The sequence below is a fragment of the Olivibacter domesticus genome (assembly GCF_900109575.1).
Lineage (GTDB): Bacteria > Bacteroidota > Bacteroidia > Sphingobacteriales > Sphingobacteriaceae > Olivibacter > Olivibacter domesticus.
Map to the genome: position 1 here is coordinate 230,686 of NZ_FOAF01000006.1, position 47,634 is coordinate 278,319.

55 protein-coding genes, 1 tRNA gene and 1 pseudogene (1 of these 57 only partly in view) are annotated in these 47,634 nt (G+C 38.9%); 9 read left to right on the forward strand and 48 right to left on the reverse strand.

The features are described from left to right. From gmd to BMY50_RS19945, 3 genes are all read right to left on the reverse strand, one after another. Window positions 1-919 carry the 5' portion of a GDP-mannose 4,6-dehydratase gene (gene gmd, locus BMY50_RS19930; protein WP_093328049.1) on the reverse strand. Its footprint begins 218 nt before the window's first position, so only the first 919 of its 1,137 coding nucleotides appear in the window; it begins with the start codon at window positions 917-919; the stop codon falls past the left edge of the window. Between the two features lie 36 nt (window positions 920-955). Further along, complete coding sequence (gene rfbA / locus BMY50_RS19935; RefSeq protein WP_093328052.1) at window positions 956-1,816, reverse strand: glucose-1-phosphate thymidylyltransferase RfbA; 861 nt, start codon at window positions 1,814-1,816, stop codon at window positions 956-958. A 358-nt stretch (window positions 1,817-2,174) separates the two neighbouring features. Next, entirely contained in the window at window positions 2,175-2,411 is a 237-nt protein-coding gene (locus BMY50_RS19945) for a hypothetical protein (RefSeq protein ID WP_093328056.1), read from the reverse strand. A 42-nt stretch (window positions 2,412-2,453) separates the two neighbouring features. Between BMY50_RS19945 and BMY50_RS19950 the strand changes: the two genes are divergently transcribed. Further along, on the forward strand, window positions 2,454-3,062 hold the full coding sequence (locus BMY50_RS19950) for an HAD family hydrolase (protein WP_093328224.1): 609 nt from the start codon (window positions 2,454-2,456) through the stop codon (window positions 3,060-3,062). A gap of 2 nt (window positions 3,063-3,064) precedes the next feature. Here the strand turns inward: BMY50_RS19950 and BMY50_RS28350 are convergent, their stop codons facing one another. Then, entirely contained in the window at window positions 3,065-3,235 is a 171-nt protein-coding gene (locus tag BMY50_RS28350; RefSeq protein WP_202907890.1) for a hypothetical protein, read from the reverse strand. 77 nt (window positions 3,236-3,312) lie between these two features. Here BMY50_RS28350 and folB point away from each other — a divergent pair, with 77 nt between their 5' ends. The 3 genes from folB to BMY50_RS19965 all read left to right on the forward strand — a co-directional run bounded on the left by folB (window position 3,313) and on the right by BMY50_RS19965 (window position 7,348). Further along, on the forward strand, window positions 3,313-3,681 hold the full coding sequence (folB, locus tag BMY50_RS19955; RefSeq protein WP_093328059.1) for a dihydroneopterin aldolase: 369 nt from the start codon (window positions 3,313-3,315) through the stop codon (window positions 3,679-3,681). Window positions 3,682-3,718: 37 nt separating this feature from the next. Continuing rightward, window positions 3,719-5,113, forward strand: a complete 1,395-nt coding sequence (locus tag BMY50_RS19960; RefSeq protein ID WP_093328061.1) for an FAD-binding oxidoreductase — start codon at window positions 3,719-3,721, stop codon at window positions 5,111-5,113. 192 nt (window positions 5,114-5,305) lie between these two features. Beyond that, complete coding sequence (locus BMY50_RS19965) at window positions 5,306-7,348, forward strand: S9 family peptidase (RefSeq protein ID WP_093328064.1); 2,043 nt, start codon at window positions 5,306-5,308, stop codon at window positions 7,346-7,348. A 139-nt stretch (window positions 7,349-7,487) separates the two neighbouring features. Here the strand turns inward: BMY50_RS19965 and BMY50_RS19970 are convergent, their stop codons facing one another. The 37 genes and pseudogenes from BMY50_RS19970 to BMY50_RS20150 form a co-directional block, all read right to left on the reverse strand. Beyond that, window positions 7,488-8,396, reverse strand: coding sequence for a nucleotidyltransferase family protein (locus BMY50_RS19970; RefSeq protein ID WP_093328067.1), 909 nt, complete (start codon window positions 8,394-8,396; stop codon window positions 7,488-7,490). A 42-nt stretch (window positions 8,397-8,438) separates the two neighbouring features. Continuing rightward, window positions 8,439-9,971: a helicase HerA-like domain-containing protein gene (locus BMY50_RS19975; protein WP_093328069.1), complete on the reverse strand. Its 1,533-nt coding sequence runs from the start codon at window positions 9,969-9,971 to the stop codon at window positions 8,439-8,441. A 93-nt stretch (window positions 9,972-10,064) separates the two neighbouring features. Continuing rightward, window positions 10,065-12,470: an alpha/beta hydrolase family protein gene (locus BMY50_RS19980; RefSeq protein WP_093328070.1), complete on the reverse strand. Its 2,406-nt coding sequence runs from the start codon at window positions 12,468-12,470 to the stop codon at window positions 10,065-10,067. Between the two features lie 429 nt (window positions 12,471-12,899). Next, window positions 12,900-14,816 (reverse strand): molecular chaperone DnaK, encoded by a 1,917-nt coding sequence (dnaK, locus tag BMY50_RS19985; RefSeq protein ID WP_093328072.1) that lies wholly within the window; start codon window positions 14,814-14,816, stop codon window positions 12,900-12,902. Between the two features lie 149 nt (window positions 14,817-14,965). After that, window positions 14,966-16,153, reverse strand: a complete 1,188-nt coding sequence (locus tag BMY50_RS19990; RefSeq protein WP_093328074.1) for a class I SAM-dependent methyltransferase — start codon at window positions 16,151-16,153, stop codon at window positions 14,966-14,968. A 480-nt stretch (window positions 16,154-16,633) separates the two neighbouring features. Beyond that, a pseudogene (gene rplQ, locus BMY50_RS28500) lies at window positions 16,634-17,083 on the reverse strand (50S ribosomal protein L17); the annotation flags it as partial. Window positions 17,084-17,168: 85 nt separating this feature from the next. Next, window positions 17,169-18,161 (reverse strand): DNA-directed RNA polymerase subunit alpha, encoded by a 993-nt coding sequence (locus tag BMY50_RS20000; RefSeq protein ID WP_093328080.1) that lies wholly within the window; start codon window positions 18,159-18,161, stop codon window positions 17,169-17,171. Window positions 18,162-18,249: 88 nt separating this feature from the next. Further along, entirely contained in the window at window positions 18,250-18,858 is a 609-nt protein-coding gene (gene rpsD, locus BMY50_RS20005) for a 30S ribosomal protein S4 (RefSeq protein WP_093328084.1), read from the reverse strand. A gap of 64 nt (window positions 18,859-18,922) precedes the next feature. Beyond that, window positions 18,923-19,312: a 30S ribosomal protein S11 gene (gene rpsK, locus BMY50_RS20010; protein WP_093328087.1), complete on the reverse strand. Its 390-nt coding sequence runs from the start codon at window positions 19,310-19,312 to the stop codon at window positions 18,923-18,925. A gap of 16 nt (window positions 19,313-19,328) precedes the next feature. Further along, window positions 19,329-19,706, reverse strand: a complete 378-nt coding sequence (gene rpsM, locus BMY50_RS20015) for a 30S ribosomal protein S13 (RefSeq protein WP_093328226.1) — start codon at window positions 19,704-19,706, stop codon at window positions 19,329-19,331. A gap of 92 nt (window positions 19,707-19,798) precedes the next feature. Then, window positions 19,799-19,915: a 50S ribosomal protein L36 gene (gene rpmJ, locus BMY50_RS20020; RefSeq protein ID WP_038702005.1), complete on the reverse strand. Its 117-nt coding sequence runs from the start codon at window positions 19,913-19,915 to the stop codon at window positions 19,799-19,801. Window positions 19,916-20,059: 144 nt separating this feature from the next. After that, the gene (infA, locus tag BMY50_RS20025; RefSeq protein WP_093328090.1) at window positions 20,060-20,278 is read right to left on the reverse strand and encodes a translation initiation factor IF-1; all 219 of its coding nucleotides are present in this window, start codon (window positions 20,276-20,278) and stop codon (window positions 20,060-20,062) included. Between the two features lie 74 nt (window positions 20,279-20,352). After that, window positions 20,353-21,138: a type I methionyl aminopeptidase gene (gene map / locus BMY50_RS20030; RefSeq protein ID WP_093328092.1), complete on the reverse strand. Its 786-nt coding sequence runs from the start codon at window positions 21,136-21,138 to the stop codon at window positions 20,353-20,355. A gap of 8 nt (window positions 21,139-21,146) precedes the next feature. Continuing rightward, complete coding sequence (gene secY / locus BMY50_RS20035; RefSeq protein ID WP_093328095.1) at window positions 21,147-22,481, reverse strand: preprotein translocase subunit SecY; 1,335 nt, start codon at window positions 22,479-22,481, stop codon at window positions 21,147-21,149. A gap of 4 nt (window positions 22,482-22,485) precedes the next feature. Further along, a complete protein-coding gene (gene rplO / locus BMY50_RS20040; protein ID WP_093328097.1) occupies window positions 22,486-22,932 on the reverse strand; it encodes a 50S ribosomal protein L15 in 447 nt (148 codons plus the stop codon). Between the two features lie 141 nt (window positions 22,933-23,073). Beyond that, on the reverse strand, window positions 23,074-23,253 hold the full coding sequence (rpmD, locus tag BMY50_RS20045; protein WP_093328099.1) for a 50S ribosomal protein L30: 180 nt from the start codon (window positions 23,251-23,253) through the stop codon (window positions 23,074-23,076). 5 nt (window positions 23,254-23,258) lie between these two features. Further along, window positions 23,259-23,777: a 30S ribosomal protein S5 gene (gene rpsE / locus BMY50_RS20050; protein WP_093328101.1), complete on the reverse strand. Its 519-nt coding sequence runs from the start codon at window positions 23,775-23,777 to the stop codon at window positions 23,259-23,261. Between the two features lie 13 nt (window positions 23,778-23,790). After that, window positions 23,791-24,144: a 50S ribosomal protein L18 gene (gene rplR, locus BMY50_RS20055; protein ID WP_093328105.1), complete on the reverse strand. Its 354-nt coding sequence runs from the start codon at window positions 24,142-24,144 to the stop codon at window positions 23,791-23,793. A 5-nt stretch (window positions 24,145-24,149) separates the two neighbouring features. Continuing rightward, window positions 24,150-24,704 (reverse strand): 50S ribosomal protein L6, encoded by a 555-nt coding sequence (gene rplF, locus BMY50_RS20060; protein WP_093328107.1) that lies wholly within the window; start codon window positions 24,702-24,704, stop codon window positions 24,150-24,152. Window positions 24,705-24,722: 18 nt separating this feature from the next. After that, window positions 24,723-25,121, reverse strand: a complete 399-nt coding sequence (gene rpsH, locus BMY50_RS20065) for a 30S ribosomal protein S8 (RefSeq protein WP_093328110.1) — start codon at window positions 25,119-25,121, stop codon at window positions 24,723-24,725. 146 nt (window positions 25,122-25,267) lie between these two features. Next, on the reverse strand, window positions 25,268-25,537 hold the full coding sequence (gene rpsN / locus BMY50_RS20070; RefSeq protein ID WP_093328112.1) for a 30S ribosomal protein S14: 270 nt from the start codon (window positions 25,535-25,537) through the stop codon (window positions 25,268-25,270). Then, on the reverse strand, window positions 25,530-26,096 hold the full coding sequence (gene rplE, locus BMY50_RS20075; protein ID WP_093328115.1) for a 50S ribosomal protein L5: 567 nt from the start codon (window positions 26,094-26,096) through the stop codon (window positions 25,530-25,532). Before rplE ends, rpsN begins: the two co-directional genes overlap by 8 nt. Then, window positions 26,096-26,422, reverse strand: coding sequence for a 50S ribosomal protein L24 (rplX, locus tag BMY50_RS20080; protein WP_093328117.1), 327 nt, complete (start codon window positions 26,420-26,422; stop codon window positions 26,096-26,098). Before rplX ends, rplE begins: the two co-directional genes overlap by 1 nt. A gap of 2 nt (window positions 26,423-26,424) precedes the next feature. Further along, window positions 26,425-26,793, reverse strand: a complete 369-nt coding sequence (rplN, locus tag BMY50_RS20085) for a 50S ribosomal protein L14 (protein ID WP_093328119.1) — start codon at window positions 26,791-26,793, stop codon at window positions 26,425-26,427. 1 nt (window position 26,794) lies between these two features. Next, window positions 26,795-27,049, reverse strand: a complete 255-nt coding sequence (rpsQ, locus tag BMY50_RS20090) for a 30S ribosomal protein S17 (protein WP_093328121.1) — start codon at window positions 27,047-27,049, stop codon at window positions 26,795-26,797. Window positions 27,050-27,060: 11 nt separating this feature from the next. Next, window positions 27,061-27,291: a 50S ribosomal protein L29 gene (gene rpmC, locus BMY50_RS20095; protein WP_093328123.1), complete on the reverse strand. Its 231-nt coding sequence runs from the start codon at window positions 27,289-27,291 to the stop codon at window positions 27,061-27,063. Window positions 27,292-27,411: 120 nt separating this feature from the next. Next, complete coding sequence (gene rplP / locus BMY50_RS20100) at window positions 27,412-27,834, reverse strand: 50S ribosomal protein L16 (RefSeq protein ID WP_093328126.1); 423 nt, start codon at window positions 27,832-27,834, stop codon at window positions 27,412-27,414. Window positions 27,835-27,892: 58 nt separating this feature from the next. Continuing rightward, complete coding sequence (rpsC, locus tag BMY50_RS20105; RefSeq protein WP_093328129.1) at window positions 27,893-28,720, reverse strand: 30S ribosomal protein S3; 828 nt, start codon at window positions 28,718-28,720, stop codon at window positions 27,893-27,895. Between the two features lie 5 nt (window positions 28,721-28,725). Beyond that, the gene (gene rplV, locus BMY50_RS20110) at window positions 28,726-29,163 is read right to left on the reverse strand and encodes a 50S ribosomal protein L22 (protein ID WP_093328131.1); all 438 of its coding nucleotides are present in this window, start codon (window positions 29,161-29,163) and stop codon (window positions 28,726-28,728) included. A gap of 6 nt (window positions 29,164-29,169) precedes the next feature. Beyond that, a complete protein-coding gene (gene rpsS, locus BMY50_RS20115; RefSeq protein WP_093328134.1) occupies window positions 29,170-29,436 on the reverse strand; it encodes a 30S ribosomal protein S19 in 267 nt (88 codons plus the stop codon). Then, a complete protein-coding gene (gene rplB, locus BMY50_RS20120) occupies window positions 29,436-30,260 on the reverse strand; it encodes a 50S ribosomal protein L2 (RefSeq protein WP_093328137.1) in 825 nt (274 codons plus the stop codon). The genes rpsS and rplB overlap by 1 nt, the downstream gene beginning before the upstream one ends. Window positions 30,261-30,266: 6 nt before the next feature. Continuing rightward, window positions 30,267-30,557 carry a 50S ribosomal protein L23 gene (rplW, locus tag BMY50_RS20125; protein ID WP_093328140.1) on the reverse strand — a complete coding sequence of 97 codons (291 nt, stop codon included), beginning with the start codon at window positions 30,555-30,557 and terminating at the stop codon, window positions 30,267-30,269. 1 nt (window position 30,558) lies between these two features. Then, window positions 30,559-31,188: a 50S ribosomal protein L4 gene (gene rplD, locus BMY50_RS20130; RefSeq protein ID WP_093328146.1), complete on the reverse strand. Its 630-nt coding sequence runs from the start codon at window positions 31,186-31,188 to the stop codon at window positions 30,559-30,561. A gap of 4 nt (window positions 31,189-31,192) precedes the next feature. Further along, window positions 31,193-31,810, reverse strand: coding sequence for a 50S ribosomal protein L3 (gene rplC / locus BMY50_RS20135; protein ID WP_093328149.1), 618 nt, complete (start codon window positions 31,808-31,810; stop codon window positions 31,193-31,195). A gap of 205 nt (window positions 31,811-32,015) precedes the next feature. Then, the gene (locus BMY50_RS20140; RefSeq protein ID WP_093328152.1) at window positions 32,016-32,663 is read right to left on the reverse strand and encodes a DedA family protein; all 648 of its coding nucleotides are present in this window, start codon (window positions 32,661-32,663) and stop codon (window positions 32,016-32,018) included. Window positions 32,664-32,694: 31 nt separating this feature from the next. After that, complete coding sequence (gene dnaN / locus BMY50_RS20145; RefSeq protein ID WP_093328155.1) at window positions 32,695-33,819, reverse strand: DNA polymerase III subunit beta; 1,125 nt, start codon at window positions 33,817-33,819, stop codon at window positions 32,695-32,697. 93 nt (window positions 33,820-33,912) lie between these two features. Then, window positions 33,913-34,713, reverse strand: coding sequence for an AraC family transcriptional regulator (locus BMY50_RS20150; protein ID WP_093328162.1), 801 nt, complete (start codon window positions 34,711-34,713; stop codon window positions 33,913-33,915). A 207-nt stretch (window positions 34,714-34,920) separates the two neighbouring features. Between BMY50_RS20150 and BMY50_RS20155 the strand changes: the two genes are divergently transcribed. Together BMY50_RS20155 and BMY50_RS20160 are read left to right on the forward strand one after the other, a co-directional pair. Continuing rightward, window positions 34,921-36,417, forward strand: coding sequence for a succinate CoA transferase (locus BMY50_RS20155; RefSeq protein WP_093328165.1), 1,497 nt, complete (start codon window positions 34,921-34,923; stop codon window positions 36,415-36,417). An 8-nt stretch (window positions 36,418-36,425) separates the two neighbouring features. Next, entirely contained in the window at window positions 36,426-36,986 is a 561-nt protein-coding gene (locus BMY50_RS20160; RefSeq protein ID WP_093328168.1) for a GNAT family N-acetyltransferase, read from the forward strand. A 25-nt stretch (window positions 36,987-37,011) separates the two neighbouring features. Here BMY50_RS20160 and gldG read toward each other — a convergent pair whose 3' ends face one another. From gldG to BMY50_RS20180, 4 genes are all read right to left on the reverse strand, one after another. Further along, entirely contained in the window at window positions 37,012-39,420 is a 2,409-nt protein-coding gene (gene gldG, locus BMY50_RS20165; protein WP_093328170.1) for a gliding motility-associated ABC transporter substrate-binding protein GldG, read from the reverse strand. 102 nt (window positions 39,421-39,522) lie between these two features. Continuing rightward, the gene (locus BMY50_RS20170) at window positions 39,523-40,110 is read right to left on the reverse strand and encodes a hypothetical protein (RefSeq protein ID WP_093328172.1); all 588 of its coding nucleotides are present in this window, start codon (window positions 40,108-40,110) and stop codon (window positions 39,523-39,525) included. Window positions 40,111-40,219: 109 nt separating this feature from the next. Then, window positions 40,220-40,927 (reverse strand): ABC transporter ATP-binding protein, encoded by a 708-nt coding sequence (locus tag BMY50_RS20175; protein ID WP_093328175.1) that lies wholly within the window; start codon window positions 40,925-40,927, stop codon window positions 40,220-40,222. Window positions 40,928-40,941: 14 nt separating this feature from the next. Then, the gene (locus tag BMY50_RS20180) at window positions 40,942-41,883 is read right to left on the reverse strand and encodes a glycerophosphodiester phosphodiesterase family protein (RefSeq protein ID WP_093328177.1); all 942 of its coding nucleotides are present in this window, start codon (window positions 41,881-41,883) and stop codon (window positions 40,942-40,944) included. 607 nt (window positions 41,884-42,490) lie between these two features. Between BMY50_RS20180 and BMY50_RS20190 the strand changes: the two genes are divergently transcribed. After that, window positions 42,491-43,957 (forward strand): glycine--tRNA ligase, encoded by a 1,467-nt coding sequence (locus tag BMY50_RS20190; RefSeq protein WP_093328229.1) that lies wholly within the window; start codon window positions 42,491-42,493, stop codon window positions 43,955-43,957. A gap of 125 nt (window positions 43,958-44,082) precedes the next feature. On the opposite strand, the gene BMY50_RS20195 is transcribed toward BMY50_RS20190, so the two are convergent. Beyond that, complete coding sequence (locus BMY50_RS20195) at window positions 44,083-45,378, reverse strand: NAD(P)/FAD-dependent oxidoreductase (RefSeq protein ID WP_093328182.1); 1,296 nt, start codon at window positions 45,376-45,378, stop codon at window positions 44,083-44,085. A gap of 463 nt (window positions 45,379-45,841) precedes the next feature. On the opposite strand from BMY50_RS20195, the gene BMY50_RS20200 reads away from it, so the two are divergent. Together BMY50_RS20200 and BMY50_RS20205 are read left to right on the forward strand one after the other, a co-directional pair. After that, window positions 45,842-45,918 (forward strand) — tRNA-Asn (locus BMY50_RS20200). Window positions 45,919-45,968: 50 nt separating this feature from the next. Next, a complete protein-coding gene (locus BMY50_RS20205) occupies window positions 45,969-46,883 on the forward strand; it encodes a PfkB family carbohydrate kinase (protein ID WP_093328184.1) in 915 nt (304 codons plus the stop codon). Between the two features lie 13 nt (window positions 46,884-46,896). Here BMY50_RS20205 and BMY50_RS20210 read toward each other — a convergent pair whose 3' ends face one another. Together BMY50_RS20210 and BMY50_RS20215 are read right to left on the reverse strand one after the other, a co-directional pair. Further along, window positions 46,897-47,127, reverse strand: coding sequence for a cytochrome b5 domain-containing protein (locus BMY50_RS20210; protein WP_093328187.1), 231 nt, complete (start codon window positions 47,125-47,127; stop codon window positions 46,897-46,899). A gap of 239 nt (window positions 47,128-47,366) precedes the next feature. Beyond that, window positions 47,367-47,634, reverse strand: a 268-nt coding sequence (locus BMY50_RS20215; RefSeq protein WP_139202303.1) for a transposase, incomplete at its 5' end; no start/stop codon positions are given.

The following is a 47,634-nucleotide window of genomic DNA, read 5'->3' on the forward strand; positions in this document are numbered from 1 at the left end:
CAAATTTAATAGTACTGGGATCTATACCTAAGGCTGACAACCTTTCTTCATCTACATCGATAATGACGCCTTTTTCCTGCTCATTCTTGCCACTGAATTCAATTTCAATCCCTACATGCGCAAAGCTCATTCGAACGAAATCTCGAACGGTAGTGGTTACACCTGTGGCTATAACATAATCTTCAGGTTGATCTTGCTGCAAAATAAGCCACATCGCTTCTACATAGTCTTTTGCATGCCCCCAATCGCGCTGTGCAGATAAATTCCCTAAGAACAATCTTTCTTGCAGACCCAATGCTATTTTTGAAACTGCTCGGGTAATTTTCCTGGTAACGAATGTTTCTCCCCGTATAGGGCTTTCATGATTAAAGAGAATACCATTACAAGCGTACATCTTATACGCTTCACGGTAGTTTACGGTGATCCAATAAGCATACATCTTTGCAACGGCATAAGGTGAACGTGGATAAAAGGGTGTTGTTTCAGATTGGGGAACAGCCTGAACTAATCCATACAGTTCGGACGTTGATGCCTGATAAACACGACACTTATCTGTCATACCCAATAATCTCACCGCCTCTAAAATACGTAACATACCTAAACCGTCGGCATTAGCCGTATATTCGGGTGTGTCGAAACTAACTTTTACGTGACTTTGGGCAGCCAAATTATAAATTTCATCTGGTTGTGTTTCCTGTACAAGACGAATAAGGTTTGTGGAATCTGTTAAATCACCATAGTGCAACGTAAATTTGCGCCCCGTTTCATGTGGGTCATGGTACAAGTGGTCAATACGATCGGTATTAAACAAAGAGCTCCGACGTTTTACCCCGTGAACCTCATAGCCTTTCTTCAATAGGAATTCAGCCAAATAGGCTCCGTCCTGTCCTGTTATCCCTGTGATTAATGCTGTTTTCATATGTTAGCTATTCCTATTAACACGTTATTTATCTCCTTACTTAACCAAACGAAGCAGGTATTCACCGTACCCACTTTTCACCAGTGGCTGTGCAATATTTTTTAGCTGCTCTGCATTGATATATCCCATACGATAGGCAACTTCTTCAATACACCCTATTTTAAGTCCTTGCCGTTCTTCAATCACCTGAACAAATTGGCCCGCTTGCATAAGGGAGGCAATAGTGCCCGTATCTAGCCACGCAGTACCCCTACTGAAGACTCCTACTTTTAATCGGCCAGCCTGCAAATATGCTTTATTTACATCGGTAATCTCATATTCACCACGCGGAGAGGGCTTTATTTGTTTGGCAATAGTTACAACTGAATTATCATAGAAATAAATACCTGGAACCGCATAATTCGATTTTGGCTGCGTAGGTTTTTCTTCAATAGAGAGCACACGATTGCTTTTATCAAATTCTACCACACCATATCGCTCCGGATCAGATACCGGATAGGCAAACACCACCCCTCCTTCAGGATTTACACTTTGCTGCAATAGCTTGGATAAACCATCACCGTGAAAAATATTATCACCCAAAATGAGCGCAACCTTATCGTTACCTATAAATTCTTCCCCAATAACAAATGCTTGTGCTAAACCATTGGGCTCTTCTTGCACAGCATATGAGAATTTACATCCGATCTGTGCACCATCTCCCAAAAGTTTTTCAAAGTGAGGTAAATCATGGGGAGTTGAGATAATTAAAATCTCACTAATACCTGCCAGCATCAAGGTAGATAGCGGGTAGTAAATCATCGGTTTGTCGTAAACGGGCATCAGTTGTTTGCTTACCGCTAAAGTCAATGGATGTAAACGGGTGCCGGATCCCCCTGCTAAAATAATCCCTTTCATGAATATGTTTTTTCTTATTAGATGATCTGTTCTATTGCATTTTTAATTATTTCATCGTAAAAGTATTGATTTTTTGCCATATCGAAGAACGAAAGTAAGCTATAATAGGATGTTAGTATTAAAGGAATATTTTTCTTTAATCAATTTTTTTGTCGCTTTGGCTTGATCCAAACCGACGCAAAGATCAAGGCGGTGTAGGCTACCTTGCAACTGATTGCAAAGCATCACTGGCGCGTATTGGAGCCGTTTCACTTCCTCAATCCGCTTGGATATTGCAAGACGAGCAGATGTTCAAATGCTTTGCTGCTCGTTGCGTCGATATCCTCCAAGGCCGTTCTTTCCACTCACAGGCCTATATTTAAGGCTGAAGATAATACGTTTGGTTAAAAGTAAAGCCCTTCGTTCTGCCAAAATATCGCCTAGGAAATTTGCGGTTTGCACGTTGATGCACGACCGCTTGTAGCAAAGTTCCAAGCGATGAGTTTCTTTGACTACTTTCTTTGCGGAAAAGAAAGTAGTTGGCGGAGTCGCTGCCATCAAGCGACAAAATAAACGTTCCTTTTTCGGAAATAAACAACCATAGCTCACCTTGCATATACAAGCAACTTTAGTTATGTTTAACCTACAAATTTTAAATATGATCAAGAACATTATATTCGACTTTGGAGGCGTATTAGTCGATTGGAATCCAAAGTATCTTTATAAAAAGCTTTTCGCAAACGAAGCCGACATGGCAGACTTTTTGGAAAACATCTGCACGTCAGACTGGAATGAGCAACAAGATGAAGGAAGAACACTAAGAGCGGGAACAGATTCTTTAGTAGCACTCCACCCCGAAAAGACCGCGCTAATTGAAGCGTATTATAGCCGATGGGAAGAAATGCTAGCGGGCCCGATTGAAGGTACGGTGGATATCTTGCAGAAATTAAAGAATGCAGGCACTTATGGTTTGTATGGCTTAACCAACTGGTCAACTGAAACATTCCCTATTGCACTTGCCAGATTTGACTTTTTTTCTTTATTTGATGGAATACTTGTTTCCGGCACCGAGAAAATCCGTAAGCCTGATCCGGCCTTTTATCGATTACTGCTAAGCCGATACAACCTACAGGCTGGTGAGTGTCTGTTTATAGATGACAATCAAAGGAATACGGATGCCGCTATCAAATTTGGTATTCAATCTATTAACTTTAAACATCCGGAACAATTATTAAAAGAGCTAAATGCTCATGGGGTATTTTTATAACCCTATCTTTTGGTACGGCTAACAAGCCAGATAATAATTGCGATTACTATTAATACGAGGAATACTCCTACATATACACCTCCTTTAAAAACACCTGCAATAAAATCGCAGCCACTAATTGTAGTTAATAAAAGGAGAGCAACGGGCCAAATAATATATTGTGTTCTTTTCATGTAATTGATGTTTTTCTATTAACTTGACGTAGGTCCAAAAAGTTTTTGCTGCATGAAAAATTTCTTAAGTTTGTTAGATGGAAAGCTATAAACAGAAGATAGCATTAAGCAATGTACGATTTTTTGCTCATCACGGATATTACCCTGAAGAACAGATACTTGGAAATGAATTTTTATTAAACATTGAATGCTACGTTGCTTATATAGGTGGGAAAGAAGACTTGCTGGAGAATACTGCAAATTATGAAACACTGTACCAGCTTGCGAAACAGCAAATGCAACAACCTAAAAAATTACTGGAAACAGTAGTCGAAAATATCTTACATGCAATAAAAGATAAATTCCCACAGCTAAGCGAAATAACTGTTAACATCAGAAAAAGTAACCCTCCATTTGGAGGAGATACCGCAACAGCAGAGGTAAGTTTAACCTGGGAAAAGCATTAATAAAAAACCTAATTGATAAATAACTCATAATATTTACATGCATAACCATATTACATCCGATATACTGGATCTATTTAAACAAGTTATAGGTGAGAGCAGATTGATCTATACTGTTGAAGAACTTGACACGTATGCGCACGATGAGACTGAAGATTTACGTTTCTACCCAGAAGTGGTGGCTTTACCTGAAACACCTGAAGAAATTGCAGCGCTTATTAAAATATGTAATAACCATCAGGTTCCGGTGACTCCTCGAGGAGCTGGAACAGGTCTTTCAGGCGGATCGTTGGCTATTAATGGGGGATTGATGATTGCTATGCAACGGATGAATAAAATTATTGAGATTGACGAACGTAATTTGCAGGCAATTGTAGAGCCCGGCGTTATAACCGAAACATTTATCAATACGGTTGCAGAAAAAGGATTCTTGTATCCCGTTGATCCGGCAAGCAAAGGTTCTTGCTTTATCGGTGGCAATATTTCCCACGGAAGTGGCGGGCCGAGGGTGGTAAAGTATGGAACGATCAGGGAATATGTACTGAACCTGCAAGTGGTGCTTCCTAATGGGGAGATCATATGGACGGGTGCCAATACGCTAAAGTATGCGGCGGGTTATAACCTTACCCAGCTATTTATCGGATCGGAAGGCACATTAGGTATTGTATGCAAAGCCGTACTAAAACTGATACCCAAACCTAGTCAGGATATTCTGTTATTAGCTTCTTTCGCTTCAAACGAAGAGGCCTGTGAAGCCGTTGGTGCTATCTTTAGGCAGGGAATCGTTCCTTCTGCGCTCGAATTTATGGAGAGAAGAGGTGTTGAATGGGTGATGGAACATGATCAAATTCAGTTCGATCTTCAGGATAACATGCAAGCTTTCTTATTAATAGAGGTAGATGGCAATAGTATGGATGAACTGCTTACCCAATGTGAGCAAGTAAATATAGTATTGGAAGAAAATAACTGTATAGATGTGTTGCTGGCAGATGCAGCAAGCCAGAAAGAATCTTTATGGCACTTGCGCCGTACAATGGCAGTGTCTATCAAATCCAACTCTATCTATAAGGAGGAAGATACCGTTGTACCAAGGGCAACCCTTCCTGCTCTTATCAAAGGGATAAAAGAGATCGGTGCCGTTTATGGGTTTGAGTCGGTTTGTTATGGACATGCCGGCGATGGTAACTTACATGTGAACATACTGAAAGGAAGGATGACCGACGAAGATTGGAAGCACAAATTAAAAGAAGGTATCAAAGAAATTTTTGAGCTCACCATTCATTTGGGAGGAACTATTTCAGGTGAACATGGCATAGGCTTGGTACAACGTGAATACATGCCTTTGAAATATTCGGAACTGCATCTTAACCTCATGCGCGGCATAAAAAAAGTATTCGACCCGAACAATATCTTAAACGCTGGGAAAATATTTTAAAAGACACAAGTAGTAAGATAAAGCGCAGTGTCAAGTAAATTGTTGAATCGTTAAGTAGTTGAATCGTTAAATGGTTGAATTGTGCATAACCAGCAATCTTGATACCAATAACTCGTAACTGGCAACTCACAACTAAGATAGTCTTGATACTTACGTCTTGCTACTTGATACTAATATTAACACATAAAACACATGAACAAAACATTGATTTTAGCCACCATTCTTGCCGCAGGCACCGCCAAAGCTCAACAAAATCAACAAATCCTCACACCGGAGCTTTTATGGAAATTGGGTCGGGTTTCTGCCGAGACAATAAGTCCGGATGGGAAAACTGCCATCTATGGCGTCACGTATTACAATCTTGACGAAAATAATAGTGAGCGAAACTTATACCAGATACCCCTTCAGGGTGGTAAAGCCACGCAATTAACAAACACACCTGGCGGTGAATCTGTAGTGCATATTGATAAGGCGACGGGCGACATCATTTATCTTAGCAAGGGCCAGTTGTGGCTATTAGAACACCAAACGCAAGCAGCAAAACAGCTCACCAAATTTGAAGGTTCACTCAGCAACGTAAAGCGTTCACCTGATGGTAAACATCTGTTATTTTCACAGGAAGTAGCGCTTCAACAAGTCCAAAGTGCCGACAAATATGCCGACTTAAAAAAATCAAATGCTTACATTTTTGATGCGTTAAACAATAGACATTGGGATACTTGGTTCAATGGAAAATTCTCTCATGTTTTTTATGCTTCTTATGAAGATGGTGTAGTAGGCAAAGCTGTCGACATCATGAAAGATGAGCCCTATTTTAGTCCACAACAACCTTTTGGAGGAGCAGAAGATATAACCTGGAGCCCAGATGGAAAACAGATTATTTATGTATGTAAAAAGAAGTTTGGTACCGAATATGCCGTAAGTACAAATACAGATCTTTACTTATATGATCTGGGAAGTAAGCAAACAACAAATCTTACGGAAGGCCGGATGGGATATGATGTAGCTCCCTCATTTAGTCCGAACACCCAACAACTAGCTTGGCTAAGTATGAAAGAAGATGGTTATGAATCTGATAAGAATGACATTATCGTGCGTGATCTGGCATCGTCTAACACCTTTAATCTTACTGAAAAATGGGACGAAACCGTTTCTAGTTATAGCTGGAGCAATGACGGTTCCAAGATATGGTTCATAGCACCCACCAAAGGGACTATGCAGCTTTTTGAGATTAGCCTTAACAAAGATTTAAGCAAAGTTGGCGCGAATCAAATAAAACAATTAACTACTGGCGATTTTGATATTACAAACATCAATGGACAACAAGGAAATGTACTCTTACTAACCCGCACAGACATGAATCATGCTGCTGAACTTTATACTTTTAATATAAAGAATAAGGAATTAAAGCAGCTTACTACTGTTAACGATATGCTAAATGCTTCGCTGGCAAAGAGTAAGGTAGTTGGAAGGACAACCAAGGCTACTGATGGAAAAGATCTCTTTTCTTGGGTAATCTACCCACCAGACTTTGATGCCAATAAGAAATATCCAACCCTATTATATTGCCAAGGTGGTCCACAAGCTGCGTTATCACAATTTTATTCTTACCGTTGGAATATGCAGTTGATAGCCGCACAGGGTTACATTGTGATTGCTCCAAATAGAAGAGGCATGCCCGGTCATGGTGTAGAATGGAACAAATCAATCAGTGGGGACTGGGGGGGACAGCCTATTAGGGATTATTTATCTGCTATTGATGATTTAACCAAGGAACCATATGTGGATAAAGATCGTTTGGGCGCTGTTGGTGCCAGTTATGGTGGGTACTCCGTATATATGCTTGCAGGTGTACATGAAAACAGATTTAAAACCTTTATCGCACACGACGGTCTCTTCGATATGCGGAGTTGGTATGGCACTACCGAAGAACTCTTCTTTGCTAATAAGGAGCTAGGCGGAGCATATTGGGGCGAGAATCCGCCTGCGGGGTATACAAAATTTAATCCTATTTCTTATGCCGACAAGTGGAATACTCCTATTCTTGTGGTACAAGGAGGTCAGGATTTTAGAGTAGGCGTTGAACAAGGCTTAGGTGCTTTTCAATTGGCACAACTTAAAGGTATAAAAAGTAGACTACTCTACTTGCCAGATGAAAACCACTGGGTTTTACAACCTCAAAATGCTATTGTATGGCAACGAGAGTTTTTTAACTGGTTGAAAGAAACCCTGTAGATTTGTTGATCGCGGAGACGTTAAGTAGTTGAGTATAAAAGTAGTTAACCTTCCTACTCAACTACTTTTATACCTAACGATTCAACTATTTCCCTATTTAACGTCTCCACTATCTCCCTAATTAACGACTCAACTACTTCTAAAATAATTTCGCTGGATAAACCCCTTTTTCTACAAGCGATGAAATACACTTTTGCACAATCGGTTTATCTTCCTTATAAGTCACGCCAAACCATACTTCTGAAGTAGGAATAACTTTAAAAGTTGCTTTTCCAGACTTTATCAATTTATCTGCCACCAAGGGAATAAAGAACTCGGCTTTTGGTTTATCCAGATTCGCTTCCACGAAGTCGACAAAAAGCTTTTTGCTTTCCTCAAAAACAGCTGGCGTGAAGCCCCAGAAATTCATGGATACACGCGTATCTTTGGAAATCTCTGTTTCTACCCCCCCTTCTTCATAGAAAACCTTTTTTTCGCCATTCACTTCCTTAAAGTACACTTGTGTACGTTCGTTAATGCCTACCATGTTGCCGGCACTATTCACTTCGCACACTCCTCTAGAAACGGTACCATGATCTGACAACGTTTTATCCACCTGGTATCCCATTAGTGAAAAGGTATGATCATTTACCTCAGAAGTCAGAAATTTTGCCATTTTCTCAAAGGCTTCGTATCCATAAAAATCGTCCGCATTAATCACACAAAAAGGTTCCTTTACTTGCGCATGAGCTTCCAATACGGCATGTGCTGTTCCCCAAGGTTTTGCTCTTTCAACCTCTTTATCAATTCCGTATTTTCTGAGGTCTGTTCCTTGATATACATAGTCAGTTTCTATTTTTCCTTGTAATTTTGGTTCAAAGATAGCTTTGAAGGCATCAGCAAATTCCTCGCGAATAATAAAGCTCACTTTTCCGAACCCTGCTTTGATAGCATCATAAATTGAATAATCGATAATTGTTTCGCCATTCGGACCAAAGGCATCTATTTGTTTCATACTTCCGTAACGGCTAGCCATTCCTGCTGCTAGAATTAGTAGGGTGGGTTTCATTTTCTCCTTTTTTTTGTTTAATAAATTTTATAATTCGTATGGTTATTTTCGTTTTCTTCCTATTAAAGAAGCAATAATAGCGGTACCTAATTTAGCCAAAAATTTTACTCCTTCTCGTCCTAACGTGCGGGAGGCCGTTTTTGTCATAGCTTCCATCGGAGTATCTCCTCGGCTTGTGCGTTGCGTAGGCTTTTTTTCCTGTTCCTGCTCCGTCACTTGTCTGCTGGCGTTTTGTTCTTCTAAGATATCGGCTGCACTCCTCGAATTAATTGGATTTTTATACTTTGCAAAAATTTCGGATTGTTGTATCAACGCATCATAACTTGCTTTATCTAACGGCCCCATATTTGCTCTTGGTGGAATAAGGTGTGTAGCAACAACTTCCGTAGGAATTCCTTTATCATTCAAAACGGTTATGACGGCTTGCCCAGTACCTAAGCTGGTGAGCGTTTTGTCGATTTCATAAAAATCCGAATGAGGGTATGTTTTCGCAGTCTTTCTTAGTGCTTCTGCATCATTGGGTGTAAAAGCACGTAAGGCATGCTGTATTCTATTACCTAACTGTCCAAGCACTGTGTCTGGCACATCAGTAGCAGCTTGTGTACAGAAAAATACACCAACTCCTTTTGACCGAATCAAGCGGACAATTTGTTCAATCTTATTCAAAAAGGCTTTGGAAGCACCATTAAAAAGGAGATGGGCTTCATCAAAAAAGAAGATAAGCTTTGGTTTATCAAGATCTCCTACTTCCGGTAAATTAGTAAATAGCTGTGAGAGCAAGCTTAATAAAAAGGTCGAAAATAGTAGCGGTTGGGATTGAATATCAGAAATGTTCAAGAGACTAATAACTCCCTTGCCATCTACACGCTGAAATAAATCATTGATATCCAAGGCAGGTTCTCCAAAAATTTGGGCAATACCCTGCTGTTCCAGTGCAACTACTTTACGCAATATAGTTGTAGATGTAGACGAACTGATTTTCCCATAGCTCTCCTTTATTTCGTTAGCGCCTTCTTCTGTTGTTAAATAATTGAGCAATTTCTTGAGATCGGCTAGGTCGATAACAGCCAGCGATTTATCTTCAGCGTACTTAAAGAGAACCGAAAGAACACCCGTTTGCGTGTCATTCAAATCTAATACTCTGCCAAGAAGTATGGGGCCGAAGTCAATCACTTTAACCCGCATGGGGGCGCCTAATTTACCTGTTAAAGAATAAAGCTCTACCGGAAAACCTGCTGGCACGAAAGGTCGTCCCAACGCTTGTCCACGCTCTTCTAAGGCAGGGTTTGTTTTCCCAGGCTCATGTAAGCCGGATAAATCACCTTTTACATCTAACATAAAAACAGGCACGTTCGCATCCGACAATTGCTCTGCAATCAGCTGTAAGGTACGCGTTTTTCCCGTTCCTGTGGCACCGGCGATTAAGCCATGCCTGTTCATCATTTTAAGGGCGAGATTTACCTCGGCCTTTGCGATGATCTCTCCGTTTAATAAACCTGCTCCAAGGTAAATAAAGTCACCTTTAGGCTGGTAGGAGGCGGTTATTTTAGATACAAATTGTTCTTGATCAGCCATATATCATAAAGTTAAGCTGGCGAAAGTTACATAATTAGACCTTCACCGCAAAATTATCGCGAATTTCACACAAGAATTATTCCGTTATAGCTTTTATTTACGGTTCTTGACGTATTTTTCCAGCCAGGTATCCATTTCCCAAAACGTATGCATAATAGATTCTTTCGCTCTATAGCCATGAAATTCTTTCGGTAATAAAACTAAACGAACGATACCGCCATGTCCTTTGATAGCGCTGTATAAGCGTTCACTTTGAACAGGGAAAGTACCAGAGTTTTCATCATCGATACCGTGGGTCATCAACAAAGGTGTTTTTATTTTATTAGCAAAACTAAAAGGCGACATCTGGTAGTAAACTGATGGGGCCTCCCAGTAGGTACGTTCTTCATATTGAAAACCAAATGGTGTGAGTGTTCTGTTATAAGCACCACTACGTGCAATACCAGCCGCAAAATAGTCGGTATGCGCCAATAGATTGGCCGTCATAAATGCCCCATAAGAATGCCCCCCGACAGCAATTCTGTTTCTATCCGCTACCCCCATTCCTACCACATAATCTATTACCGCCCGAGCATTTTCCTGTACTTGCGCTACAAAAGTATCATTGGGCTCCTCGTCTCCTTCACCTACAATAGGCATATCTGTTTGATCCAAAATGGCATAACCTCTTGTTACCCAGTAAACAGGTGACCTAAAGGCTAATCGGGTAAAACGATAAGGGGATCCCTTTACCTGTCCTGCTGCTTTCAAACTTTTAAACTCCCTAGGATATGCCCACATCAATACGGGTAGGGGCCCCTGCTCTTTTGTATAACCCTTAGGTAAATATAAAGTGGCCGTTAATTTGATACCGTCTTTACGGGGATACGACAATTGTTGCTTGCTAACACCTTTTAAACTTGGATATGGATCAGGAAAGGACGTCAATGATACACCATTTCTATTTTTGAGGTCGATACGGTATAAATTTGGGGGCTCTTCGGTTGATTCACGCGATACATATACAATGCCCTTATTATTAAAAAAGATTGGTTCTTCATAATAAGGCGCACGCGATTTAAAAAGGGTATCCTTTTTATCTGTCATCAAATCCCACTTCAGCAGGAACGGTCGATCGCCTTCTGGCGAGGCGCCCGTTCCTATTGTAAAGGTAACTGGCAAAGTGCCCTTTTCGAAAAGTAACACCTTTGTATGGAACTTTCCATTTACAGTAACAAAATCACCGGGGTCGCTATAGCTATCTTCTGTAGATCTATCTGCTACAATTTTTACTACTTGCAGATTGCTTGGATTTAACAAGGTTATTTTTTCACTGCGATCTTTTTGCCATTGCTCTCGTAACAGGGCATATTGCCCATTACCCCAAACTATATTACTAAAACGCAAGGTAGTTTCAGCAAACTTTCTTTTATCTTCACCGAAGGGTGCCTTCAGGGTATAAACCAAATCCCGTATAGATGCTTTTTTATTTGGATCTCCCCCATCTTGTGCCTCAACCCAGTATAAGGTTGATGGCATATCAGTACGCCAGGAATAATTTCTCGGTCCTTTGATAACAGCATCAAAACCGGTTGGCAAATTTTCAGCCAGTGGAGATAAATGGAGGGCCTTCACTTCTTTTCCTTTTGCATTGTATATACTGGTTTGAAAGGGAAAAGAATAAATAGGCACTAGATAGGAGTAAGGTTTCTGAACCTTCTGTACCAACAGGTATTTACCGTCGGGTGAAAATGATATTTCTCGATAGATGGCAGGAGTGGCAACAGCCACTTCTTTCCCTTCCACGTCTACGTTATATAACTGCGAGCTAAGAAAATAATCCATTAACTTTTCATCATATGGATTCTTTAAAAGATTCTGGTAGGTGCGCGAAGGAGCAGCTTTGCCTAAATTTTCTTGTATAATTGGGCCTTTCGGTACCGCATCTTCTACTGGTCTTTCTCCTCTGTTATCAACAATAAATTGCGCTAAAATATATGCTCCATTGGGAGCCCACTGTAACGTATTCCCATAGGCATCATTTAAATACCTGCTACTCAATTTTCGGGCAATACGCCTTTCAACATCTGCCAACCACAACTCTACTCCTTCTTTAGTAGCATTGCTGAAGGCGATATACTTCTCATCTGGACTCCAGGTAATATTCCCAATGCGTGCGTTCGCTGGCAATCCCTCAAATGTTTGGTCATCAGTCGACTTAATTTCCTGCAGAGACATTTTTGTATAAGTAATCGCTACCGCAGAAGCGTTATTTAATGGGTTGATGCGTAGCCCCGCCAAACCTAATATAGGTTGCGAAACATCTTCGATACTTGGATAGTCGGGAGATTGCAGCAATAGGAGCTTATTTCCGCTTTTAGAGAAATGCACTATTGGTGTACTGGGCGCCTCTAGCAGTTCTTGTATGCTGGCGGGAGGTGTTTGATAGGTAAGATTTATCTGAGCGGAAACGCTTAAAATATTGAGAAGTACAAATAAACTAAGTAGAGTTTTTTTCATCTGTATATAATTATTTATGAGTAAAGTTTCTCATTGGCATAAATGAGCTCGTTACACTCGGTTTGTTTTTTAAAGGTGATAAAGCTATCATGATTTATTTTTCACTTTTTGTATGTTTTTCAGCTGCGTTCAAGAAAGCGCTACGCTTAGTTCATTCCACTATGTGATTGGCAAATCATGATGGTTTCATTGAAATAGCTAGTTTTTATCGTTGATGATGTTCAATATATATGCAGGCTTGACACAGCATATGCCCCTGCCCGTAAATTTATTTAAAAACAAAGAAATAGTATTTTTTTAGGATGCACCACTTGTTGATTTTTTAGATTTTGCTGCAATATGACAATAATTGCTTAAAATACATAGCTAAAACAAACAAAAAAGCCGCAAATGTGAAGACATTGCGGCTTTTTCATTGAATAATTCTATTTATTTCTTGTCGTCATCTTTTACCTCTTCAAAATCAACGTCCGTAACCTCATCAGGGTTTCCGGCTTGTTGAGACGGTTCACCTTGAGGAGCTTCTTGTGCGCCTGCTTCTTGTGAAGCTTTATACATTTCTTCAGAAGCAGCATTCCATGAGGCTTGAAGTTCATTTTGTGCAGTCTCCATCGCGGCGAAATCTTTAGCGGCATAGGCCTCTTTCAATTTCGTTAAACCACTTTCTATAGGAGCCTTCTTATCTGCACCAATTTTATCTCCATATTCTTTCAGTTGTTTTTCTGTAGAGAATATGAGTGCATCAGCTGCATTCAGCTTATCGACTTCCTCCTTAGCTTTTCTATCTGCATCTGCATTTGCTTCCGCATCTGCTTTCATTTTCTTGATCTCTTCATCACTCAATCCTGAAGAAGCTTCGATACGGATTTTTTGTTCCTTACCTGTTGCTTTATCTTTGGCAGATACATGCAATATACCATTTGCATCGATGTCAAATGTTACTTCAATTTGAGGTACGCCACGAGGTGCAGCAGGAATACCATCCAAGTGGAAACGACCAATGGTACGGTTCTGTGCAGCCATAGGGCGTTCACCTTGTAAAATATGTATCTCTACAGAAGGCTGATTATCCGAAGCAGTAGAGAAAGTTTCTGATTTCTTAGTTGGAATAGTTGTATTGGCTTCAATAAGCTTTGTCATAACACCACCCATTGTTTCAATACCCAGTGATAAAGGTGTAACGTCTAACAACAATACATCTTTTACTTCACCAGTTAACACGCCACCTTGTATTGCAGCCCCTAATGCAACCACCTCATCTGGGTTAACCCCTTTTGAAGGTTCTTTGCCAAAGAAACTTTTAACAGCCTCTTGAATAGCAGGGATACGGGTTGACCCACCAACCAAGATGATTTCATCAATATCACTTGTGGATAGACCTGCATTTTTCAATGCTGACTTACAAGGATCAATGGTACGCTTAATTAAATCAGCTGCTAAGGACTCAAATTTAGCACGACTCAATGTACGCACCAAATGTTTAGGCCCAGTTGCATCTGCCGTAATGTAAGGTAAATTAATTTCAGTAGAGGAGGTACTTGACAACTCAATTTTAGCTTTCTCAGCAGCCTCTTTCAAGCGTTGCAATGCCATTGCATCTTTGCTTAAATCTAAACCAGCATTATCTGTTTTGAATTCTTCTACCAACCAATCAATAATTACTTGGTCAAAATCATCACCACCTAAGTGTGTATCGCCATCTGTAGATTTCACCTCAAATACACCATCTCCTAATTCTAAAACAGACACGTCATGTGTTCCACCACCACAGTCGAACACCGCGATCTTCATATCTTTATGCGCTTTATCTAAGCCATACGCTAATGCAGCTGCAGTAGGTTCATTAATGATACGTTTCACATTTAAACCCGCTATTTCACCTGCCTCCTTGGTTGCTTGACGTTCAGCATCGTTAAAATAAGCTGGTACCGTAATAACCGCATCTGTAACTTCTTGTCCTAAAAAGTCCTCAGCAGTTTTTTTCATTTTCTGCAAGATCATGGCAGAAAGTTCCTGTGGAGTATATTTACGGTCGCCAATCTCCACACGTGGCGTATTGTTATCGCCTTTAATCACTTTATAAGGAACGCGAGAAGCTTCAGTGGTTACTTCATCAAAGCTCCTTCCCATAAACCTCTTGATGGAGTAAACGGTTTTCTGAGGATTTGTTATCGCTTGACGTTTAGCAGGGTCACCTACTTTACGTTCTCCATTATCAACAAAACCTATAATTGAAGGAGTGGTACGTTTTCCTTCGTTGTTTGCTATAACTACCGGCTCATTACCTTCCATTACTGCAACGCAAGAGTTGGTAGTACCTAAGTCAATTCCAATAATTTTAGACATATCGTATTTATTTTTTTAATTTACTAATTGCTTTGTTTTATTGTATTTATCAATGCCTATGCCAAGCCTTATTTTACGACATATTGGCAGTGCACAACAAGGTATTAACTGATAGTGAGTGGATAGTAATTATTAAACTATCTGACGGCTCAGATAGTTAGGAGCACTTCTAACTGATGCTTACTAATACCAAAATAGCTTTTCGTTTGCGCTATTTGCTGTCGTATACGTTCTTTTTTATCAAGAGAAATCTCTTTCGTGCGAACGCCAACAATGAGCACATTCTTGGGAGTATGGGCATCTGAAATGAATTCGATTACCTTGGTTTTATAACCAAAATATTCCAGGATCAATGCGCGCAACCCATCTGTCAACATTTCAGCCTGTCGTTCTAGAAAAATGCCATATCTGGTAAGTACCTCAAGTTCATTGGTTACTTTATGCTGCTCCATTTGACGACGGATCTGTTTATGGCAACAGGGTGCCACAACGATGAGTTTAGCTCCGGATTTGATTCCTTGATAAATAGCATCGTCTGTAGCCGTGTCACAGGCATGCAAGGCAATAAGCAGATCAATATTATCGCATCTATAGTCGGCTATGGAGCCTTCCTCAAATGTTAATAAATTGAAACCAGTTTTCTGTGCGATCTTATTACATAAATCAACCAGGTCTTTTCGATACTCAACCCCTGTTATATGTGTTTGTTCGAGCTTTAATACCTGATGCAAGTAATCATAGAGCGCAAAAGTTAAATACCCTTTTCCAGATCCCATATCTACCACGTGCTTAATATGTTCTCCACCAACCTCATTTATTAATGGCCTGAGTAATTCTATATAGTGGTTTATCTGCTTATACTTGTCTTGTGCATTCTTATAAACATTGCCAGCTGCATCGGTAATATTCAAATCATGCAAATATCCTTTTTCGGAAGAGGCTGTAATCGCTCGCTTTTTCTGCTTGTCGTGCACCACATCTGGCCTTTGAATGAAGCTGGGTTTCTCTTTTCTAAGTGCTATTTTTCCCTTATTTTTAAATTGGATGATGCTATCAAATTGGGTGGTAAATAAGGTAGCCATCTTAAAATCATGCTGCAAATAAGAAAGGAGTAAATCTATTCCTTCTTTACGATTATAATTCTTGACGACATCGCGTGTCTTATAGCGGTAGGTAAAAGTCAGCTTCAGTTCACCTTTTAAAAGAACTTCTCTTATATAAATATTTTTGAGCTGCTCTTCTGCACCTTTATAATTTCCCAAAGATAATTTAACAAAAGTTGCTGTTTCAAAGCTATCCTTGAGCAATAATTCAAACTCCTCGATTGGCAATATCATTTATTAAAAATTTTCATTTTAAATGCAAAGGTAGGTATAATCATTTCAATCATAATAGCGCACTATTTATAAAAAAAAATCCCCTACGATTGCAGGGGATTTTCTTTTTTTTGAAAGGAACTAATCTTCCTTTGTTTCTTCGTCTGCCTCTTTTCCACCATCCAACTCATCTTGCCATTTTTTTAGCTCGTCAAGTTTACCATCAGCAGCTAATTTAGCTTGCTCAGGCCAAGTATCAGTAACAGCAGTGTTAAACTGATCGCCAGCTTCCGAAAGGATTGCTTTCAACTCCTCAGCAGTTTTAGCAGCTACATCGCTGAAGCTTACTACGCCCGCCGCAACAAATACCTCAGCAATCTTAGGGCCTACACCTTCAATGATAGTAAGGTCATCACCTTTAGCCGCTTTCTTCGTTCCGCTTGCTTTAGCCTTTGTTTCAACTTTATCAGTCTCTACTTTATCGGCTTCCACTTTATCGGTCGCTTCTACTGCTATCGCTTCAGTTTTCTTCTTACCTGAACGACGACGTGTGGTTTTCTTTTCTACTTTGGCTTCACCTTTTGCATAAATCTCATTATAATCTACCAACTCGATTAGTGCAACTTCAGCGTTATCTCCAGCGCGATTGGCCAGTTTGACAATACGTGTGTAACCGCCCGGGCGATTTGCTACTTTCTCAGAAATTTCGCGGAACAAAATAGTTACCGCCTCTTTATCTTTAACATAGCTAAATACAGTACGACGTGAATGTGTAGTATCATTCTTTGATTTAGTAATCAAAGGTTCTACATAGCTACGTAATGCTCTAGCTTTTGCCAATGTAGTCGTAATACGCTTATGTTTGATAAGCGAAACAGCCATGTTAGACAATAAGGCCTTACGATGGCTATCAGTGCGGCCTAAGTGATTGATTTTTTTTCCGTGTCTCATTTTGTTTTGTTTTGTGCATACCGTCTCCGCATCGTATCGAGCAATGGAGGGAATTATGCAACAGGTCGCTAAATATTAAATAATTTTATTCTTCGTCTAATTTATACTTAGACAGATTCATACCAAAAGACAAGCCCTTTGATTTAACCAGTTCCTGAATCTCAGTAAGTGACTTTTTACCAAAATTTCTGAACTTAAGCATATCTGCCACATCATAAGAAACTAGTTCTGCAAGACTGCGGATATCCGCTGCTTTTAAACAATTCAAAGCCCTTACTGAAAGATCTAGATCAACTAGTTCCGTTTTTAGAATCTTACGCATATGCAAGATCTCTTCATCTACCTCTTTAGTTTCTTCTTTTGTTTGAGACTCTAATAAGATGTTCTCATCGGAGAATAACATAAAGTGATGAATCAAGATTTTAGCAGCTTCTTTCAATGCATCCTCAGGATGGATTGAACCATCCGTAGAAATATCCAATAAAAGTTTTTCGTAATCTGTTTTCTGCTCTACACGAAAGTTCTCAATTGTGTACTTTACATTCTTGATTGGTGTATAGATAGAATCAATTGCTATTACTCCTACTGCTGCATCGGCAACTTTATTTTCTTCAGCATTGATGTAACCACGACCCTTATTTACAGTAAGCTCAACCTCTAAAGTTACGGAGCTTTCCATATTACAGATCACTAAATCAGGATTAAGTACGGTAAAATTGTTAGAATGATTGGTAATATCACCAGCTTTAAATTGATCCTGACCGTTGATGATTACAAAAATCTTCTCAGAATCTCCAGATTCACCTGTCTTTTTGAAACGTACTTGCTTCAAATTTAAGATGATCTCAGTAACATCTTCAACAACACCTGTGATGGTTGAAAATTCATGAGAAACACCAGAGAAACGAACAGAAGTAATTGCATAACCTTCTAGCGAAGATAACAAAATACGGCGTAGAGCATTACCTATGGTTACACCGAAACCCGGCTCTAACGGACGAAATTCAAACGTTCCGTCAAACTCCGTGGATTTTTGCATGATAACTTTATCCGGTTTCTGAAATGCTAAGATTGCCATTTATTTCTAATTAATTATTTGATTGAAATGATTGCTGTATAAACAGGTAAGCAAACCAATAATATGGCATGCTTACTTGCTGCATAGACTATTTAGAATATAATTCGACGATTAATTGTTCCTTGATATTTTCAGGAATTTCATCGCGACTAGGATAGTTTAAGAACTTACCAGTAAGTCCATTAGCATCCCATTCTAACCAGCTATATTTATTTAGTTTTCTACCTGCAACAGAGCTTGAAATAGCTTCCAAAGTCTTTGAACGTTCCCTAACAGCGATAACATCGCCAGGTTTCACGCTAAAAGAAGGAATATTTACTACTGCTCCGTTTACGGTGATATGTTTGTGTCCTACTAATTGACGGGCTCCAGAACGTGTAGGTGCAATACCTAAACGGTAAACCGTATTGTCTAAACGAGCCTCTAAAAATCTAAGCAAATTCTCCCCTGTAATTCCTTCTTTTGCAGAAGCTTTAACAAACAGGTTTGCAAATTGACGCTCCAATACACCGTACGTGTATTTAGCTTTTTGTTTTTCTAGCAACTGAATAGCGTATTCAGATTGCTTTCCACGACGTTTTGAAACACCGTGCATCCCTGGAGGATAATTTTTACGCTCCAATGCTTTATCAGGACCAAAAATTGGTTCTCTGAATCTACGGGCGATTTTGGACTTAGGTCCGGTATATCTTGCCATTTTTTTCTCTTTAAAGTATCATCTAGCCCAAGGCTAGTGAATCTTAGCTTTAAACTCTATTAAATTAAACTCTTCTCCTTTTTGGTGGACGACAACCATTGTGCGGAAGCGGTGTAATATCTTTGATTGAAGTTACTTCAATTCCTTGTGTCTGTAAAGTACGGATAGCCGACTCGCGCCCTGCTCCAGGTCCTTTAACAAACACTTCAACTTTACGCAAACCTAAATCATGCGCCACTTTACCGCAGTCATTGGCAGCTTGAGAAGCTGCATATGGGGTATTCTTTTTAGAACCTTTGAAGCCCATCTTACCAGCAGACGACCAAGAAATCGTTTGACCTTGGTTATTCGTAAGTGTTACGATGATATTATTAAAAGTTGCATTGATATGAGCCTGGCCAACAGGTTCAATCACCACAATACGCTTCTTGGTTACTTTTTTACTTTTAGCCATTGTATTGTATCAATTATTATTTAGTAGCTTTTTTCTTGTTAGCAACAGTCTTACGTTTTCCTTTACGGGTACGTGAGTTGTTTTTAGTACGTTGGCCACGAAGTGGTAAACCTTTACGGTGACGTAAACCACGGTAACAACCAATATCCATTAAACGTTTAATGTTCAACTGCACTTCTGAACGCAATGAACCTTCAACCTTTACACGGTCGTTTATAATGGTACGTATCGCGGTTAACTGATCGTCAGTCCACTCTTGTACTTTTACATCCTCACTGATACCGGCTTCAGCTAAAATACTCTTTGCTGTTGAAAGGCCGATACCAAAAATGTAAGTGAGTCCTATAACTCCTCTTTTGTTTCTTGGTAAATCTATACCTGCTATCCTTGCCATATTATTATTTAATGCGTTTAGTAGGGATAAGGCTTCGGCATAAAGAGTGGGTTTGTCCCACACGCTCCGTCTACAGCCTCAAACCTTTTTTTTTAACCTTGACGTTGTTTATACTTAGGGTTCTTTTTGTTAATCACAAACACTTTACCCTTACGGCGGATGATTTTACAATCTGCGCTACGTTTTTTAATAGATGCTCTAACTTTCATCTCTATAATTATTCGTTGTTTATCCTTTATCAGACTTGAGCCCTCTTGCTCTTGTCTTTTATTTGTTTTAAATCAAGAAGCTACCCATCTTCTGCGTTCCAAAATCATTGTCTAAAGACGATATTCTTTTGCTAAAAATAGATACTATTTGTATCTGTAGGTAATTCTTCCCTTAGTTAAATCATAAGGAGACATTTCTAATTTTACCCGGTCACCTGGTAAGATCTTGATATAATGCATACGCATCTTGCCAGAGATATGTGCAATAATTTCATGTCCGTTTTCTAATTCTACACGAAACATTGCATTAGATAATGCTTCTTTAATGATGCCGTCTTGTTCAATAGAGGCTTGTTTAGCCATATGTTATTGATTATGATATATTTATAAACCCTGCACAAACAGGGATGCAAAGTTAAAAATAAAATTGCTGATTATCAACCTTTTTTATTTAAAACTTCATCAATAAATGAAAATGTAGTCAAAATATCAGGTTCACCTTTGTTTATCGCTACCGTATGCTCAAAATGGGCCGATGGTTTTGCATCAATAGTGCTTACCGTCCAACCATCATCCCAGAACTTTACTCCGGCTTTTCCGAGGTTTATCATGGGCTCAACAGCAATCACCATTCCCCGCTCTAGCTTGTTGCCCTTGCCTCGCTGCCCGTAATTTGGTACTTCGGGCTTCTCATGCAGTTCTATCCCTACGCCGTGCCCAACGAGCTCCTTTACAATTCCGTAGCCATATTCTTGCACATGGTCTTGAACGGCATAAGAGATATCACCTACCCTTTTTCCTACTACTGCCTGTGAAACACCTTTGTATAAACTCTCTTTCGTGACTTTTAGTAACTGCTCCACTTCAGGCCTCAGTTCTCCAACGCCAAAAGTATAAGCCGAATCACTAATATAACCGTTTAATACAACGCCGCCATCAACACTGATGATATCACCATCTTTTAATTCGTATTCGCTTGGAAACCCATGAACGATCTGATCATTCACAGAGATACATAGTGAATAAGGAAAACCATTGTAGTTCAGAAAAGCGGGAGTTCCGCCATTGTCTTGGATAAAGCTAAAAGCCAATTTATCTAAGGCAATGGTTTTTACTCCCGGTTTAATCTCCTTCGCTATTTCTGCCAACGTTCTCGAAAGAACATCTGCGCTTCTTCGGATTAATTCAATTTCTTCTTCTGACTTATATATCAACTTTGCCATGCTGGATGTTATATTGTAGGATCTGCAACACCACTAGTAATGGCAGCACTGCGTCCTTTAACTCTTCCGCTTTTCATTAATCCATCGTAATGACGCATTAACAAATGACTTTCTATTTGCTGAAGGGTATCTAATACTACTCCCACCAAAATTAACAGAGAGGTACCGCCATAGAAATGGGCGAATTGACTATTTACGCCCAACAAACTAGCTATTGCAGGTAAAATCGCAATAATCGCCAAGAATATTGATCCAGGTAAAGTGATTTTTGAAATAACACTGTCTATATACCCACTTGTTGCCAAACCAGGTTTCACTCCTGGTATAAAGCCCCCGTTTTTCTTCATGTCATCCGCCATCTGCTGAGGATTCACCATAATAGCGGTATAGAAAAATGTAAACGCTATAATTAAAAAAGCAAAAGTTACATTATACGCTACTGAAGTAAAATTACTCAACGAAGTTAAAAATGACGATTGAAGATTCGGGAAGAATTGGGCCAAAGTAGTAGGTACAAACATAATTGCCTGCGCAAATATAATAGGCATTACTCCAGCAGAGTTAACCTTCAATGGAATGTACTGACGAACACCACCGTATTGTTTATTGCCAACGATTTTCTTAGCATATTGAACAGGAATCTTCCGAACACCTTGTACAATAAGAATAGTAAATACAACTACGAAAAATAATGCGGCAATTTCAACAATAAATGGAATTAGCCCGCCATGACCATCCATACGAGAAGCCCACTCGCTGATTAATCCACTTGGTAATTGTGCAATGATTCCCACCATAATGATTAACGAAATACCATTACCGATACCTTTGTCTGTTATCTTCTCTCCCAACCACATCACGAACATCGTTCCTGCAGTTAAAATGAATGTACATAAAATAGTAAAGAATGGTTCGTCCATCGTTCTGGCATCTGGGCTAATCTGAGACCTTATATACGCAACGGCTTGAACAAGAGTAATAGCGAGCGTTAGGTAGCGCGTAATCTGTGTCATCTTCTTACGTCCACTTTCGCCCTCTTTTTGTAGTTTCTGAAAATACGGAACGGCAATACCTAATAGTTGAACTACGATTGACGCAGAAATATAAGGCATTACCCCTAACGCAAAAATTGCTGAACGGGAAAACGATCCTCCAGCAAACATATTAAGCAAACCTAGTATTCCATCTTTTGCTTCTTGATTAAGCGAATGTGGATCTACGCCAGGTAGCACTATATGAGAACCTACACGGTAGATCAAAAGAAATAGAAGCGTATTTAAAATACGCGTTCTTAAATCCTCGATCTTCCAAATATTGGTTAAGGTTGTGATTAGCTTCTTCATTTAATTAAAGTTTTACGATCGAACCGCCAGCTGCTTCAATTTGTTTTTGCGCAGTAGCAGAGAATGCATGTGCTTTAACTTCAAGTTTTGTTTTAATTTCCCCGCGACCAAGTATTTTTACTAAATCTTTCTTTGCAACTAATCCATGCTCTATTAATGCACTGAAGTCAATCACTGTTAAATTATATTTTTCAGCTAGACTTTCTAATACATCTAAGTTGATACCCACGTATTCTACACGGTTAGGGTTTTTAAAACCAACTTTAGGTAAGCGACGTTGAAGTGGCATTTGCCCCCCTTCAAAACCAATTTTGGTACTATGTCCTGAACGGGATCCAGCACCTTTATGACCACGAGTTGACGTACCGCCACGACCCGAACCTGTTCCTCGGCCAATGCGTTTTCTACCTTTTACTGAACCTGAAGCAGGTTTTAGATTTGATAAGTTCATGATAATATAAACTTGTTATGTTCCCCTTCGCTTTCACTAATCAGGGTGAACGATTAAAAACTATAAAATTAATTTAACCTAATTGTCATCCCCTATCAGATAACCAACAAAGGGATGACAATTTATTAAAATAATCTTAAATTATAAACTCTCAACGGCTACTAAATGATTAACTTTTCTTACCATACCGATAATGGCAGGTGTAGCCTCTACTTCTACAGATTTACTGATCTTTGTAAGACCTAGCGCTTGCATTGTCTTTTTCTGGCGCTCGCTTCTATCGATGACGCTTTTAATCTGTGTAATTTTAATTTTCGCCATAATGCTTATCCGTTAAATACTTTATTCAAATCAACACCGCGGTTTTGAGCCACTGTATAAGCATCACGCATTTTTGTTAATGCATCGATGGTAGCTTTAACCACATTATGAGGGTTTGAAGATCCTGTAGACTTAGCCAATACGTCTGTAATACCAGCACTTTCTAAGACAGCACGCATCGCACCACCTGCTAAAACACCCGTACCATGAACAGCTGGTTTAATCAGAACAGAACCACCTGAAAATTTACCTAATTGTGCATGCGGAACAGTTCCTTTGATAATTGGAACTTTTACCAAGTTCTTTTTAGCATCATCAACACCTTTGGCAATAGCTTCTGTAACCTCTTTTGCTTTACCTAAGCCGAAACCTACTACGCCGTTCTCATCACCCACAACCACTATAGCTGAGAAACTAAAAGTACGACCACCTTTAGTTACTTTAGCAACACGTTGAATACTTACCAAGCGATCTTTTAATTCGATCTCACTTGATTTTACTCTTTTAATATTATTTACTGACATCTCTCTGTTTTAATTAAAAGTCTAAACCGGCTTCACGTGCACCATCAGCCAGCGATTTAACGCGACCATGATACAAATAACCGTTACGGTCAAAAACTACTTGGTTAATTCCTGCTGCTTTAGCTTTTTCGGCAATTACTTTACCTACAGCTTTAGACTGCTCAATTTTAGTACCACTAGCACTAAAATCTTTTGATGAAGAGGATGCTGAAACGAGGGTTTTACCAGTAACATCATCGATAACTTGTGCATAGATGCCTTTATTGCTTCTATATACTGAAAGACGAGGACGCTCTGAAGAACCAGTCAAACGTTTTCTGATCCCTTTTTTGATTCGCTCTCTGCGAGATAATTTACTTCCTGCCATGATGATTATTTTTTAGCTGATTTACCTGCTTTTCTTCTTAATACTTCACCCGCAAATTTGATACCTTTTCCTTTGTAAGGTTCTGGAGCACGTAACGAACGGATCTTCGCCGCTACTTGTCCAATCAATTGCTTATCGATAGATTCTAAGGTGATTGTTGGGTTTTTACCTTTCTCTGAAGTAGTAGTTACTTTAACCTCCTTAGGTAATACCATTACGATATGGTGGGAATAACCTAATACTAAGTCCAAAGTGCTTCCTTGATGGGTGGCACGGTAACCCACACCAACTAGTTCTTGGGTGGTTTTATATCCTTCAGTAACACCTACAACCATGTTGTTTAACAATGATCTGTATAAACCATGAAGTGATTTATGGTGCTTTTGTTCAGTTGATCTCTTAACAATTAACTGCCCCTCTTCTTGAGACACGGTAATTGCTGAATCTAGTTTTTGTGTTAATTCTCCCTTAGGGCCTTTTACTGTTACCAGGTTCTTATCTGATACGGTAATTGTTACACCAGCGGGGATAGCGATAGGCGCTTTTCCAATTCTTGACATTGTGTGTTTTCCTCCTGATTAATAAACGTAACATAAAACTTCACCACCAATGTTCAGGTTTTTTGCTTCTTTATCTGTCATCACACCTTTTGAGGTAGACAAGATGGCAATCCCTAATCCATTTAAAACACGTGGCATCGTTTCAACACCTGCATACTTTCTTAAACCTGGTTTACTCACACGAGTCAATGTGCGAATAGCAGGAACTTTAGTGATCGGATGATATTTCAAAGCAATTTTAATCACGCCTTGAACATTGCTATCCTCAAACTTATAGTTCGTAATGTAACCTTTGTCAAAAAGAACCTTTGTGATTTCCTTTTTAAGGTTTGATGCAGGAATTTCAACAACCCTGTGGTTGGCCTTGATGGCATTCCTTACTCGTGTAAGGTAATCTGCTATTGAATCTGTATTCATTTGTTATAAATTTGATAGTGGTTTCCTTTACCTCCATGGTAGCAGACCTGCTATCGGTTAATATTCTATATTTTGCAGCTAATAGCTAACAGGTAACAAGTATAATGCTTGTTACCTGTTGAAAAATCTATTATCTTATTTGATAATTACCAAGAAGCTTTTTTCACCCCTGGGATCTTGCCTGCAAGCGCCATTTCACGGAAAGTTACCCTTGAAATGCCGAACTGACGCATATAACCTTTTGGGCGACCTGTTAATTTACAACGATTGTGTAAACGCACAGGAGACGCATTTTTTGGTAATTTATCTAATGCTACGTAATCACCTTCTGCTTTTAAAGCAGCTCGCTTCTCAGCGAATTTGGCAACTAATCTGGCACGTTTTACTTCACGTGCTTTAACTCCTTCTTTAGCCATTAGTTATATTTTGATTTTTGAATGGTAAACCGAATTGTTTAAGCAATTCCAAAGCCTCAACATCTGTGTTAGCTGTGGTAACAAAGGTAATATCCATACCCATAATTTTACTGATTTTATCAATATTTATCTCAGGGAAGATAATTTGTTCTGTTACGCCAAGGGTATAATTACCACGGCCATCAAAACCTTTGTCGTTGATACCTTTAAAATCACGAATACGTGGTAGTGCGACAGCGATTAAGCGATCTAAAAATTCATACATTTTACTATCACGTAAAGTCACATGTACACCTACTGGCATACCTTTACGCAATTTAAAGTTTGAAATATCTTTTTTAGATTTAGCTGCTACTGCTTGCTGACCAGTAATAGTTGTCATTTCATTGAGAGCGGTTTCAATCAACTTTTTGTCGGTAGTAGCACCACCAACACCTTGGTTTACTGAAATCTTCACCAATTTAGGCACCTGCATAACACTTTTATACTGAAATTTATCTTTCAGCGCAGTACGAATTTCTTCTTTGTACTTCGTTTTTAATCTTGGTATGTAAGTCATTACTTAATCTCCTCCCCTGATTTTTTAGCCACACGTACTAACTTACCTTCGCTATTTTTCTGACGTCCTACACGGCTTGTTTTTCCGGATTTAGGATCGATTAATGCTAAGTTAGAAATGTGAATAGGTGCTTCTTTTTTAATAATACCACCGTTAGGATTGGCTGCATTAGGTTTAGTATGTTTAGACACCATATTTGCGCCTTCAACAATAGCACGATTTTTTGCTATAATTACCTCTAAAACCTTACCTTGTGTTCCTTTCGAATCACCGGCAATAACCTGTACCAAATCGCCTTTACGGATTTTTAATTTAACTTGTCCCATTTTTATAAAACCTCCGGTGCTAATGATACAATTTTCATGAACTGTTTTTCACGAAGCTCTCTAGCAACTGGGCCAAAGATACGTGTACCACGTGGTTCATCCTGATTATTTAACAATACAGCTGCATTGTCATCAAAACGAATATAAGAACCATCTTTACGACGAACCTCTTTCTTTGTTCTAACAACTACAGCTTTAGAAACTGTTCCTTTTTTAATATTTCCGGAAGGGATAGCACTTTTCACGGTTACAACAATCTTGTCGCCCAATGATGCATAACGCTTACCGGTACCGCCCAACACACGGATTACTAAAACTTCTTTAGCTCCACTGTTGTCGGCAACTGTTAGTCTTGATTCCTGTTGTACCATGTTACTTAGCCCTTTCTAAAATTTCAACTAATCTCCAGTTTTTAGTTTTACTCAGCGGACGCGTTTCCATAATCAACACCTTATCGCCGATACCGCAGGTGTTCTCTTCGTCATGAGCTTTAAATTTGGTAGTTTTCTTAACGAACTTACCATAGATAGGGTGTTTCACTTTACGCTCAACAGTCACTACTATAGATTTATTCATTTTATTGCTAACTACCAAGCCGATTCTTGTTTTTCTTAAATTTCTTTCCATTTCGACTTAAATTATTGTGCTTCAGCGGCTGTTTCAGATACTTCTTTAGCTTCTGCGTTTTTACGTGCAGATAACTCAGTATTTAAACGAGCAATTAATTTTCTAGCTGCTTTAATCCGCAATGGATTTTCAATAGCAGAAACAGCATGAGCAAATTTCAACTTGTTAAGGCTAGCTTTCTCTTCCGAGATACGAGCTATGATATCCTTTTTTGATAGTTCTAAGATTTCTGAATTCTTCATTTTCTTATTTCAGTATAATTGTCTACTCCTTTTTGTTGTTCTTTTATGACGGTTTCCCGTTTATAAAATATTGTGGGCCCGGTAACGGCAGGCCCACCAACAAATGGTGGGCTAGACGATTTATGCTTCTACGTAATCTCTACGTATAACAAACTTGGTTTGTACCGGCAATTTTTGAGCAGCTAAACGTAAAGCTTCCTTTGCAACTTCTAAAGGAACGCCTTCTGCTTCAAATAACATACGGCCTGGACGCACTACTGCTACCCAGTATTCTGGAGCACCTTTACCTTTACCCATACGAACCTCTGCAGGTTTCTTTGTTACGGGTTTATCAGGAAAGATACGAATCCAAACTTGACCTTCACGTTTCATATAGCGGGTTACCGCAATACGAGCCGCTTCAATCTGACGGCTGGTAATCCAAGCCGGCTCTAATGATTTTATTCCGAAAGATCCGAAAGCTAACTCAGCACCACGTCCGGTATTACCCTTCATGCGGCCTTTCTGCATCTTTCTGAACTTCGTTCTTTTTGGCTGTAACATTGTCTTAAAAATGATTAATCAACACTGCTCTATCAGCAGTACTTCATGATACCTAAAATTAGTTTTTTCCTTTACCGGCTCCGCCACCACGGTTATTTCCGCCACGTCCACCACCGCTATTACGACGATCATTTCTTCCACCGCCGCCTCTGCGTTCGTTACCTGGTCTGCCACCACGATCTCCACCACCGAAATTACCGGCACCTTCGCCGCCTCTTCCTTTCACATTACCTTGCCCTACGTTTGGAGATAAATCGCGTTTACCGTAAACTTCACCTTTACAAATCCATACTTTAACACCTATTTTACCATAGGTAGTATGTGCTTCTGCCAACGCATAGTCAATATCAGCACGAAAAGTATGTAAAGGAATTCTGCCTTCTTTGTATTGCTCGGTACGTGCCATTTCAGCACCACCTAAACGGCCAGAACACATAATTTTGATACCTTCTGCCCCCATGCGCATAGTAGATGCTATGGTTGTTTTCATCGCACGACGGAAAGATATACGAGCTTCTAATTGCTTTGCTACACCGTCTGCCACTAGTTGAGCATCTAATTCAGGGCGTTTGATTTCAAATATGTTTATTTGAACATCTTTCTTCGTTAGCTTTTTAAGCTCTTCTTTGATTTTATCAACTTCCTGACCGCCTTTACCGATTACAATACCCGGACGTGCCGTATGTATCGTTACAGTAATGCGTTTTAATGTACGCTCGATAACAACCTTTGCTACGCCACCTTTAGCGATACGAACAGAAAGATATTTTCTGATCTTCTCGTCTTCAACTAATTTATCGGAGTAGTTGTTGCCACCGAACCAGTTAGAATCCCAACCTTTGATGATTCCTAATCTGTTACCTATTGGATGTGCTTTTTGTCCCATTTCTCCTAATTAGTTTGTGGTTCAGTAGTTTTGCTGTCTACAACAATGGTTACGTGATTAGAACGCTTACGTATTCTATAGCCACGACCTTGTGGTGCAGGTCTTAATCTTTTTAATTGACGACCGCCTCCAACAGAAACTTCTTTTACATAAAGTCCGCTGTCTTCAACGCGCTTATCTTCGTTGCTAGCTTCCCAGTTTTTGATAGCTGATAACAATAATTTTTCAACTCTACCGGCAGCTTCTTTGTTTGTATATTTCAAAATATACAAAGCTTTCTCAACTTTTTCTCCTCTGATAAGATCAACTACCAAACGCATTTTACGTGGAGACGTAGGGCAGTTTAATAATTTGGCAGTAGAAGCGCCACCCTTCTGTGCCTGCTCTTTCCGTTCTCTTATCAGTACAGATTTTTTCTTCTTTACGTTATTTGTTGCTTCCATTGCCTATTATTTTTTCTTTTCAGCGTGACCTCTAAATGTTCTGGTTGGAGCAAACTCTCCTAATTTATGGCCAACCATATTTTCGGTTACATACACCGGAATAAATTTATTTCCGTTATGAACTGCGAAGGTATGACCAACAAAGTCAGGAGAAATCATAGATCTACGCGACCAGGTTTTAACTACTGACTTCTTACTGGTTTCATTCATAGAAAGAACTTTTCTCTCTAAGTTATGATCGATATAAGGACCTTTTTTAATTGAACGAGCCATTATTTTTTCCTTCTCTCAATGATGTAACGATTCGATGTTTTCTTCTTATAACGGGTTTTATAGCCTTTAGCTAATAAACCTGTGCGTGAGCGTGGGTGACCTCCTGATGCTCTACCTTCACCACCTCCCATAGGGTGATCTACCGGGTTCATGGCAACACCACGAACGCGAGGACGACGGCCTAACCAACGTTTTCTACCTGCTTTACCCAACACTTGGTTAGCTTTTTCAGCGTTAGAAACCGCTCCGATAGTAGCAACACAAGTCGCTAATATCATCCTAGTTTCGCTTGAAGGTAATTTGATAATTGCATATTTGCCGTCGCGTGCAGAAAGCTGTGCATATGTACCAGCACTACGCGCAATAGATCCACCTTGTCCAGGGTTCAATTCAATGTTATGAATAATTGAACCTAAAGGAATATTCTTTAATGGAAGCGTATTACCTACTTCCGGAGCAACTTGCTCACCAGCTATAATTGTCTGGCCAACTTTTAAGCCTTCTGGAGCAATGATATAACGTTTTTCACCATCAGCATAGTTTAACAAAGCTATGCGTGCGGTACGATTTGGATCATACTCTATAGTAGCTACTTTTGCGGGGATATCTTTTTTATCGCGTTTGAAATCTATCAATCGGTATGCTTTTTTATGCCCCCCACCGAGATAACGCATAGTCATTTTACCGGTATTATTTCTACCACCTGACTTTTTGATTTTCACAACTAATGATTTTTCAGGAACATTAGTTGTTACATCGCTATAGTCAGCACCTACTCTAAAACGAGTGCCTGGGGTAACCGGTTTGAATCTTTTAACTGCCATTTTTTATTATATAGTACTGTAAAAGTCAATAGTTTCACCATCTTTTAATGTAATGATGGCCTTCTTATATTTAGGAGCACGGCCTGTGACATTACCTGCTTTTGTGTAACGGCTTTTAGTTTTTCCTGTAATCACCATCGTGTTTACAGATTCAACATTAACACCGAACATTTGTTCAACTGCAGCTTTAATCTCAATTTTATTAGCTCTGTGATCCACTTTAAAAGCATAGCGATTTGACTTTTCAGTTAAAATCGAAGCTTTCTCTGTTAATACGGGTTTCTTTAAAATCTCCATGTTACTTGGCAAATGCCTCCTCCAATGTTTTAACAGTCTCTGTAGTTAACACAAGCTTAGTTGCATTCAACACATCGTATGTGTTGATGTCTGCAGCTGTAATTACTTTTGCTTTCTTAAGATTTCTGCTTGATAAATAAACATTATTGTTCAAAGCTGGTAAAACCAATAAGGTTTTCTCGTTTGCTACATTTAAATCTGCTATAAGCTTTGCATAATTCTTTGTTTTGATTGAATCGAAATTCACTTCGTCTAAAACTAAGATATTATTTTCCTGGGCTTTATAACTTAAGGCCGACTTACGAGCAACAGCTTTTAACTTCTTATTTAGTTTAAAACTGTAATCACGAGGTTGAGGGCCGAAAACACGACCACCACCATTGAACAAAGGGGATTTAATACTACCGGCACGGGCTCCACCAGTACCTTTTTGTTTGTGTAGTTTGCGGGTAGATCCGGCAATTTCATTACGTTGTTTAGCTTTGTGTGTACCTTGACGTTGGTTTGCCAAGTACTGCTTAACATCTAAATAAATAGCGTGATCATTTGGAGTTACACCAAATACCGCTTCAGGAAGTTGCACCTTGGCACCTGTTTCTTTACCTGAAATGTTTAAAACTTGTACTTCCATCTTCTTATTTATCTACGATTACGTAAGAACCCTTTGCTCCCGGAACCGAACCACTAACTACTAGTAAATTCTGCTCTGGATACACTTTCAACACTTGTAAGTTTTGAACTTTAACGCGGTCGCCACCAGTGCGGCCGGCCATACGCATACCTTTGAATACACGAGAAGGCCAAGATGAAGCACCTAATGAACCCGGTGCACGCATACGGTTGTGCTGACCATGGGTTTGGCCACCAACTCCCGCGAAACCGTGACGTTTCACAACGCCCTGGAAACCTTTACCTTTAGAGGTTCCTACCACGTCGATATAATCGCCTTCGGCAAATATATCCACAGTAACAACGTCTCCAAGGTTTTTCTCTTCAGGGAAAACCTCAAATTCTACCAACTTACGCTTAGGCGTTGTTTGCGCTTTCGCAAAATGCCCCTTCAATGATGCGGTTGTGTTCTTTTCTTTCTTTTCGTCGAAAGCCAGCTGGATAGCTGTATAACCGTCACTTTCTTCCGTGCGTATCTGCGTTACCACGCACGGGCCAGCTTCAATCACTGTACAGGGAATATTTTTCCCCTCAGCGTCGAAAATGCTGGTCATTCCTACTTTTTTTCCAATAATTCCTGACATTTTCTTTAATTTCTGTTATTGTCCATCGAAGCAGTAGGGCTTCGCTCAAGACATACTAATCCCATAAAGGGACGGCAAAGATAGGAAACTTCCTTTAACTATCAAATACTTAGCGAATTATTTTTTTAATTTTTTAATACCGGGGTGGTATCTAATTCGCAATAGAAATTTTTTAGATGTTTTTTATAAAATTAACGCTGCTTTTCTAAGCCTGCACTTTTTTTTTCCCGCGCAACATTTCAACAATAGCAGGAAGCACTGAAAGAATGATAATCGCAAATATGACATAGGTAAAATTATTCTTTATCAACGGTAATCCTCCAAAATAATAACCTAAGAACAAGAATGCCGAAACCCATATCACCCCGCCTACTATATTAAATGATGCAAATTTAGAATAGGTCATGGTGCCAATTCCAGCCACGAATGGCGCAAAGGTTCTTACAATCGGTATAAAACGCGCATAGATAATTGTTTTGCCTCCATGCTTTAAATAAAAACTTTGAGTCCGTTCTAAATATTCTTTTTTTAGTAGTTTATATTTCCCACTAAATGCTTTTGGTCCGACATACTTACCTATATGGTAGTTTACCAAGTCGCCTAGTATCGCAGCTATAATTAATAGCCCGCACATTACAAATATGTTTAAATCAGTATCGGGTTTGGCCACGATAGCACCCGCAGCAAACAGAAGCGAATCGCCAGGTAAAAAGGGCGTTACTACTAATCCGGTTTCAGCAAAAATTATTAAAAACAGAATGAGATAGGTCCAGGTTTGATAGTCATTTACAATCTCAACCAAATGTTTATCGATGTGTAAAATGAAGTCAATGATAGCGCTTACTACTTCCACGGGAATTTGTTAATCTTTGTCTTCTTGTTATCTAACCTTGATTATTAAGCATCACTGGCATAACCAGCATTAAAATATTTTCATTTTCATCTGCAACAGAAGGTAAAAGCAGGCCCGCCCTGTTTGGTGTACTCATTTCTAGCACTACTTCCTCACATACCAAGTTATTAAGCATTTCAATAAGAAATTTGGCATTGAACCCTATCTCGGTATCTTCTCCTTCATATTGACAACTTAAGCGTTCATGTGCTTCATTAGAGAAATCCAAATCTTCTGAAGAAATATTCAGTTCGCTCCCAGCTATTTTTAAGCGCACTTGATGTGTGGTTTTATTAGCGAATATAACTACCCGCCTCAACGAATTTAACAACAGTAACCTATCGATAGTTAGTTTGTTCGGGTTGACCTGCGGAATAACGGCCTCGTAATCCGGGTATCGTTCATCTATTAATCTACATATTAAATGAATGTTTCCAAATCGAAAGAACGCCGAGGTATTATTATATTCCACTGCTACATCAACATCTTCAGAGGGCAATGAGCTTTTTAGTAACGACAATGCCTTCTTTGGAAGAATCATGGAGGTAACGTTTTCGGATTTTACATCCAAGCGACGGTAACGAACAAGTTTATGTGCATCGGTCGCCACAAAAGTGGTACTCTGCGGTGTTAACTGACAAAGTACGCCCGTCATTGCTGGCCTTAATTCATCATTGCTTACCGCAAAAATGGTTTTATTAATCGCTTCCGAAAGTACCGATGCCGGAATACTTACGGTTGAAGGGTTTTCTACAACCGGGATCTTTGGGAAATCCTCGGCATTTTCACCACTTAATTTATACTTACCATCGCCGGCACTGATCTCTATGGAGTAGGTTTGCATATCTACCGAAAAAGCGATAGGCTGATCTGGTAATGTTTTCAATGTTTCTATCAAGATCTTTGCAGGCACAGCTACTTTACCTTCTTCCTTAGATTCTACCTGTAAGGATGTAATCATACTTGTTTGAAGATCTGTAGCAGAAATAGTCAATGCATTATCCTTGATCTCAAACAGAAAATTTTCTAGAATAGGCAACACGGTACTACTACTTGAAGCGCCGTTCACTGCTTGTAATTGCTTAAGTAAAGTTGAAGTGGAAACTATGAATCTCATGTCTGTCAAATATAAGCGCAATGATAATAAAAAGAAAGGAGAAAAGGGAAAAATTATTGAATTAGCTCCTCATAGATTAATTCAATTTATTTCTTAAAGTACTGCCTTCATCTTAATGTATTCACTGGGCCTTACACCTATCATCTTTTGAAATGTATTGCTAAATGTAGGCAGACTATTGTAGCCAACCTGCATCGCTACCTCATTAATCGTTAATGATTTTTCCAGTAGTAATTGCAAGGCCTTTAACATCCTAAGAGCGGTTAGATATTGAATGAACGACATCCCTAAATCTTTCTGAAATAACCTAGACAGGGATCTCGGACTAAATCCAAAGTTTATTGCCAGATCATTGAATAGAAAGTCTTTACTCAGGTTGTGTTCTAGATAGGTTATCAAATGCTTCAAACGTTTGTCTTTAGCTAGGGGGAGTGCTAAAGGCAGCGAAAAATTACTTACCTGCGGTAAAAGCATCTTGAAGGCCTCTACAATGGTGTAAATAGATTTATTACTGGGTTCTATATGCCCCGTCCACCGCGTGGTAAAAAGCATTAATTCTAGCAATAGATCATTCACTGGATAGATGCTGGTGTGTAAGTAAAAAGGATCATCCAACGAGCTGATTGGAAAGTAAAGATTCCGCATAATCACCTCTGGTGAACTTGGATGGATACTATGCTCTATACCGGGAGCTATCCACATATAATGCCTAGCTGGAAGGAAATAGGATTTCTCCTTTGTTTTTACAAATACGACCCCGCCTTCTGTATAAAGAAATTGTCCCTTTTTATGACTGTGGCTGGGGATTAACTTTTCCCCCATCTGATTATGATAGCAATAAATAGTATCTTCTTTTCTATCTACATCAGATATGTAATATTTTTCATCCGTCATAACAAAGTTGATGCGAAGATATGGATTTAAAATCTTAATATTTCCGTTTTGTAATCAGTTATCGCTGTTTCTATGCTAAATGGTGGCCGGTGTAGATAAAACAATGTCTCTCATAAATAAGATGTCTGCCTATAAATATAGTATAATTGTAGTAATATAGCATACGCAATAAACCAAATAGTATGTACCTTAATTAAACGTAAAAAGATGGACTATGAACGTATAAAACATACCGCCTTACAACATAAAATAACAACGGTAGATAAAGTGCTTGAACTTTTTAAGGATGGTGCAGTGGTTGCTTCTAGCGGATTTACAAAAGCGGGAGATAGCAAAGTTGTACTCCCCGCCCTGGCTGCACGCAATAAAGATTATCCTATTCAAATCACCTTGATAACAGGTGCTTCTTTAGGAAATGATACGGATGCCAAATTAACAAGTTCCGGCATATTGAAGAGACGTATGCCTTTTCAGGTAGATAGAGTGCTTAGACAAGCGATAAACAATGGTGAGGTGCTATTTGTAGATCAAAATCTAAGTGAAACAAGTGAGATGCTTACTGATAATCAGTTGCCAACTATTGATGTAGCCATTATTGAAGCTGCTTTTATTACAGCGGAGGGAGACATTGTTCCCACTACCTCAGTAGGGAATTCACCTATATTCGCCCAAAAAGCAAACAAAATTATTATTGAAATAAACACGGCTGTCAGCACGGACTTACATGGTTTACACGATATATATATTCCGGAAGCATATCCTAACCGCAAAGCAATAAATATTTTCAGTCCGAACGATCGCATTGGAGCTAATAGCATTAAAGTTGATCCTGAAAAAATTGCTGCAATTGTTTTTAGCAACCAAGTGGATAGCCCTGCTGATATTGCGCATATAGACACTAAAACAGCTGCAATTGCATCCCATTTAATACGTTTTTTAACAAATGAGGTAGCTAGTGGTCGCCTAACCAAATCTTTGCGCCCGCTACAGGCGGGTATCGGTAAAGTTGCCAACGCAGTATTAGCAAGTTTAGAACAGGGCGATTTTGAAGGACTCACAATGTTTTCTGAGGTATTGCAAGACAGTAGCTTCGACCTGATCGATAGTGGTAAACTTATGTTTGCATCTGCGGCTTCCATTACCGTTTCGGAAGCTTGTTATCAAAGGGTATTTAACAATCTAGAAAAGTATCGAGATAAAATTGTATTGCGACCACAAAGTATTAGCAATGCAGCCGAAGTTATTAGGAGGTTAGGAGTCATTGGAATTAATACCGCCATTGAATTTGATATTTATGGGAACGTCAATTCCTCCCATATTGGGGGTACACATATGATGAACGGTATCGGCGGTTCCGGAGACTTTGCGAGGAACGCCCATATGAGTATATTTGTAACGCAGGCAGCTTCGAAAGGGGATAGTATCTCGCACATTTTACCAATGGTTTCACATGTTGATCATAATGAACATAATGTAGATGTTGTCGTCACAGATATGGGATATGCAGACCTTAGAGGATTGGCACCAAGAGAAAGGGCCTTGAAAATCATTCAAAACTGCGCCCATCCGGATTATAAGGATGCATTACAATCTTACTTCGATCGGGCAGTGAAAGAGGTTGGTGGCCAGACCCCACATCTACTAGAAGAAGCTTTCAGTTGGCATACTCGCCTAAAACAAACAGGCACCATGAAACACCATTAATTACGAGCATGATACGAAAAGCACGTCCAACGGATTATACCTTTGTAGCAAAATTAATGATACAAGCAATGGAGGATATCGCCTCAAAATTCATCAATCAAGAGGATCCTTATCAAGCTACCGAATTATTCGAACACTTTTTTCAACAAGAAAATAATCAATATAGTTATCAGCATACATTGGTTTATTTGGAAAATGAAAATGATAACGTTATAGGTTCACTTACCGCTTATGATGGCGCACAGTTAATAGAATATCGACAACCTATATTAGATTACATCGTTCAGCATTATGGCCATGTCATCATGTTTGACCCAGAAAGTGGTCCGGGCGAATTTTATTTTGATACCCTTAGCGTTCATACCAATTACCAAGGTAAAGGGATTGGCAAAAAGCTGATAGGGGCAGGAATAGATTGGGCCCGCGAACTGGGCCATCAACGAGTGGGATTACTTGTTGATGAGTATAACCCTTCAGCTAAAAGGCTATATCACAAAATGGGCTTTTACGCGTTGGATAAAAAGCATTTTGCCGGTGGTATATACGATCATCTTGTTTTTGATATATAATATATACTAAATACTAGCACTTCTTTCATTGCTTGGAGAATTTACGCTTGCGTACCAGCTGCTGCATGATGCCGAAAAGTATTAAGGCCAACGGAGGCAAACAGACATTAATGAATTGCCATAACAGCTTGTCTGTTTTTATTGACATCTTATCCAGTAGCCGTAATTTAACCTCTTTGTTTCTAAGTGAAATAATACCCGACTCATCACAAAGGTAGTCTATCGTATTAAGTAAAAGCGTTTTATTACCATATTGTTGCTGCGTAGCGCGGTCCCACCCTAAATTATAGGGTGCATTTTCTGACTTGTTCACTTCATTTTTCAACATATTGCCGTCTGCAAATACCACCATTTTATTCCTTAGAGAGGGCTTGGCAGGGTTTGTTGAAAGGGTATCAGGAATTCCCGCTGGCAAGGGGCGATTTTTAAATATAGATGGAAAAGAGCCTTCCAGTGCTACCGCTACGGTCTGTGCTTGCGCTTTGAATTCTTCCGGCTTAGGAGCTGAAGAGACCATATCTAAAGAGATTAATACAGGCACATTAGACACCTTATTAAAGGTGGAAGAACTTAAAAGTATTTCTTTTTCTATATTTTTAACTGCTAAGGTATCAATTGTACCTACAAACTCTCCTTTTATACCATCGATGTTTTTGACTATAGGATGGTCGGACTTCGGAATAAAAATTGGGTAAAAAATCCATGGTACCAACTGAAGCTGACTAGCCTGTCCTACATTCCCCACATTCAAGGGAATTTGCGCACAATTTAAATCGGCAAGCAGGTTATAATTTAGCCGCACGCCGTATTTAAATAGCATGTCATCAAGATTGAGGTTGCTCGCAACGATTATCTGATCGCCTGATTTTCGCATACTATCCAGCTCGCCTTGTACTTGATTAAGTGCCCATAACACTTTTCCACCATGCTGCACAAAATAATCAAGCTTAAATTTTTGATATTCTGTAAAAGGTGTTTGCGGTTTAGCCACAACAATTACACGAATCTCTTTTAATGTTTCGAAACTAATTGAATCGAGGTTTAGTCTACCAGCTTGATAGCTATATCCGAGGCTGTGCATGGCATCATAAGCTTCTAAGTCGTTCAGCTCTCCATGCCCTTCCGTGAAGGCAATAATGGGCCTACCACCTGAGGTAATTTTCTTTATACCATTTATGAAAGTGTACTCTAAATTTTGCACCGAATTATTTAACACTTCTTCTGGGTTTAAAAATCGGTTATTTTGCAATAGGTTTATGGGCAACTCTTCTTCTCCATACATGAGTACAGCTACCGGATATATCATCTTCTGTGTCAAACCTTCTTCTGTTTTCACACTTAGCTTAGTGGGTTCAATTCCTCTCTTAGCTAAAGCATCCATATACTGCTCCTGTTCATGAACGTCGCCTTCTGTTGGATTAATAAAGGTATAGCGTATTCTCCCACCGGCATATGCTTTTAGATCGGAAAGTAAATCTTTTGTTCCACTCTGCAACCTTTTAAATCCCGGTGGTAAATCGCCATTAAGAAAAACTACCACATGAAGATCTTCCTCCAGTACGTTCAATACACTTTTAGAGACTTCAGAAAGGGTGTATCTTTTCTCGCTGGTGAAGTCGATCCTAAAGAAAATGTTCGCGGCAAGGTAGTTTATAACGATGATAAACAAAAGTATATAAAGAACTAACTTGCCTGCTCCTTTAATATGATGGCGATCTCTTTCAAAAAACAAATAAGTAAGACTCAAAAAAAACAGGATGACTCCTAAGAAATAACAGAAATCGCGGGCATCCAGCACGCCCCTACTGACTGATTCATAATGTGAATGAATGCCTAAAAATGCCAATACATCCGAGAGTGTATCTGCTGTAAAGACCCCGGCTAAAAAATCAAATCCTGCATAAAAAGAAAAACTGAGAAAGGTACTGAATAGATAAGCAACAATAACATTAGGACTGATGGTTGATGCAAATACACCTATTGACGCGAATGCGGCACCTAATAAAACAAGTCCGATATAAGATCCTATAACAGCCCCTGTATCTATGTTCCCCGTTGGGGCTCCTAGGGAATAAATACTGATGTAATAAATTAGTGTGGGCAGGATGGATAAAACGATGATGGTTAAACAGCTCAAATACTTGGCCGTAATAAGCTGGATAAAATTTATAGGTTTAGTTATTAACAATTCATAGGTCCCCTCTGCACGTTCGCTTGCTATGCTCCTCATTGTTATGGCAGGTATTATGAACAAGAAGATATAGGGAGCGAGGGCGAAGAAACCATCTAAAGTTGCGTAACCGTAAGAAAGAACACTTGTTTCAGGGAAAACCCATAAAAAAAGTCCGGTAACAAATAAAAAGAGACCTATTGTTAAATAACCTACGAGCGAATTAAAAAAAGAAAATATGTCTTTTTTGAAGATACTAAACACGGAGCTATGCTTTTAAACTAGCCCGAAGGTATAAAAAAAGTGCTAAAACAAAAAAGCATCCACTTTTGAATGGATGCTCTTTTTAATATTAATGACTTATACTTATTTATTTCCTTGACCAGGTAAATAAATTTGGAAGCCTAAGTTAAAGCCCAGACCATTTTGTGCATTAGCGCTGGCATTATTGGCCTTCGAATAATTATATCCTACTACGGCTTCCAATGCAACACTTCTGGTAATGAAGTGCGCATAACCTAAACCCGCACCAGCGGCAAAGGTCACATCACTTCCATTGTTAGCACCAGCAATCCCCACTTCTCCTTGCCCAAAGAATCTACCGGTAGACGATGATCCTTCTGGAAAGAAATATCTTACAAAAGGTGCTACTCCATAGGTCCAAATATCTTCACTATTTTTCACAGATTGAAATCCACCATTAAGAGATAAACCTATAGCTAGACCATCTGAAACAAAATAACCTGCTCGAGGATTAATATTTACATTGAATGACTTCCCTTCAAAACTGTATCCCATTGAACCCAAACTACCACCTACCATCCAGTTTCCCTTTTTTATGGGTGTCAAGCCCACATCTTCCGACATTTGCGGCTTATTTACATCCACATTTTGGGCTTTTACGGCAAAAAAGCTCCCTAATAAAATTACAGAAAATAAAAGTAAACGTTTCATAGCTTTCAATTGTTAATTTTTCAATTTGTTAATTAATGTTAATTATTATTCTGAATTAACACAAAGCATGCCATAAATGTTTATTTTAAATTGTAAACCGCTACATTTATTATTGCGTTAAATATCTAAAAACCTCTTCTAAGCGCTTATTATCATAGTTTTTTGCAAGATCAGATAAAGTGAAATCTCCAACTATTTTACCCTTATTAATAAAGATTATCTCGTCGCATACAGCCTCTACCTCTTGCATAATATGCGTTGAAAACACTACAATCTTTTCCTTTCCAAGTGCTTTTATAAGACTCCTTATATCCTGTAATTGATTTGGGTCCAAACCCGCAGTAGGCTCGTCTAGTATTAATAACTTAGGATCATGCAAAATAGCTTGTGCGATGCCCAGACGCTGTTTATACCCTTTCGATAATTCCTTTATTTTCTTTCTTGTTTCATCACCTAAACCAACCATGTCTATCACCTTATCAATCCGCTGCTGCTTTTGATGAAGTTGATAAATATCGGCCGTAAAGCGTAAACTTTCTCGCACATACATATCTAAATAAAGTGGATTATTTTCCGGTAGATAGCCAATTAAACGTTTTACATCTCGGTTATGTTGCCTGATATCAAGTCCCTGTACAGATACCGACCCTTTAGTGGGTTTCAAAAAACCGGCAATAATCTTCATGCTTGTAGACTTTCCCGCACCATTAGGACCTAAAAATCCAATTACTTTATTCTCCTTCACAGCAAAAGAAACATCGTCGATTGCGCGTTGATTGCTGAAATCTTTTGTTAACCCTTTAACTACTAATGACATCTTATCTCAGGGAATTATTTGCTTAATACCGCCGTGCTTATTCCGTTATCCTTTCTATATTTCGCTAATTGGGCTCCCGCTTCATTATGTCGATCGGTAGATATGATGTCGGCACCATGTTCTATTAATCGATAATAAAGATTGTCTCCCCGCGCCTTCGCTTGGTTGTCTAGGTTACCCATGGTACCGATAATACACATAATTCCATGATCGTGCAACTCTTTGTATACCTCGGCCCTTGGCTCGCTTACTCCCACAAAGGCCACTAAACGATTATCAGGAATGCCGTAATCACTGAGCCTCACCAAATCGTCAATTGTTTTTATGCTAGCAGAGATCATGAGATCGGGAGCAATCTGATGCACTTGAGCTGCTTGAGAAGCACTATAAGTAATAATCACGGCATAAGAAGCCGCTGCATTTCGCCTAACGGCGTCCATTACCAAATCTAAAGGTACTCCGCGTTTTATATCAAGTGTAAAAATAACTTTTCCCTTGCCCCACTTTAACACTTCGTCAAGTGTCGGAATTCGAAAAGCTGTTTTTTTGCCCTCATTATCTTTTAAATAAAGTGCTCGTAACTCTTTTAAAGTGTAGTTGCTTAATAAACCTTTACCATTAGTGGTACGGTCCAACTTATCATCGTGCATCATAACTAATACAGAGTCTCTACTAAGAGCTATATCACATTCGATTATCAACGGTTGTTTGCTTGCACTCCTTTCAAACGTTTCTATTGCATTCTCAGGAAAACCCGGCTCGGGGCCACCTCTATGCGCGCTTATTAACGGTAAACGCTGTTTATTATATGTTAAAAAACGATATAAATCCTCTACAGACCGTAGCTCGAGGCGCGACTGCTTGCTATAATTTCCACCATTTGCGTCTGTAAAAGAACAAGCACTTATCGTCCCGCTCAGTAAAAAAAAGATACTTATATATACTAACTTATTCATAAAAAAACACTAGGATCAAATACCGTATTTAACTTCCATAAACCAAAACATCTATTTGTAAGATGAAAGGAAATACCTTATTTATAAATATAAAGGTTTTAGATAAAAAAAATGGTTTTCAAGTATTTGAATTCAAACTTAGAGAAATTTGTTTTTATGCGCAATTATTCATCCTTCTTTATTCTACAAGATCTTACACCTTCGAAGGGCTGCATTTGATTTGCTTTATTGAAGAGACCATCATGATTTGCCAATCACATAGTGAAATGAATAAACCTTTAAAACTACCGAAGGCAGCATGAACCGAGTGAAACGAGCTCATGAATGCCTTTGAAAATAAATACTTATGAATAATGCAGTAAAAGGTGAACATAATATGAATAAACAAACCAAGCAAAGCGCGCTCATTAACACCGCTAGAAAATAAACATATAGATCAATAATTATATACGGATGAAAATATAAGAATTTTATATTAGGTTTGTCGTTGCTATGGTAAGTATATCGAAAGGATAGCTCAACCTTTTTAAAATACATTTAAATTTATTAATGAAACAGTCCACTGTATGTGGAAAGCTTCAATGCTAATAAGAAAACAATTTATTTAATGAAAACCAACGACGAACTTTTTAAGAATGTTATATCACATGCTAAGGAATATGGCTTCGTATTTCCTTCCAGCGAAATTTATGATGGTTTAAGTGCTGTTTATGATTATGGCCAGTTAGGTGCTGAGCTAAAAAACAATATAAAAACCTACTGGTGGAAAGCAATGGTGCAATTAAATGAAAATATTGTAGGAATAGATTCTGCTATTTTTATGCATCCAAAAATCTGGAAGGCTTCGGGCCATGTGGATGGTTTCAACGATCCCATGATTGATAACAAGGATTCAAAAAAACGTTACCGAGCGGATCAATTGATTGAGGATAAAATTACCCGTTATCAAAAAGACGGCAAAACGGAGAAAGCGAATAAACTACAAGCCGACTTAGATAATGCATTGAACAAAGATGATCTAGGAAGTTTAAAGGCCATTATTGAAGAACATAACATTGTTTGTTCGATTTCAGGCACGAAGAACTGGACGGAAGTACGTCAATTCAATCTGATGTTCAGTACCCAAATGGGTGCCATGGCAGAAGGCTCTGATGAGGTTTATTTAAGACCGGAAACGGCGCAAGGCATCTTTGTCAATTTTCTAAACGTCCAAAAAACAGGACGAATGAAAATTCCTTTCGGCATCGCACAGATCGGTAAAGCCTTCAGAAATGAGGTTATTGCACGACAGTTTATTATGCGCATGCGCGAGTTCGAACAAATGGAAATGCAATTCTTCGTTAGGCCAGGAACAGAGTTGGAATGGTACAATAAATGGAAAGAGACCCGCTTAAAATGGCATCTTGCACTAAAGCCTGATCAATCGAAATATCGTTACCATGACCATGTGAAGCTTGCACATTATGCAAATGCTGCCGTTGATATTGAATATGATTTCCCATTTGGATTTAAGGAGGTGGAAGGCATCCATTCAAGAACGGACTTTGACCTAAGTCAGCATCAGCAATTCTCAGGAAAGAAATTGCAATATTTTGATCCCGAAGTTAATCAAAATTACATTCCTTATGTTATAGAGACTTCCATCGGTTTAGACAGGATGTTCTTAACAACTTTATGCAACGCGTATGAAGAGGAAGACTTGAGTACACCGGAGAAAGCAGATTCCAGATCTGTTCTTCATTTGCACCCGGCCCTGGCTCCCATTAAGGCGGCAATATTTCCTTTAACTAAAAAGGACGGCTTGCCCGAAAAGGCAAGAGAAATCATGGATGCATTAAAAATGGATTATAATTTAATCTACGAGGAAAAGGATGCCATTGGAAAACGCTATCGTAGACAAGACGCTATTGGAACACCTATCTGTATTACGGTAGACCACCAGAGTCTCCAAGACAACACCGTTACCATACGCCATCGCGACAGCATGGAGCAGGAACGGGTTGCCATAGCAGACCTTGAACGGATATTAGAAGGGATTGTTGGTTGGAAGTCGCTATTGAAAGAGATTTTATAACCATAACGGCGAATGGATTGTTCCATCAATCCATTCGCTTTTAACTATTATCTGCAAAATCCCTTCATAAAAAAGGCACCGCCTTTTATCAGGGATGCCTTGTTGTCTCTTTATAAAAATTATCTCTATTTTGGAATTTCTTCAGCAGCCACGGGTTTACTGTTTTGTTGCTGCTCTAAAGGCCTAATAATTAAACGTAAGCTCGGATTATTAGTTAGAAACGACCAGAACCAACCCGTTACAAGTTTAATTTTATTCCGGAAACCTGCAATAGGAATAATATGTATAAATAACCAGGTTAACCAAGCAAACCAGCCTGTAAAGGTAAACTTAGGTAAATCTACAACGGCCTTATTTTTAGTTATAATGGCCATACTACCTTTATCATTATACTTAAATGCTTTTAAGGGTCTTTTTTCTATAAGATTGACTAAATTTTCAGCTAATAGGATACCCTGCTGTATAGCTACCTGAGCAAGTTGTGGGTGCCCATTAGGAAAAGCAGCATCTGCAGTTTGTAAGCATATATCGCCAATTGCAAAAACGTCGGAAAGGCCTTTTACCCTATTGTATTCATCTACCAAAATCCGCCGTCCTCTAGTTATCGACTCTTTCGGTAAGCCAGGTACTTCTCTCGCAATAACCCCCGAAGACCATATTAATGTATCTGTTTCAATATTAGAGCCATCAGCAAAGAGTACTTTCCCATCTATATAATCCTTAACACCTGTATTCAATTTGACTTCCACACCCATCTCCTGAAGTACGTCAAACGCTTCCTGCTGCGATTTTTTACTCATCGGACCCAGCAAAGTCGGCGCCATATCCACTAAAACAATCCGCATTTTTCCATTCTGCGAAAATTCCGGATATTCTTTCGCAAGAATTTTTTTGTTCATATACGCCAGCATTCCCGCAAGCTCTACACCAGTAGGGCCTCCTCCAGATATTACAATAGTAGAAAACTTAGTGCGCTCCTCGTCATTCTGCTCTTGCGCCGCTCTTTCTCCATTACGTAAAATATGATTTCGTAGATTGATAGCATCATCGATAGTTTTCATTGGTACAGCATACTTCTCAACATTCTCCATCCCAAAATAATTGGTTTCAGTACCCATTGCCAAGATCAAATAATCATAAGAAACCTGTCCGGATGCAGTCGAAACAATTTTCTGCTGCGTATCTACGGATTCCAAACCACCATAATGAAACCTGAAGTTATGCGCGCGACTGAACATTTTACGAAAAGGATACGTGATGATGGATGTTTCAATGAATGCCGTTGCTACCTGATATATTAATGGTGGAAAAAAATGATAGTTATTCTTGTCTATCAATGTAATATCCAGGCTCTTGTCCTTTGACAGCTGCTTAGCTAAATTCATCCCAGCGAAACCACCACCAACTATTACAATATTCATAATATTAATTTTAAATGCCGAATTTAAACGATGCGCAAAAGTGACAATTTTTAAGTTGTTACGCAATACTTGATTTGCTTCTTCATCGTCAAAAATACACTGACAAATATAAAATTAAATTCTGATATTAGTGTACAATAAACACTAAGTATAAAAATCTAATATCACACAAATATCATATATCAATTCGACCTAACATCTGCTACTGTTTATCTCTTGTGCTATTTAACAATTGCCAACATGCAATAGTTTTTATATTTATTTCGCGATAATTTGTTATGGAACATTTTATTTGGTACTCACGGTATTTTTTCTTTCTGAAAATGAGCAGCATAGTTGTTTCTTTTAAATATGTACAGACAAAAAACAAAAAAATCATTTGACATTTTAAAACATTCCCCTATATTTGCATCGCAGTTCACAAAAAGACTTTTTAAAGAGCTGTCTTAACCAGAGAAAACATTCCTGAATAGCTCAGCTGGTTAGAGCATCTGACTGTTAATCAGAGGGTCGCTGGTTCGAGCCCAGCTTCAGGAGCCAACCCCGTATAACAACGGGGTTTTTTTGTTTATATTCAATTCCAAAACTTTATGAGTTTAATCATTCTTGGATCTGTGGCATTCGACGCCCTAGAAACACCTTTCGGGAAAACAGACAAAATAGTGGGCGGTGCCGCCAGTTATGCAGCTATCGCCGCATCTTATCTCCATAAGCAAGTTAAAATTATAGGTGTAGTGGGTGAAGATTTTGGAGAAGAGAATCTTGCTAAGTTTACCAGCCACAATATTGATATTGATGGAATACAAATAAAGGAAGGAGAAAAATCATTCTTTTGGTCGGGCAGATATCATAATGATATGAATACGCGAGACACCTTGGTAACTGAACTAAATGTACTTGGAGACTTCGACCCAATCATTCCAGATAGCTATCAGGGAGCTGAATATATTCTTTTAGGAAATTTAAGTCCACAAGTTCAGTTAACAGCGCTTAATAGATTACGGAAGAGACCAAAACTCATTGTATTAGACACGATGAATTTCTGGATGAATATAGCTTTAGACGATCTTAAAGAGGTACTAAAAAAGGTGGACGTTCTCACCATCAATGACGAGGAAGCACGTCAGTTATCAGGTCAATTTTCTTTGGTGAAAGCTGCCGGTGTGATCTTGAATATGGGTCCAAAATACCTCATTATAAAAAAGGGAGAACATGGGGCCCTTCTTTTTGGAGAAAATAAAATATTCTCAGCACCGGCCTTACCTTTAGCAGAAGTTTTTGACCCAACAGGGGCTGGCGATACGTTTGCAGGAGGCTTTATAGGTTATTTAGCAAGTACCGATGTGCTTGATTTTGAAAGCATGAAAAGCGGTGTGATCTTTGGGTCTGCTTTAGCTTCTTTTTGTGTGGAGAAGTTTGGTATTGAACGTATTGAAAAGCTGACCATTCACGACATAAATGAAAGGGTGCAGTTATTCAGCTCCTTAACGTCCTTTAACATTTAAGATACAGCGTTCACTAATCCAACTTGCCTATAATTTGGAATTTGCTGAAGACTTCATTTCCATGAGGAGCATCTAAAAGCTCCTCTGTTAAATCTTGCCCCGCCCAATGTTCATAATGCATTCCCTTCAACCATAATCTACTACTTGTAACATCATAAATTAATCCTTGATAAGCAATCCAAATCTCAGGTTTGTCTTGCCCATTCCTACGTGCTAGCTGGTTTTTATTATATGAAGGGTACATATTGATTTTTAACGATAAAACTAAGAATAAAAATGGATCAATCGTAAATTTGGCGGTTATAGGAGAAGCATTTTCCTTTTAGCGTAGTATCGTGAGCTCGCTGGTTATAATAGAACCTTTATTTTATTCAACTTCTTTTCTCTTGAAAAAAAAGGTACTGTGTTAAATTCCAAATATTTTATAACTTTATTTTTTATAAAGGAGAGCAGCGCAAGCTATTCATCCTGTGTAGGCAGATCTCAGTATCTGCCTACTTCCATTACAGCGTTATTTATTTGTTCTTCGAAAATATATTCCTGATCATTCTTCCATAAGATATATATTAAGATCAGCAACTTTCTAGCTACAGCAGTTATTCCGATTTTTTTAGCTGGCTTCCTGTCAATTATTCTTTCATAAAATACTTTTAGATCTTTATTATATCGGCTAGCAGCGAGTGCAGGCATATAGAGTGCCTTTCTAATGAAGCTATTTCCTTTTTTTGATATCTTTGACTTTCCCTCGTGG

Coding starts and splice junctions, on each gene's coding strand:
- rfbA (WP_093328052.1), bottom strand. CDS start 1,816: ATGAAAGGGATTATTTTAGCAGGGGGATCCGGCACCCGTTTACATCCA.
- BMY50_RS19945 (WP_093328056.1), bottom strand. CDS start 2,411: ATGCAAGGTGAGCTATGGTTGTTTATTTCCGAAAAAGGAACGTTTATT.
- BMY50_RS19950 (WP_093328224.1), top strand. CDS start 2,454: ATGATCAAGAACATTATATTCGACTTTGGAGGCGTATTAGTCGATTGG.
- BMY50_RS28350 (WP_202907890.1), bottom strand. CDS start 3,235: ATGAAAAGAACACAATATATTATTTGGCCCGTTGCTCTCCTTTTATTA.
- folB (WP_093328059.1), top strand. CDS start 3,313: ATGGAAAGCTATAAACAGAAGATAGCATTAAGCAATGTACGATTTTTT.
- BMY50_RS19960 (WP_093328061.1), top strand. CDS start 3,719: ATGCATAACCATATTACATCCGATATACTGGATCTATTTAAACAAGTT.
- BMY50_RS19965 (WP_093328064.1), top strand. CDS start 5,306: ATGAACAAAACATTGATTTTAGCCACCATTCTTGCCGCAGGCACCGCC.
- BMY50_RS19970 (WP_093328067.1), bottom strand. CDS start 8,396: ATGAAACCCACCCTACTAATTCTAGCAGCAGGAATGGCTAGCCGTTAC.
- BMY50_RS19975 (WP_093328069.1), bottom strand. CDS start 9,971: ATGGCTGATCAAGAACAATTTGTATCTAAAATAACCGCCTCCTACCAG.
- BMY50_RS19980 (WP_093328070.1), bottom strand. CDS start 12,470: ATGAAAAAAACTCTACTTAGTTTATTTGTACTTCTCAATATTTTAAGC.
- dnaK (WP_093328072.1), bottom strand. CDS start 14,816: ATGTCTAAAATTATTGGAATTGACTTAGGTACTACCAACTCTTGCGTT.
- BMY50_RS19990 (WP_093328074.1), bottom strand. CDS start 16,153: ATGATATTGCCAATCGAGGAGTTTGAATTATTGCTCAAGGATAGCTTT.
- BMY50_RS20000 (WP_093328080.1), bottom strand. CDS start 18,161: ATGGCAATCTTAGCATTTCAGAAACCGGATAAAGTTATCATGCAAAAA.
- rpsD (WP_093328084.1), bottom strand. CDS start 18,858: ATGGCAAGATATACCGGACCTAAGTCCAAAATCGCCCGTAGATTCAGA.
- rpsK (WP_093328087.1), bottom strand. CDS start 19,312: ATGGCTAAAAGTAAAAAAGTAACCAAGAAGCGTATTGTGGTGATTGAA.
- rpsM (WP_093328226.1), bottom strand. CDS start 19,706: ATGGCAAGGATAGCAGGTATAGATTTACCAAGAAACAAAAGAGGAGTT.
- rpmJ (WP_038702005.1), bottom strand. CDS start 19,915: ATGAAAGTTAGAGCATCTATTAAAAAACGTAGCGCAGATTGTAAAATC.
- infA (WP_093328090.1), bottom strand. CDS start 20,278: ATGGCTAAACAAGCCTCTATTGAACAAGACGGCATCATTAAAGAAGCA.
- map (WP_093328092.1), bottom strand. CDS start 21,138: ATGGCAAAGTTGATATATAAGTCAGAAGAAGAAATTGAATTAATCCGA.
- secY (WP_093328095.1), bottom strand. CDS start 22,481: ATGAAGAAGCTAATCACAACCTTAACCAATATTTGGAAGATCGAGGAT.
- rplO (WP_093328097.1), bottom strand. CDS start 22,932: ATGAACTTATCAAATCTAAAACCTGCTTCAGGTTCAGTAAAAGGTAGA.
- rpmD (WP_093328099.1), bottom strand. CDS start 23,253: ATGGCGAAAATTAAAATTACACAGATTAAAAGCGTCATCGATAGAAGC.
- rpsE (WP_093328101.1), bottom strand. CDS start 23,777: ATGTCAGTAAATAATATTAAAAGAGTAAAATCAAGTGAGATCGAATTA.
- rplR (WP_093328105.1), bottom strand. CDS start 24,144: ATGGCAGGAAGTAAATTATCTCGCAGAGAGCGAATCAAAAAAGGGATC.
- rplF (WP_093328107.1), bottom strand. CDS start 24,704: ATGTCAAGAATTGGAAAAGCGCCTATCGCTATCCCCGCTGGTGTAACA.
- rpsH (WP_093328110.1), bottom strand. CDS start 25,121: ATGAATACAGATTCAATAGCAGATTACCTTACACGAGTAAGGAATGCC.
- rpsN (WP_093328112.1), bottom strand. CDS start 25,537: ATGGCTAAAGAAGGAGTTAAAGCACGTGAAGTAAAACGTGCCAGATTA.
- rplE (WP_093328115.1), bottom strand. CDS start 26,096: ATGACTTACATACCAAGATTAAAAACGAAGTACAAAGAAGAAATTCGT.
- rplX (WP_093328117.1), bottom strand. CDS start 26,422: ATGGGACAAGTTAAATTAAAAATCCGTAAAGGCGATTTGGTACAGGTT.
- rplN (WP_093328119.1), bottom strand. CDS start 26,793: ATGGTACAACAGGAATCAAGACTAACAGTTGCCGACAACAGTGGAGCT.
- rpsQ (WP_093328121.1), bottom strand. CDS start 27,049: ATGGAAAGAAATTTAAGAAAAACAAGAATCGGCTTGGTAGTTAGCAAT.
- rpmC (WP_093328123.1), bottom strand. CDS start 27,291: ATGAAGAATTCAGAAATCTTAGAACTATCAAAAAAGGATATCATAGCT.
- rplP (WP_093328126.1), bottom strand. CDS start 27,834: ATGTTACAGCCAAAAAGAACGAAGTTCAGAAAGATGCAGAAAGGCCGC.
- rpsC (WP_093328129.1), bottom strand. CDS start 28,720: ATGGGACAAAAAGCACATCCAATAGGTAACAGATTAGGAATCATCAAA.
- rplV (WP_093328131.1), bottom strand. CDS start 29,163: ATGGAAGCAACAAATAACGTAAAGAAGAAAAAATCTGTACTGATAAGA.
- rpsS (WP_093328134.1), bottom strand. CDS start 29,436: ATGGCTCGTTCAATTAAAAAAGGTCCTTATATCGATCATAACTTAGAG.
- rplB (WP_093328137.1), bottom strand. CDS start 30,260: ATGGCAGTTAAAAGATTCAAACCGGTTACCCCAGGCACTCGTTTTAGA.
- rplW (WP_093328140.1), bottom strand. CDS start 30,557: ATGGAGATTTTAAAGAAACCCGTATTAACAGAGAAAGCTTCGATTTTA.
- rplD (WP_093328146.1), bottom strand. CDS start 31,188: ATGGAAGTACAAGTTTTAAACATTTCAGGTAAAGAAACAGGTGCCAAG.
- rplC (WP_093328149.1), bottom strand. CDS start 31,810: ATGTCAGGAATTATTGGAAAAAAAGTAGGAATGACCAGCATTTTCGAC.
- dnaN (WP_093328155.1), bottom strand. CDS start 33,819: ATGAGATTCATAGTTTCCACTTCAACTTTACTTAAGCAATTACAAGCA.
- BMY50_RS20150 (WP_093328162.1), bottom strand. CDS start 34,713: ATGACGGATGAAAAATATTACATATCTGATGTAGATAGAAAAGAAGAT.
- BMY50_RS20155 (WP_093328165.1), top strand. CDS start 34,921: ATGGACTATGAACGTATAAAACATACCGCCTTACAACATAAAATAACA.
- BMY50_RS20160 (WP_093328168.1), top strand. CDS start 36,426: ATGATACGAAAAGCACGTCCAACGGATTATACCTTTGTAGCAAAATTA.
- BMY50_RS20170 (WP_093328172.1), bottom strand. CDS start 40,110: ATGAAACGTTTACTTTTATTTTCTGTAATTTTATTAGGGAGCTTTTTT.
- BMY50_RS20175 (WP_093328175.1), bottom strand. CDS start 40,927: ATGTCATTAGTAGTTAAAGGGTTAACAAAAGATTTCAGCAATCAACGC.
- BMY50_RS20180 (WP_093328177.1), bottom strand. CDS start 41,883: ATGAATAAGTTAGTATATATAAGTATCTTTTTTTTACTGAGCGGGACG.
- BMY50_RS20190 (WP_093328229.1), top strand. CDS start 42,491: ATGAAAACCAACGACGAACTTTTTAAGAATGTTATATCACATGCTAAG.
- BMY50_RS20195 (WP_093328182.1), bottom strand. CDS start 45,378: ATGAATATTGTAATAGTTGGTGGTGGTTTCGCTGGGATGAATTTAGCT.
- BMY50_RS20205 (WP_093328184.1), top strand. CDS start 45,969: ATGAGTTTAATCATTCTTGGATCTGTGGCATTCGACGCCCTAGAAACA.
- BMY50_RS20210 (WP_093328187.1), bottom strand. CDS start 47,127: ATGTACCCTTCATATAATAAAAACCAGCTAGCACGTAGGAATGGGCAA.